At 39.4% G+C, this 56,422-nt stretch carries 64 protein-coding genes (1 of these 64 cut by a window edge); 19 read left to right on the top strand and 45 right to left on the bottom strand.

What is annotated here, in order from left to right:
* The 4 genes from WC310_01745 to WC310_01730 form a co-directional block, all read left to right on the top strand.
* A protein-coding gene (locus tag WC310_01745) for a hypothetical protein (protein ID MFA5358528.1) crosses the window boundary here: on the top strand, positions 1-216 show its 3' portion. 99 nt of this gene lie to the left of the window's left edge; only the last 216 of its 315 coding nucleotides appear in the window; its start codon lies beyond the left edge, outside the window; its stop codon occupies positions 214-216.
* Between the two features lie 2 nt (positions 217-218).
* Positions 219-776: a class IV adenylate cyclase gene (gene cyaB, locus WC310_01740; protein MFA5358527.1), complete on the top strand. Its 558-nt coding sequence runs from the start codon at positions 219-221 to the stop codon at positions 774-776.
* A gap of 3 nt (positions 777-779) precedes the next feature.
* Complete coding sequence (alr, locus tag WC310_01735) at positions 780-1,886, top strand: alanine racemase (GenBank protein ID MFA5358526.1); 1,107 nt, start codon at positions 780-782, stop codon at positions 1,884-1,886.
* An 83-nt stretch (positions 1,887-1,969) separates the two neighbouring features.
* On the top strand, positions 1,970-2,905 hold the full coding sequence (locus WC310_01730; GenBank protein MFA5358525.1) for a hypothetical protein: 936 nt from the start codon (positions 1,970-1,972) through the stop codon (positions 2,903-2,905).
* Positions 2,906-3,204: 299 nt separating this feature from the next.
* Here the strand turns inward: WC310_01730 and WC310_01725 are convergent, their stop codons facing one another.
* From WC310_01725 to WC310_01685, 9 genes are all read right to left on the bottom strand, one after another.
* Positions 3,205-3,480: a DUF5661 family protein gene (locus WC310_01725; GenBank protein MFA5358524.1), complete on the bottom strand. Its 276-nt coding sequence runs from the start codon at positions 3,478-3,480 to the stop codon at positions 3,205-3,207.
* A gap of 143 nt (positions 3,481-3,623) precedes the next feature.
* Positions 3,624-4,289, bottom strand: coding sequence for an SdpI family protein (locus WC310_01720; GenBank protein ID MFA5358523.1), 666 nt, complete (start codon positions 4,287-4,289; stop codon positions 3,624-3,626).
* 6 nt (positions 4,290-4,295) lie between these two features.
* On the bottom strand, positions 4,296-4,571 hold the full coding sequence (locus tag WC310_01715) for an autorepressor SdpR family transcription factor (GenBank protein MFA5358522.1): 276 nt from the start codon (positions 4,569-4,571) through the stop codon (positions 4,296-4,298).
* 132 nt (positions 4,572-4,703) lie between these two features.
* On the bottom strand, positions 4,704-4,880 hold the full coding sequence (locus tag WC310_01710; GenBank protein MFA5358521.1) for a hypothetical protein: 177 nt from the start codon (positions 4,878-4,880) through the stop codon (positions 4,704-4,706).
* A gap of 116 nt (positions 4,881-4,996) precedes the next feature.
* On the bottom strand, positions 4,997-6,247 hold the full coding sequence (locus WC310_01705) for a peptidoglycan DD-metalloendopeptidase family protein (GenBank protein MFA5358520.1): 1,251 nt from the start codon (positions 6,245-6,247) through the stop codon (positions 4,997-4,999).
* Between the two features lie 205 nt (positions 6,248-6,452).
* Positions 6,453-7,931, bottom strand: a complete 1,479-nt coding sequence (gene gltX / locus WC310_01700; GenBank protein ID MFA5358519.1) for a glutamate--tRNA ligase — start codon at positions 7,929-7,931, stop codon at positions 6,453-6,455.
* Positions 7,932-7,937: 6 nt separating this feature from the next.
* The gene (locus WC310_01695; protein ID MFA5358518.1) at positions 7,938-8,669 is read right to left on the bottom strand and encodes a WecB/TagA/CpsF family glycosyltransferase; all 732 of its coding nucleotides are present in this window, start codon (positions 8,667-8,669) and stop codon (positions 7,938-7,940) included.
* Positions 8,670-8,745: 76 nt separating this feature from the next.
* Positions 8,746-8,943, bottom strand: coding sequence for a hypothetical protein (locus WC310_01690; protein ID MFA5358517.1), 198 nt, complete (start codon positions 8,941-8,943; stop codon positions 8,746-8,748).
* Between the two features lie 192 nt (positions 8,944-9,135).
* Positions 9,136-9,453 carry a hypothetical protein gene (locus tag WC310_01685; protein MFA5358516.1) on the bottom strand — a complete coding sequence of 106 codons (318 nt, stop codon included), beginning with the start codon at positions 9,451-9,453 and terminating at the stop codon, positions 9,136-9,138.
* A gap of 412 nt (positions 9,454-9,865) precedes the next feature.
* On the opposite strand from WC310_01685, the gene amrS reads away from it, so the two are divergent.
* The 8 genes from amrS to fmt all read left to right on the top strand — a co-directional run bounded on the left by amrS (position 9,866) and on the right by fmt (position 17,778).
* Positions 9,866-10,879 carry an AmmeMemoRadiSam system radical SAM enzyme gene (gene amrS / locus WC310_01680; GenBank protein MFA5358515.1) on the top strand — a complete coding sequence of 338 codons (1,014 nt, stop codon included), beginning with the start codon at positions 9,866-9,868 and terminating at the stop codon, positions 10,877-10,879.
* A gap of 248 nt (positions 10,880-11,127) precedes the next feature.
* Entirely contained in the window at positions 11,128-11,664 is a 537-nt protein-coding gene (locus WC310_01675; protein ID MFA5358514.1) for a hypothetical protein, read from the top strand.
* Positions 11,665-11,757: 93 nt separating this feature from the next.
* Positions 11,758-13,182: a hypothetical protein gene (locus WC310_01670; protein MFA5358513.1), complete on the top strand. Its 1,425-nt coding sequence runs from the start codon at positions 11,758-11,760 to the stop codon at positions 13,180-13,182.
* Between the two features lie 15 nt (positions 13,183-13,197).
* Positions 13,198-13,989: an AmmeMemoRadiSam system protein B gene (gene amrB, locus WC310_01665; GenBank protein MFA5358512.1), complete on the top strand. Its 792-nt coding sequence runs from the start codon at positions 13,198-13,200 to the stop codon at positions 13,987-13,989.
* A gap of 14 nt (positions 13,990-14,003) precedes the next feature.
* Positions 14,004-14,522: an AmmeMemoRadiSam system protein A gene (gene amrA, locus WC310_01660; protein MFA5358511.1), complete on the top strand. Its 519-nt coding sequence runs from the start codon at positions 14,004-14,006 to the stop codon at positions 14,520-14,522.
* 30 nt (positions 14,523-14,552) lie between these two features.
* A complete protein-coding gene (gene priA, locus WC310_01655) occupies positions 14,553-16,424 on the top strand; it encodes a primosomal protein N' (protein ID MFA5358510.1) in 1,872 nt (623 codons plus the stop codon).
* Between the two features lie 7 nt (positions 16,425-16,431).
* Positions 16,432-16,896: a peptide deformylase gene (gene def / locus WC310_01650; protein ID MFA5358509.1), complete on the top strand. Its 465-nt coding sequence runs from the start codon at positions 16,432-16,434 to the stop codon at positions 16,894-16,896.
* Positions 16,897-16,920: 24 nt separating this feature from the next.
* Positions 16,921-17,778, top strand: coding sequence for a methionyl-tRNA formyltransferase (fmt, locus tag WC310_01645; GenBank protein MFA5358508.1), 858 nt, complete (start codon positions 16,921-16,923; stop codon positions 17,776-17,778).
* Here the strand turns inward: fmt and WC310_01640 are convergent.
* Positions 17,775-19,250 (bottom strand): O-antigen ligase family protein, encoded by a 1,476-nt coding sequence (locus WC310_01640; GenBank protein MFA5358507.1) that lies wholly within the window; start codon positions 19,248-19,250, stop codon positions 17,775-17,777. The two genes, fmt and WC310_01640, sit on opposite strands and share 4 nt — an antisense overlap.
* A 76-nt stretch (positions 19,251-19,326) precedes the next feature.
* Here WC310_01640 and WC310_01635 point away from each other — a divergent pair, with 76 nt between their 5' ends.
* The gene (locus tag WC310_01635; GenBank protein MFA5358506.1) at positions 19,327-19,491 is read left to right on the top strand and encodes a hypothetical protein; all 165 of its coding nucleotides are present in this window, start codon (positions 19,327-19,329) and stop codon (positions 19,489-19,491) included.
* Between the two features lie 47 nt (positions 19,492-19,538).
* On the opposite strand, the gene WC310_01630 is transcribed toward WC310_01635, so the two are convergent.
* The 7 genes from WC310_01630 to WC310_01600 form a co-directional block, all read right to left on the bottom strand.
* Positions 19,539-20,402: a glycosyltransferase family 2 protein gene (locus WC310_01630; protein ID MFA5358505.1), complete on the bottom strand. Its 864-nt coding sequence runs from the start codon at positions 20,400-20,402 to the stop codon at positions 19,539-19,541.
* Positions 20,399-21,100, bottom strand: a complete 702-nt coding sequence (locus WC310_01625) for a dolichyl-phosphate beta-glucosyltransferase (protein MFA5358504.1) — start codon at positions 21,098-21,100, stop codon at positions 20,399-20,401. Before WC310_01625 ends, WC310_01630 begins: the two co-directional genes overlap by 4 nt.
* 41 nt (positions 21,101-21,141) lie before the next feature.
* On the bottom strand, positions 21,142-22,341 hold the full coding sequence (locus WC310_01620; GenBank protein ID MFA5358503.1) for a glycosyltransferase: 1,200 nt from the start codon (positions 22,339-22,341) through the stop codon (positions 21,142-21,144).
* Between the two features lie 63 nt (positions 22,342-22,404).
* Complete coding sequence (locus WC310_01615; protein MFA5358502.1) at positions 22,405-23,511, bottom strand: glycosyltransferase family 4 protein; 1,107 nt, start codon at positions 23,509-23,511, stop codon at positions 22,405-22,407.
* Positions 23,512-23,598: 87 nt separating this feature from the next.
* Positions 23,599-25,047 carry a flippase gene (locus WC310_01610; protein MFA5358501.1) on the bottom strand — a complete coding sequence of 483 codons (1,449 nt, stop codon included), beginning with the start codon at positions 25,045-25,047 and terminating at the stop codon, positions 23,599-23,601.
* 210 nt (positions 25,048-25,257) lie between these two features.
* Positions 25,258-25,527 (bottom strand): DUF5654 family protein, encoded by a 270-nt coding sequence (locus tag WC310_01605; GenBank protein ID MFA5358500.1) that lies wholly within the window; start codon positions 25,525-25,527, stop codon positions 25,258-25,260.
* An 11-nt stretch (positions 25,528-25,538) separates the two neighbouring features.
* Positions 25,539-26,483, bottom strand: coding sequence for a hypothetical protein (locus tag WC310_01600; GenBank protein MFA5358499.1), 945 nt, complete (start codon positions 26,481-26,483; stop codon positions 25,539-25,541).
* A gap of 96 nt (positions 26,484-26,579) precedes the next feature.
* Here WC310_01600 and WC310_01595 point away from each other — a divergent pair, with 96 nt between their 5' ends.
* A complete protein-coding gene (locus WC310_01595; GenBank protein MFA5358498.1) occupies positions 26,580-26,843 on the top strand; it encodes a hypothetical protein in 264 nt (87 codons plus the stop codon).
* A 5-nt stretch (positions 26,844-26,848) separates the two neighbouring features.
* A complete protein-coding gene (locus WC310_01590) occupies positions 26,849-27,742 on the top strand; it encodes a hypothetical protein (protein ID MFA5358497.1) in 894 nt (297 codons plus the stop codon).
* 90 nt (positions 27,743-27,832) lie between these two features.
* Here the strand turns inward: WC310_01590 and WC310_01585 are convergent, their stop codons facing one another.
* The 10 genes from WC310_01585 to infA form a co-directional block, all read right to left on the bottom strand.
* Positions 27,833-28,147: a DUF5698 domain-containing protein gene (locus WC310_01585; GenBank protein ID MFA5358496.1), complete on the bottom strand. Its 315-nt coding sequence runs from the start codon at positions 28,145-28,147 to the stop codon at positions 27,833-27,835.
* 285 nt (positions 28,148-28,432) lie between these two features.
* Positions 28,433-28,858, bottom strand: coding sequence for a 30S ribosomal protein S9 (gene rpsI, locus WC310_01580; protein MFA5358495.1), 426 nt, complete (start codon positions 28,856-28,858; stop codon positions 28,433-28,435).
* Between the two features lie 2 nt (positions 28,859-28,860).
* Entirely contained in the window at positions 28,861-29,241 is a 381-nt protein-coding gene (gene rplM, locus WC310_01575) for a 50S ribosomal protein L13 (GenBank protein MFA5358494.1), read from the bottom strand.
* Between the two features lies 1 nt (position 29,242).
* Positions 29,243-29,593, bottom strand: coding sequence for a 50S ribosomal protein L17 (rplQ, locus tag WC310_01570; protein MFA5358493.1), 351 nt, complete (start codon positions 29,591-29,593; stop codon positions 29,243-29,245).
* Between the two features lie 8 nt (positions 29,594-29,601).
* Positions 29,602-30,333: a DNA-directed RNA polymerase subunit alpha gene (gene rpoA / locus WC310_01565; protein MFA5358492.1), complete on the bottom strand. Its 732-nt coding sequence runs from the start codon at positions 30,331-30,333 to the stop codon at positions 29,602-29,604.
* 30 nt (positions 30,334-30,363) lie between these two features.
* Complete coding sequence (gene rpsD / locus WC310_01560; GenBank protein ID MFA5358491.1) at positions 30,364-30,993, bottom strand: 30S ribosomal protein S4; 630 nt, start codon at positions 30,991-30,993, stop codon at positions 30,364-30,366.
* A gap of 30 nt (positions 30,994-31,023) precedes the next feature.
* A complete protein-coding gene (gene rpsK, locus WC310_01555; GenBank protein ID MFA5358490.1) occupies positions 31,024-31,491 on the bottom strand; it encodes a 30S ribosomal protein S11 in 468 nt (155 codons plus the stop codon).
* A 9-nt stretch (positions 31,492-31,500) separates the two neighbouring features.
* Complete coding sequence (gene rpsM / locus WC310_01550; GenBank protein MFA5358489.1) at positions 31,501-31,893, bottom strand: 30S ribosomal protein S13; 393 nt, start codon at positions 31,891-31,893, stop codon at positions 31,501-31,503.
* Positions 31,894-31,899: 6 nt separating this feature from the next.
* Complete coding sequence (gene rpmJ, locus WC310_01545; GenBank protein ID MFA5358488.1) at positions 31,900-32,016, bottom strand: 50S ribosomal protein L36; 117 nt, start codon at positions 32,014-32,016, stop codon at positions 31,900-31,902.
* A gap of 4 nt (positions 32,017-32,020) precedes the next feature.
* Positions 32,021-32,239: a translation initiation factor IF-1 gene (infA, locus tag WC310_01540; protein MFA5358487.1), complete on the bottom strand. Its 219-nt coding sequence runs from the start codon at positions 32,237-32,239 to the stop codon at positions 32,021-32,023.
* Between the two features lie 472 nt (positions 32,240-32,711).
* On the opposite strand from infA, the gene WC310_01535 reads away from it, so the two are divergent.
* Positions 32,712-33,266, top strand: coding sequence for a hypothetical protein (locus WC310_01535; GenBank protein ID MFA5358486.1), 555 nt, complete (start codon positions 32,712-32,714; stop codon positions 33,264-33,266).
* A 91-nt stretch (positions 33,267-33,357) separates the two neighbouring features.
* Here the strand turns inward: WC310_01535 and WC310_01530 are convergent, their stop codons facing one another.
* On the bottom strand, positions 33,358-34,458 hold the full coding sequence (locus WC310_01530) for a CAP domain-containing protein (GenBank protein MFA5358485.1): 1,101 nt from the start codon (positions 34,456-34,458) through the stop codon (positions 33,358-33,360).
* 79 nt (positions 34,459-34,537) lie between these two features.
* Entirely contained in the window at positions 34,538-36,430 is a 1,893-nt protein-coding gene (locus tag WC310_01525; protein MFA5358484.1) for an alanine--tRNA ligase, read from the bottom strand.
* A gap of 146 nt (positions 36,431-36,576) precedes the next feature.
* Here WC310_01525 and WC310_01520 point away from each other — a divergent pair, with 146 nt between their 5' ends.
* A complete protein-coding gene (locus tag WC310_01520; GenBank protein ID MFA5358483.1) occupies positions 36,577-36,933 on the top strand; it encodes a hypothetical protein in 357 nt (118 codons plus the stop codon).
* A 57-nt stretch (positions 36,934-36,990) separates the two neighbouring features.
* Here WC310_01520 and mnmA read toward each other — a convergent pair whose 3' ends face one another.
* Entirely contained in the window at positions 36,991-38,082 is a 1,092-nt protein-coding gene (gene mnmA, locus WC310_01515; protein ID MFA5358482.1) for a tRNA 2-thiouridine(34) synthase MnmA, read from the bottom strand.
* Between the two features lie 106 nt (positions 38,083-38,188).
* Between mnmA and WC310_01510 the strand changes: the two genes are divergently transcribed.
* Positions 38,189-38,638 carry a hypothetical protein gene (locus WC310_01510; GenBank protein MFA5358481.1) on the top strand — a complete coding sequence of 150 codons (450 nt, stop codon included), beginning with the start codon at positions 38,189-38,191 and terminating at the stop codon, positions 38,636-38,638.
* Positions 38,639-38,652: 14 nt separating this feature from the next.
* Here the strand turns inward: WC310_01510 and WC310_01505 are convergent, their stop codons facing one another.
* The 11 genes from WC310_01505 to WC310_01455 form a co-directional block, all read right to left on the bottom strand.
* Positions 38,653-38,880, bottom strand: coding sequence for a hypothetical protein (locus WC310_01505; protein ID MFA5358480.1), 228 nt, complete (start codon positions 38,878-38,880; stop codon positions 38,653-38,655).
* 28 nt (positions 38,881-38,908) lie between these two features.
* The gene (locus WC310_01500) at positions 38,909-39,901 is read right to left on the bottom strand and encodes a hypothetical protein (GenBank protein MFA5358479.1); all 993 of its coding nucleotides are present in this window, start codon (positions 39,899-39,901) and stop codon (positions 38,909-38,911) included.
* A 94-nt stretch (positions 39,902-39,995) separates the two neighbouring features.
* Positions 39,996-40,886: an EamA family transporter gene (locus WC310_01495; GenBank protein ID MFA5358478.1), complete on the bottom strand. Its 891-nt coding sequence runs from the start codon at positions 40,884-40,886 to the stop codon at positions 39,996-39,998.
* A gap of 99 nt (positions 40,887-40,985) precedes the next feature.
* Positions 40,986-41,651: a response regulator transcription factor gene (locus WC310_01490; GenBank protein ID MFA5358477.1), complete on the bottom strand. Its 666-nt coding sequence runs from the start codon at positions 41,649-41,651 to the stop codon at positions 40,986-40,988.
* 168 nt (positions 41,652-41,819) lie between these two features.
* Positions 41,820-41,945, bottom strand: coding sequence for a hypothetical protein (locus WC310_01485; protein MFA5358476.1), 126 nt, complete (start codon positions 41,943-41,945; stop codon positions 41,820-41,822).
* Positions 41,946-41,971: 26 nt separating this feature from the next.
* Positions 41,972-43,471: a thymidine phosphorylase gene (locus tag WC310_01480; protein ID MFA5358475.1), complete on the bottom strand. Its 1,500-nt coding sequence runs from the start codon at positions 43,469-43,471 to the stop codon at positions 41,972-41,974.
* A gap of 73 nt (positions 43,472-43,544) precedes the next feature.
* The gene (locus tag WC310_01475) at positions 43,545-44,285 is read right to left on the bottom strand and encodes a hypothetical protein (protein ID MFA5358474.1); all 741 of its coding nucleotides are present in this window, start codon (positions 44,283-44,285) and stop codon (positions 43,545-43,547) included.
* A 50-nt stretch (positions 44,286-44,335) separates the two neighbouring features.
* Positions 44,336-44,659 (bottom strand): nucleoside triphosphate pyrophosphohydrolase, encoded by a 324-nt coding sequence (locus tag WC310_01470; GenBank protein ID MFA5358473.1) that lies wholly within the window; start codon positions 44,657-44,659, stop codon positions 44,336-44,338.
* Positions 44,660-44,664: 5 nt separating this feature from the next.
* Positions 44,665-45,048: a pyridoxamine 5'-phosphate oxidase family protein gene (locus WC310_01465; protein MFA5358472.1), complete on the bottom strand. Its 384-nt coding sequence runs from the start codon at positions 45,046-45,048 to the stop codon at positions 44,665-44,667.
* Between the two features lie 8 nt (positions 45,049-45,056).
* On the bottom strand, positions 45,057-46,367 hold the full coding sequence (gene rbcL, locus WC310_01460) for a type III ribulose-bisphosphate carboxylase (GenBank protein MFA5358471.1): 1,311 nt from the start codon (positions 46,365-46,367) through the stop codon (positions 45,057-45,059).
* Between the two features lie 40 nt (positions 46,368-46,407).
* The gene (locus WC310_01455) at positions 46,408-47,328 is read right to left on the bottom strand and encodes an S-methyl-5-thioribose-1-phosphate isomerase (GenBank protein ID MFA5358470.1); all 921 of its coding nucleotides are present in this window, start codon (positions 47,326-47,328) and stop codon (positions 46,408-46,410) included.
* Positions 47,329-47,525: 197 nt separating this feature from the next.
* On the opposite strand from WC310_01455, the gene WC310_01450 reads away from it, so the two are divergent.
* Positions 47,526-49,742, top strand: coding sequence for a DUF87 domain-containing protein (locus tag WC310_01450; GenBank protein ID MFA5358469.1), 2,217 nt, complete (start codon positions 47,526-47,528; stop codon positions 49,740-49,742).
* A 74-nt stretch (positions 49,743-49,816) separates the two neighbouring features.
* Here the strand turns inward: WC310_01450 and WC310_01445 are convergent, their stop codons facing one another.
* The 4 genes from WC310_01445 to WC310_01430 form a co-directional block, all read right to left on the bottom strand.
* The gene (locus WC310_01445; GenBank protein ID MFA5358468.1) at positions 49,817-51,508 is read right to left on the bottom strand and encodes a hypothetical protein; all 1,692 of its coding nucleotides are present in this window, start codon (positions 51,506-51,508) and stop codon (positions 49,817-49,819) included.
* 134 nt (positions 51,509-51,642) lie between these two features.
* Positions 51,643-53,478 carry a type IV secretion system DNA-binding domain-containing protein gene (locus WC310_01440; GenBank protein ID MFA5358467.1) on the bottom strand — a complete coding sequence of 612 codons (1,836 nt, stop codon included), beginning with the start codon at positions 53,476-53,478 and terminating at the stop codon, positions 51,643-51,645.
* A gap of 7 nt (positions 53,479-53,485) precedes the next feature.
* The gene (locus WC310_01435) at positions 53,486-55,027 is read right to left on the bottom strand and encodes a hypothetical protein (GenBank protein MFA5358466.1); all 1,542 of its coding nucleotides are present in this window, start codon (positions 55,025-55,027) and stop codon (positions 53,486-53,488) included.
* Positions 55,028-55,182: 155 nt separating this feature from the next.
* A complete protein-coding gene (locus WC310_01430) occupies positions 55,183-56,337 on the bottom strand; it encodes a sigma factor-like helix-turn-helix DNA-binding protein (protein MFA5358465.1) in 1,155 nt (384 codons plus the stop codon).
* Positions 56,338-56,422 lie beyond the last annotated feature (85 nt).

Genomic DNA, 56,422 nt, shown 5'->3' with positions numbered 1-56,422 from the left:
CTTTTGATCAACTGGATGATCGAAAAAGAAAAGTTGGTCAGAGATTCTGAGGATGCGATTCAATTTAATCTTGAACGAGCCCGTCTATATCTAGCCTGCGGACTAAAGGCAGAGGCGCTGGAAAATTTTCATGACGCCAAAAATCAAGCTTACCAAGAAAATCGCGACGAGCTTTGTCAGATGATAGAAAGAGAAATAGTAGAGATAGAAAAATAAATATGAATATCGAGGTAGAAATAAAAATATCTACACCAAATCTTAACGCTACCAGAGAAATTGTTAGACAAAAAGGTAGTCTTGTTAGAGCGATTCGTCAAATTGATGAATACTATATCCCAATACAACGAGATTTTTTCGCACAAAAACCTTTTCCTGTTGAATGGCTGCGTATCCGGCACAATCCAGACAAAACAATTTTTGAATATGACCGTTCGATCAATAAAAGAAAAAATGGTGCTCAAGAATACGCCGAAGAATATGAAACTGAAATTTCCAACCCAGATGAATTCAAAAAAATACTTGGCTTCCTAGACTTTAAGCACGTTATCACTGTCGATAAACAAAGAGAATACTGGCTGTGTGGCGACCTAGAGATTGCTTTAGACAGCGTGAAAGATCTAGGAGACTTTATTGAAGTTGAAGCTAAAGGAAATTTCGAAAGTAGCAGTGCGGCAAAAACTGCTTGCTTAAATTTCTTATCAGAACTAGGCACAAGTCAGTTTGAAGAAATAAACAAAGGCTATCCGGTTTTATTACTAGAAAAACGGCAAAAATAAAATATGAACTCCTATCTTGAAATAGACAAACAAAATCTACTACATAATATCAGCCAATTTCGCACTATATTGCCGGTCAACACAGCGATAGCGGCTGTGGTGAAAAGCAACGCCTATGGTCACGGTCTAGAGTCGGTGGCGACAGCGATTCAATCCAAAGTCGATTGGTTTTGCGTGGTAAATCTAAATGAAGCATTGACATTAAGACGCATCAAGATCAAAAAGCCTATTTTGGTGCTTTCTTATTATTTTGAGAAAATCGATTTGGCAATAAAAAATAATATTAGTTTAGTAGTTTATGATATTTCCCAGGCAAAAAATATTTCAGCCCAAGCAAAAAAAATAAAAAAAATTGCCAAAATTCATTTTAAAGTTGATACCGGCACTTCACGCCTAGGAATAGGGGAGACTGAGGCCTTAAAGCTGATAAAACAAATAATTAAACTACCTAACGTAAAAATTGAAGGAATTTTTTCCCACTTTGCCGCATCGGAAGAAAATCAAAAATATACTGACTGGCAGCTAGAAAAATTTAACGCTTTGATCAAAAAATTAGACAAGGAAAAAATTACTATCCCGATCAAACATTTTGCTTGCAGTGCCGCAGCGATGGTGCGCACCGACAGCGCTTTTAACATGATCCGCCTTGGCATCGGTCTCTATGGTCTTTGGCCTAGCAAACAAGCAAAAAAAATAACCCGTAAAATCCATCCTCGTTTCAGTCTCAAACCAGTTCTTACCTGGAAAACAAAAGTGATTGCCATAAAATCTTTACCGGGCGGCACTTGTGTTGGCTACGGCTGTACTTTTAAATCTCGCAAAAAAACTAAAATTGCCGTGCTACCAGTTGGCTACTACGAAGGCTACGACCGCCATCTATCAAACAAAGGTGAAGTGCTAATAAACGGTAGGCGTTGTCCAGTTCGCGGTCGCATCTGTATGAATCTCTGCATAATTGATATAACAAATGTCAAAAATGTTAAAGTCGGTGACGAGGCAACTCTAATTGGTGATAAAATCACCGCCGACAGTCTAGCCGAAAAAATCGGCACGATTAATTACGAAGTGGTAACTAGAATCAACCCATTACTACCCAGAACGCTCAAATAAACATATTATTCCTTTATCAAACTTTGCGATTATAAGCCAACCTTAGTATAATAAATACAAAACTACGACCTTATTTTCCACATATGTTTATCGGGAAAAATAAATTTAAAAAGCCATCCGGTCGCGTTATCAGTAACCATTTTGCCAGCGGTGGCGGCGGGGGACTATTTCGTCGGCGACAACACTTTTGGCAGCTAAGGATATTTAAAGTTTGGACAATTTTAGGATTAATTGTCTTGTCTTTTATTTTCTATTTTTTATTCTGGTCCGGGGCGTTTAAAATCAATAATATTAAAATCAACGGGGTATCCGCCATTGATCCAGCTAAGATTGAGTCTATTGTCAGAAACCAAATGGAGCAGAGGAGTTGGCTACTGCTTTCCCAGTCCAATCTATTCTTTTTTGATTCAGAGACTGCAGAAAGTAAAATTCGTAATGCCTTTGTTTTAGAATCAGTTCAGATAAAAAAAAGACCACTAAAAACACTCCGGGTAGAAATAAAAGAAAAATCTACTCAAATCACCTGGATATCTGACAACAAATATTATTATCTTGATCCTAACGGAATCGCTATCCAAGAAATACTAGTAGCCAACGTTACTTTAGTTGAAGGCAGTGGGGAAGTGTCGCAAAATGAAGAAACAACAAATGGCGGTCAAAGCCTAATTGATCTATCAGCGTTAAATCAAGATCTGCCACAAGTATACGATTTAACCAATGCTAGAGTGGAAATCGGTGAAAATATATTAAAACCAGAAATTATTTCTTTTATTCAAAGACTTAAAGATAAATTTTCTTCGCGTAGCGATATAAAAATTAAATACTATCAGGTGCCAGAACTCCAAGGAAGCGAAGTTCGAGTGATAACAGACAGAGGATTTGACGTTTACTTTAACACTAGCGACGATCTAGATCGCCAGCTAGCCAATCTAAACCTCATCATGAAAGAAAAAATGCGGGATAACAAAAAAATTAATTATATAGATCTACGATTCGGGGAGAAGGTATACATTAAATAATTAATAATTATTAATTACTAATTAATAATAAATGACCCAACTGGGTCTTTTTTATTTAATATTGATAATAGGGGCCTAAATCAATACTGTAGGTTCGTATAAGGTACATTGTGCGACACTATATAATACCAATTAAATAAGCCTTTAATCCATCCCTCTCTCTATTATCAACTCTTTTTGCAATTAACCAATAAAGCTTAATAATTAAAATAATAATAATTTTAAACGCTATGCCTAGACCCTAAAAAATTATTATAAAAAAAGGGTCAACAACCCTTTCTTTATAATACCCCTTCTCTCTAATTTCGCCCACTCCAATATGCTTTTGCTTCTTCTTCTAACTTATCCAAACGATCATAGTAATCAGCATACTCATTTAGGTGCGCTAAAGCGATTTTACCAGTCATTAACGGATCATTGTTAGTAACGTTTGTGTGTTGATCTACTAGTCCATGCTCCAACTCAACGTCCATACCGCGGCGGAACTGATCAACGTCAAACGCTTCCCAAGAAACCCCCAGTTGATCCCCTATTGTTTTTGCCTCGTCAACAGTAAAATTTTTTTTCTCAGACATAAATTAATAGTTAATAGTTATCTTTCGCCAAAATTCCGTAAAAACGGAAATATAGACGAAGCACTAAAAAATTATAACATTTTTAAAGAAGCAAAAAAAGCCGCCGAAATATAATCCCCCTTGCGACTTTGACTAATGATTAATTACTGCGTCAATTGTGTTTTTTTCTTTTCTGCCCGAAATACTATATAGCTATAAAGTATGGAAAAAATAGCACAAAAAATAACAGAACCGATCACGACAATAAACATTATTTCTGAAGCAAAAAATATACTAAATATAGAGATTATTCCGGATAAGGCAAAAAGTTTTCCGCCCAAACGGTGAGTTTTATTCCATACTTCCTCGCTGCTCAATGTCCAAGGAGTGCGAATACCAACGAACCAGTTAGGCTTAATTTTAGCAAGATAATTACCGATAAAAATAAACAATACTCCCATAGCAACAGCCATTACCTGCCCTATTGGTATGTTATAGCCGACACCGGCAGACGAGGCGATGAAATAAATAAAAAGAAAAAATAAAATAAAACCAAAACGAAATTTCCAGTAAGTAGATAAAAAATCAATATAACGTTCTTTTTTAGGATCAAGATACGGTATAAACGTTAATAATAAGTACAAACCGACAATCAAGGCTGGAAAAAAATAAGCGGCAAATTCCCGCGAACCGAAACCGTCAGCCTGACCGTTGATTCCCCAATGAATCGGTACTACTGCCGGCATATGAGCATAAAACCAAAAACTGGATAAAACAGAAATCAGTAATAAGATTAAAATTGGTATTTCTTTTTTAAAAGACAGCCGCATATTTGTTTACTTTTTATTTTTTAAAAATTTATTGTAAATTAAATCAACCACCTCTTCAAAGACCGAAAGGTTTAAGGAATAATAAATATTTTGCCCTTCGCGCCGAGAACTGACCAACCCGGCCTCACGAAGAGTATTTAGATGATGAGTTAGTGAAGGAGCGGTAATAGTAAATTTCTCCCCTATTTCTGTCGGGGTTAGGTCTTTTTTGCGCAACATCTCTAATATTTGCCTACGTGTCGGATCAGAAAGCGCGGCAAAAGTTTTATTAAAAGCCGACATATGTTTTTTTAGATATTTAGACAACTGTCTAAATAGTACCGCGCTAGCGCCCCCTTGTCAACATTTGTTATCCACAATATAAAACAAATAAAAAACTCGGCACTATTACAGACCGAGTTTTTAAAAAAATAACTATTCCTCTTTTTCGCCACCTTCATAGCTGGCGTCATCGTCATCACTTGACTCGTCGTCATCACCGCCAAACTCATCATCGCCGTCAAATTCGTCATCACCGCCAAACTCATCTTTTTCTTCTTCGTCGTTACCCAAGATTGAGTCGTCATCGTTTAAAGTGTCGTCAAAATACATAGTTTTTTGATTAATTTTTATTACCTTATAAGCCTAGCTGGCTTTTAGGTGGCGTTATTATGACATCCTAAAAAAGATAATGCAAGAGCGGTTATCAACAACTAATAACTACAGTTTCACGGTAAATAATCAAGCGGATTTACAGGAATTCCATCAAGTCTAACTTCAAAATGCATATGGGGACCAGTACTTAAAGAACCAGACCCGGAAGTACCGGGCATACCGCCGCTAAGACCGATTATGTCGCCTTGTTTAACATAAGTATCGGCGGAAACATAAATTTTACTAACATGACCATATACGGTTGCCAATCCATTATCATGGATTAACATAATATAACTGTAACCCTTGGCGCCGCCGTCTTTTACTTTTCCGACATAACCGCTATCCGCCGCTTTTACCGGAGTTCCCTGTGCCGCTTTTATATCAATTGCCGGGTGTTCAAAAATATAGCGAAAGGGATAATCAGGATCGTGAAAAGTGGCAGTTATAACATTTTTTGGTACCGGCCAAACAAACCGCCCGGTGCTAGACAGCTCCTCTCCGCTTTGTTGCAATCTTTGTCGAACGGTTTTTTCCAGGGAAACTAACTCGCCGTTTATCTTCGCTTGTTCCGCTTGAGCCTGAGAAATCAAATTTTGAAATTCTTTTTCTGATTTTTTAGCGCGAGATAAATAATAAGTCTTTGCCGTTTCCTGTCCGTCAAGACGGGATTTGGCTGTTTCCAATTTTTCCTTTAAAGTATTTAGCTCAATACTTTTTTTATCCAGATCTTGACGCTTGGTTTCCAAATCAGCTTTCATAGCTTTCATTTCGTCTAAAGAACTCTTTAGTTTAGATTCTAACTGGGTCATGCCCTCGACTTCATCAAAAAAATCAGAAAAATTATTATTACTAGCCAAAACTTCCAAATAATTTCTCTGATCGTTACCATAGATAGAACGGATGATTTCGGCTAACTGCGCTTTTTGTTTACTAATCGCATCTTCTTTGTCTAGAATTTGCAAAAGTACAGACTGAATCTCTAAATTGGTAGCGTCTATCTGCAAATTGGCTTGATTCATCTGTAGCTCCAATTCATTAATCTGATTCGACAAAATATCCAGTTCGTTAGTTAGTGTAATTTTTTCTCGACGTTTATTTTCCAAATCCTTTTGATAAACTTCGATTTTTTTCTGAATTTTTTCAATCTCGAGTTTTTTTAACTCCATTTCTTGCTGTAATTCCTGCACTTGTTTATCGTTGTTAGTAGAGACGGAAACTGTGGTTGCGCTGGCGCCGTCTCTAAAATTAAATAAAAAAATGGCACTACACAGTAATACCAACCCGATAAACTGCTTAATTTTTTTTGTTTTTTGATTTTTCATCGTTTTTATTATAGCAAAATTTGAGTTGAAGCTCAACATTTTCCCATCTTTTTACAGTATTGACTATTCTATTATTTTTCACTTAACAAAGCAAGTTGGAAAACGTCGCTAACCACATATCTATCGTCATATCACCGCCAAAATACTAAAAAGTTGAGGTGGTTTTTTTATTTCCGGAAAACATTACTTCATTGTGTTCCAATATCTATAAAGACTCAATAGCGGATTTAATTCTAGCTAAACTTTTTTCTCTACCAAGTACGGCCGCTACTTCAAACGGTCCGGGACTCTTTTCTAATCCAGTTAAAGCTACGCGAAGCGGCCAAAGCACTTCGCCGTTAGTCAGTTTATTATCCCCTATCCAGCCAATAATCTCTTTTTCCAAATGTTCTTTGTCCCATTTTTTGAGGCCAAACATAAAATCAAAAAGCATCTCGATGTTTTTCTTAGTTACTTCGGCTGTGCTCTTTTTCCAGACTAACATTTCTGTCGGATAATCTGGCAAATCAACAAAAAAGTAACTTACTAATCCGGGTAAGTCTGCCAATTTTTTTAACCTTTCTTGTTCTAGGGCAATAATATTGCGCAAATAAGTCATGTCTGCTTTGCTGTTTTTTATTTCCGATTCCAAATAAGGCAAACACAAATCGGTCAACTTTTCCACGCTGAGGTTACGAATATAAATACCATTGATCCAGTCTAATTTTTCCCTGTCAAAATAGGCGGCGGTTTTGTGTATTTTTTCTAGGCTAAACTTCCTGATTAGTTCGTCAAGCGAATATATTTCCTGCTCGCTGCCATCGCCTTCGTTCCAACCAACAGTAGCCAAAAAATTCAGCAACGCTTCTGGCAAATACCCTTGAGTTAAGTAATCTTCTACTGCTACGTCCCCCTGACGTTTAGAAAGCTTGCTCCTGTCTTTATTAAGCAGATGCGACATGTGAGCAAACTGCGGCGCGCTCCAACCAAATGAGCGGTACAAAAGTAAATGTTTTGGTGTACTGGGCAACCATTCTTGAGCACGAATAACATGAGTGATTTCCATCAGATGATCATCAACCACTACGGCTAAATGATAAGTAGGAAAACCGTCGGACTTCATCAGCACCGAATCATCAATAGAATCTAAGGGAAACTTTACCTCACCACGAATAATATCGTTGTGAATCATTGTCTCATCTTGCGGCACTCGCTGACGGATAACGTATTTTTCACCGCCAGCCACTCTGGCTTTTGCTTCTTCCAAAGAGATATCACGGCAATGACCGTCATAACGAGTCAGCTGTTTATTTTTTTCCTGTTCTTCACGAAGCGCGGTCAACCTCTCTTCACTACAAAAACAATAATAAGCATCGCCAGACTCGATCAACTGGTCAGCATATTTCCGGTAAATATCTAGGCGCTCCGACTGAACATAAGGACCAAACTTACCTTTCTGCACCGCCTTACCGTCTTTATCAAGCATCACGCCTTCATCCGGATTTAAACCGACTTTTTTCAGCACTGACAAAAGATTTTCTACCGATCCGGGAACAAAACGTTTTTGATCAGTGTCTTCAATCCGCAAAATAAAAGTACCGCCGGTTTGGCGAGCTATCAACCAATCATAAAGCGCCGTTAACAAACTACCGACATGGACAAAACCAGTCGGACTGGGCGCAAATCTCACTCGAGCTTTATTCATAAATAATCATATATTTTTACCTTTACTTATCTTTGATTTTACTATTAAATAGCTAAATTTACAAGTTGCGTTAATGATTCTTCCCACCCGCCACGGCTGACGCACTAAACGCCAGAACCATTCCAAACCCAACTTGCGAATAATTTTTGGTGCCCGCGCTACTCTTCCAGAAATAAAATCAAAAGTACCTCCAACTCCAAGAGCAACATCAACTGAAGGTATTTTGGAAAAATTATTCATTATCCATTTTTCTTGTTTACCGTGACCAAAAGCAACAAATAAAATTTGTGGTCGCGCTTGATTAATTTCAGTAATTAATCTTTGGTCGCTAGGATCCGCACTGTTTCCGCCAAAAAAAATTTTTGCTTGAGGAAATCTTTTTTTAAAAACATTTGCCGCTGCGTCAACGACACCATTTCTACCACCCAGTAAATAAACGATTTTGTCCGTTTTTTCCGCCAGTTCGATTAACTTCCAAGTAAAATCAACGCCGGTTATTCTTTTTGGTGACCGCAAGCCGAAAAACCATAAAGCAAAAACCAGCCCCACACCGTCAATCAGTGTCAGATCGGAATAATTTAATACTTTCTTAAACTCTCGGTCTTCTTGTGCTTCCACCACCATTTCCGGGTTAAGCGTAACAATTAAATGTTGCTTATTATCAACAAAAAAACCCTTAATCTGTTCAAGCGCTTTTTCACAGGTAATATTGTCTATTTTAATCCCTAAAATATTCATAAATCTAAGGTAACTTTAGCATAATCTAGATAAAAGAAAAACCCGCCCGAAAATAACATTCGGACAGGTTTATTGTTTAGAAAAATCCTCCGATTTTAAAAGCCAATACCATCAAACCGCAAACTGCCAACATAATGACTGCTTGCCAAAAAAGATTGCGACTGTCTTGCCTGGCTGTTTCGGTACAGCCACATGATGGGCAAATCTTTTTACCGTCAGCATTAATTACCATTCTGTCACCGCACAAACCACATTCCCAATCGGCCGAAATCATTTTATCCTCCTTAGCTATTATTTGGGATTATCTTATAGGCTAACTACTAAAATGTCAACCGATTTTTTTAAAAAAAACCCGCTCAGACTGTGCCGAACGGGTTTGCTGCTTTTATTTCATCGCCCAAAACAGTAAAGCCAGCGCCAAAAACAGCGCCGCTAAAATAATAATCTTTATCATTGCCGACCCCTACTAAAAGCTCAATTCTTTTTTTACGAATTCACGGCGCCGGGGCTGCCGCTCTTTCCAGTCGCGAAATTTCCAAATCGCAACAGAAAGAGCAATCAAAACGCCGTCACCAACCGCGATCGCCAGCCATGCCTTCAGACTCATTGTGCCGGATTCCTGCGCTCCGGCAACGACAAAACCGGCAGTAACAACAACCACAACAATCGCAAGTAAAAAAATCGTGCACAACGCTAGGGCGCCACCGACGCCGGTTTTGTGACTTTTTACAATCCGCTTCCGGCTAACCACCCTACCAGCGGTTTTGTGCTGTTTTTTTGCCATCTTAATCCCTCCCTTTTTTGGTTTTTGGGTAAAATTAATTTTTCAAAAATACAGTATTAAAAAATATAACATAGCTGATTTCTCTTGTCAATAGTATTACCAAAATTTATTGACAAAACACTCTACTATTATGCTAATTTTTCACATTATGACCTTTGCAACCCTCGAAACGGTCGTGGATCAAGTTATCGCTTCGACTCAAATTATCGAGGCACGAAAAAAAGTCACTACCTAAAATTAACACTCACTCTAAGGGGTTTTGCCAGAAGCCCCTTATTTTTTTTGTCAAAAAGGGTATGATAGAGATGGTAGTTGGTAGGTGGTAGTTGGGGATTAGCTAGGGAGCGACCCCGCATGTGCGGGGTTATCGTGAACGATGCACCAAACGCCACAATACACAACTTTAAAACCTATGCATGAAGCCATACTTTATCAAAAAAAGAAAAACGGAGTGGTCGCTTGCCTACTCTGCCAGCACAAATGTATCATCTCTCCTGGCAAAACCGGCATCTGCGCGGTACGAGAAAATCGCGACGGGGTTTTGTATTCCCTGGTTTATGGCAAAGTTATCGCCGGACAAGTTGACCCTATTGAGAAAAAACCTCTTTTCCATTTTCTGCCTGGTAGCCTGACTTATGGCGTATCCACAGTCGGCTGCAATTTTCGCTGCCAGCAATGCCTCAACTGGTCCATGTCACAAGCCAAAGGTACTGACGGAAATCTTCTTCCCGAGGTATTGCCAGAGCAAATCGTCGATGCGGCGCTGCGCGACAATTGCCACTCTATTTCCTATACCTACAATGAACCGACACTGTCGATCGAATACAACTTGGAGCTGACGAAACTAGCTCACCAAAATGGACTGAAAAACGTCTGGGTTTCCAACGGCTATATGTCGCCTGACGCGCTAAAGTTACTAACACCACACTTAGACGCAATCAATATAGACCTCAAAGCTTACAGCAAAAATTTTTACAATAAAATCTGCAAAGCCAAAATGCGTCCGGTGCTGGAAAATCTAAAACTGATCAAACACCTGGGCAAAACCTGGCTAGAGATCACTACTCTGGTTATCCCCGGTCTCAACGATTCGCCGGCAGAACTAAAAAAGATCGCCAATTTTATTTATCAAAAACTCGGCGCCGATACGCCTTGGCATTTATCGAAATTTTCTCCGGAAATATCTTGGCAACTAGGTGACACTCCAACCACTCCCCCGTCGACGCTACAAAAAGCCTATGACATCGGCAAAAAAGCTGGTCTACATTATGTTTATGTCGGTAATATCTGGACCGATGGACTAGAAAACACCTATTGCCCTGACTGCAACACCGTCGTTATCGAACGCCACGGTTTCCTCACTGAACGCAAAGACCGTGATGGCGCTTGCCCAAATTGCGGGGAAAAAATAAAACTTGTTTTATAAAAAATTCCTGTTTATCAAAAACGACCTACTAACAAAAGATGGTCGTTTTTAGTATATACGCGAGGAACGATTCCTGTAGGGGCGATTCATGAATCGCCCCTACAGCGCCCGCTTGCAAAACCTTTAACTAGCAGTAGCCAGAAACAAAACTCATTTTTTCCTAATTTTGTAAAGATTGACAAAAAAACCTCCGGGACTAAGATAGTCTGATACTGACCTTTACAAAAATCTTACAGAAAGGAAAGATCATGAAAATAAAAAAGGGTACTACCAGAACTGTTTTTGTTTTCGATCGTCTGGCAGTAAAATTTCCGGTGATTGGGGCAAAAAGCATACTAAAACTTATCAAGTATGAAATAAAAGACGGAAATTACAGATTCTTGTTAGAATCTTTCTGGAAGTTCAACTGGCGACAATATGGCAGTCCTCAAAGATTTCTCTTTGCAGGAATAATCACCAACTGGAAAGAATTCATCTATTTCCTTAAAAACTCCGGTGATCCGTTTCTGACCAAAACCTTCATTTCCCTGTTTGGTCTGGTCAATGTCCAAGAAGCAGGCAAACCATTTGAGGTCGTAGACCAACTCGAGTTCGAGAACACCTTAATCAAACTCATGGGTCTTGATGCCTGGATGGATCCTCACGTCTTTTCTGACCAAAGCAGCTTTATCGTCACTGCCGACGACAAGGTAAAAATCGTTGACTATGGCGATCCCAAGACCCATGAAGTGCTTGCCAAGTATTCGTCCATTATCGCCGAAGCGTTACCAAAACTGCTAAAATAACCAACCTAAAGACCGCCGCGTCAGCGGCGGTCTTTTTTCTTTGCCCAATCAAGTAAAATTTGCTAGAATTATATAGTTAAATAAAATAAAATTATGATAAACAAAATAAGCAAATTTTTCACAATCGGTTGTTTTTTTAGTCTACTAGCCATACCAGCTATCGCCGCCGACTTTGACCCAAATTTTATTATTTCCGATACTGACATCTTAGCTAAAGATTCAATGAATTTAGCCGACATTCAACAATTTCTTTCCAACCAACCGGGGACATTAAGTACTTACACCTGTATTTCCGAAGGTAAAGATAAGGAAGGCAACCAAATCAACGTGCGACAAATTACGGCGGCTGAGGCTTACAATGAAGTTTCTCAGCGCTGGGGTATTTCTCCGAAATTTCTTCTTGCCCTCACTCAGCGCGAACAAAGCCTGATCACTATGACCAATCCGACGCAAAAACGCTACGATTGGGCAACCGGCTATGCTATCTGCGACAATTGCTCAATGGACGATCCGGCGCTCCAACGCTGGAAAGGTTTTTATAAACAAATTAACAGTGCCGCGGCACAATTTGAATATTATTTGAATAACCCGCAGGAATTCAGCTACCAAGCTGGCAAAACCAGCATCATCGACGACACAACTGTTACTCCGGTCAATATCGGCACCGCCGCTCTATACAACTACACTCCGCATTTGCGTGGAAATAAAAATTTTTTCAACATTTGGACCAGTTGGTTTGGACCGACATCTGCCGAAGAAGTGGCGGAAAAAGAATATCCCTATCCCGACGGTTCGTTGGTCAAAACCGCTGACAGCCCGGATGTTTGGTATATTCAGTATCACACCAGAAGATTGATAAAATCAAAAATAGCCCTGATTACTCGTTTTGACGAAAGTAAAATACTGTTAATCAGTAAAACTGATTTGGATATCTACCCAACTGGATGGCCGATACAACTTGCCAACTACTCGCTGGTTCGTAGTCCAAGTAAACAAATATTCTTAATCGTCGACGATGAAAAACGACCGATTCTTTCTTCCGAAGTTTTTAAAGCTATCGGTTGGAACCCAGAAGAAGTGGAAGATGCCAGTGAAGCGGATTTACAAAACTTTTTTCTCGGCGAACCAATCAGTGAAAAAAGTATTTATCCGCAAGGAGTGTTGGCGCAAGATAAAACCAGCGGCGGCATTTATTTTGTCAAAGATGGTATGAAATATGCTATCTGGTCCAAAGAAGTAATGCAGATTAATTATCCCGGAAAAACCCTAATAAAGCTTTTCACTAAGGAACTTGCCAATTATACGACTGGCGATCCGGTCAGATTAAAAGATGGCACGCTGGTCAAAGCCAATGAATATCCAGAAATTTATGTCATTTCCAACGGACAAAGACGTTGGATTCCCGATGAAGACACTTTTATCGGACTGGGTTATCAATGGACAAACGTAATTAGTATCCCCTACAAAGCCCTTGATTTACACCCGTTAGGAGAAATGCTTACGCTTAAGAAAAAATAGTTAAAAAAATATTTTATGTCTCTAGTTTTTGCCGGCATTTCGCCGCATCCGCCAATACTTATTCCCAATATAGGCAAGGAATATTTGCAAAAAATCGACAACACGGTTAAAGCACTGACACAAATGGAACAGGATTTGTACGCCAGTAAACCTGATGTGATAGTCATTATTTCGCCTCACGGGGTAGTGCTGCTCGATGCTTTCTTGATTAATCTTTGTGATAAATACGAAATTAATTTTAACGATTTTGGCGACCTGATCACCAAGCTAGAGCTTCGTCCCAATCTAAAATTTATTGAAGACCTAAGGACGTTAACCGACAAACAAACGCCTTTAACAGTTACCTCCGAACCTAAACTGGATCACGGCGCTGGTGTACCACTATATTACTTGACCCAACATTTAAAAGATATCTCCATAGTACCGCTTAGCTATTGTTTGCTTGATTACGCCGCTCATGTCCGCTTTGGCGAAATTCTGAAAGACCAAATATTTGAAACCAACGAACGAGTAGCAATTATTGCTTCCGGCGACCTGTCCCATCGCCTAACCAAAGACGCTCCGGCGGGCTATAATCCTAAAGGAAAAGAATTTGACAAAAAACTCATCGAGCTGCTAAAAAATCGTGACGTAGAAGGTATCCTAAAACTCGATCCGCAAACGATTGAAGACGCTGGGGAATGCGGACTGCGTTCTATCTTAATCCTGCTGGGAGTAATAAAAAATATGAACTATCAAACCGACATATTAAGCTACGAAGGACCTTTCGGCGTCGGTTATCTAGTGGCGAATTTCCGCTTCAAATAATAATAAATACGGCTATGCATCCCTATGTTAAATTAGCCAAAGAAACCGTGGAGCAAAATTTGTTATTCGGTCGAAAATATCCTGACTTTAAAGAAGACGAATTGCCGCCTGAAACTCTTACGCAAAAAGGCGGCGTTTTTGTTACTCTTTATCAGGGCGACGAACTACGCGGCTGCATTGGCACTATACTGGCTACGCAAAAAAATTTGGCACAAGAAATAATTGCTAATTCTATTTCGGCCGCTACCGCCGATTATCGCTTTTCCCCGATCACTAAAAAAGAACTGCCAACCATAAAATATGAAGTTAGTATTCTGAGTAAACCCGAACAGATAGATTCGCCAGCCAAACTCAACCCCGAAAAATACGGCGTAATAGTCGAATCTGGACGCAAGAAAGGGTTGCTATTACCCGATTTAGAAGATGTCGATACCATCGATGATCAGATTTATATTGCTGCACGCAAAGGCGGTATTAATCTAAGTAAAGACAAAATCACTCTTTACCGCTTTACTACCACCAAATACAAATAAACAAAAATTTTAAAATTTCTGCATAAATTAATGTTCGCCCAAATCATACCGGCAGTTCGCCTGCCTAGAAAATTAACTGTTTTTACTTACGCCATCCCTGAAGAATTGATTGGTAAGATTAAAGTTGGTCAAATTATTAGCACTACCTTTCGCGGCAAAAAAATTCAAGGTGTGGTAAAAGCTACTACTGATAAAATAAACTTTCCTGCCAAAAACCTTAAACCGTTAACCAAAATTCTTTATCCCGAACCGCTCTTTAGCTCCCAACAGCTGGTATTGGCAGAATGGCTGGCCAAATATTATGTCACTTCGCTTGGATTAGTGGTTAAATCAATGATTCCCATTATCCCGCAAAAAAAGATGCCGAGCCGCAAGAATAAAGATATTGTCTGGCAAGATTTTACAGCCAAAGAAATAAAAATAGACAGGCTAGATAAAACAAATATTTTGATACCAACAACCGCAAAATATCAAAACGATTTTATCTACTCACTAATAAAAAATACAAAAAAACAAACCCTGATTTTGGTACCGGAAACCGAAGACCTGACTAGTCTGGGCAGATTTATCCCAAATCAGTTGCGAGAAAAAATTGTTGTTTTTTCCGGAAAGCAAAGCAAAAACGAAGAGTTGCTCGCCTGGAAAGAAACCGCTAGTGGTCAAAAGAAAATAATTATTGGTACCCGTCAAGCAGTGTTTGCTCCTTTAGCTGATCTAGAAACAATTATTGTCATTGATGAACCAAATAGCAGCTTCAAACAATGGGACCAAAACCCCCGTTATGATGCTAGAACCACCGCAACGGAACTTGCCAAAATTCATGACGCTAATATCATTTTTGTCTCCCCTGCTCCACGGTTAGAAATCGTTGGCAAAATAAAAAATATTATCAAAGAAAATCCCAACCAAATAGGTATTCCTATTCTCAACCTAAAAGACGAAGCCCATCACGGTAATTATTCCTTAGTTTCCGAACGTCTAGCCCAAAAAATAATCGAAGCAAAATCGGCGGGACAAAAAACCGTGCTTTATATCAATCGTCGCGGTCTTCATCGATCTGTTACTTGTTCTGACTGCGGTTATGTTTTTAATTGCCCTCATTGCCTGCTTCCGCTACCTTTTCATACTGGTGGCAAACTCAAGTGTCACCATTGCGACTGGCAGCAAGACGTTCCATTATCTTGCCCCAACTGTCGTGGCGTTAACTTTCGTTTTCCCGGCAGCGGCGGACAGCTAATAGAAAAAGATCTAGCCAAAATCTGGCCCGGTTGCCGCGTTTTGCGTCTCGATGCCGATGTTGATTTGCAAAAAATTACTAGCGAACAGATCGATTCGGCCGACATTTACCTGGGAACCAATTTTCTTTTCAAAAAAATAGACTGGCAAAAAATCGACCTAGTGGCAATACTTTCGCTGGACAATATGTTGCACTTACCGGGATTCCGTTCCGGAGAAAGACTATGGCAAACACTCAAAGAAATCGAGCTGTTTGCTACCGGATCACAAACCGACAAAATTTATCTACAAACATTTAACTCAGAAAATCGCATCATTAGAGATTTTGTTGGTAAAAACAACGACGATTTTTACACCCGAGAGATAGAGGCCAGATCCGACTTAGGTTATCCGCCTTTTGGTCAGTTAATAAAACTAATATATCAATCTTCCAATCCAAAAAAGGCAGAATTTCAGGCAAATACACTTTTTCGAGAATTGACAAAAAAACAAGAAAAAGATAAAATAGCCGCTCAAATCAGCGAACCGCAAACCGTTTTTACCAGCCGCGTGCGCGGTCGCTGGCGTTATGTTATTATTATAAAAACCAAAATCAACATTGACGGTCTACTACAAATAGTCCCCGACGACTGGATTATCGATGTTGACCCTGAAGATTTAATATAAATTTTATATGGAAATAATTACTATACCTGACTCTCGTTTGCGTAAAAAATCAAAAAAAATAAATCCTGAACAAATTGCCGACAAAAAATTTCAGCAGTTTATTTTGGATTTGGCAAAAACAATGAAAGTCGATAACGGTGTTGGCATCGCTGCTCCGCAGGTTGGCGAAAATATCAGAGTAATTATCATAGACACTGAAAACGGTCCGACCGCCTATATCAACCCCAAAATCATTTGGAAATCTTTTCGCAAAGAAATCGGCGAAGAAGGCTGCCTTTCGGTTCCCGGAATATGGGGTTTAGTCAAAAGATCCAGATCAGTAATAGTTACTTGCCTAGATAAAAACGGCGTAAAAAAAAGAATCCGCGCCAAAAACCTCTTTGCCCGAGTTTTTCAGCACGAAATCGACCATCTCAACGCCATTCTTTTTACCGACAGGATGACTAAAGAAACTTCCAAAAAAATCAACTAATTTTTCACTGCCGCCATAACCATTATGTTCCAACCTCAAAATACAAAAATAGTATTCCTTGGTACGCCAAACTTTGCCGTACCTTCTTTGATTAAACTGGCTAAAGCCGGATATAATATTATTGGCGTCGTTACTCAAGAAGACAAACCAATGGGACGCAAACAAATCATTACTCCGCCACCAATAAAAATCGAAGCGCAAAAACTTGGACTGCGCATTTATCAGTTTGCCAAAATTGATGAAGCGGCGACTGAAGAAATAAAAAAACTTTCACCAGACTTAATAATCGTTGTAGCTTATGGTCAGATATTACCTCAGGCTTTTCTTGATATACCTAAATACGGCTGTCTCAATATTCACCCTTCCCTACTACCCAAATACCGGGGCGCTTCACCAATCCAACATGCAATTTTAAACGGCGACAGGCAAACTGGCGTTACTATCATGCTTCTCGACGCCAAAATGGATCATGGTCCGATTATTGCCCAAGAAAAATTTGAAATAATCGAGGATGATGATTCGGAAAGCCTGAGTAACCATCTCGCTTGCGAAGGAGCAGAAATGCTAACCAAAATACTGCCCGATTATCTGGAAGGTAAAATTCAGCTTTGGCAGCAAGATCATGACGAAGCGACTTTTACCAAAATGATAAAAAACGAAACAGCTAAAATCGACTGGCAAAAAACTCCGACAGAAATTGAGCGCTGTATCCGCGCTTTCTTCCCTTGGCCCGGAGCTTGGACTGATATTACGGGTAAAAAAGTAAAAATTTTAAAAGCCCACCTGGAAAACGGCGAGCTTGCCCTTGACAAAGTTCAGGTCGAGGGAAAGGCTTCGATGAGTTATCAAGACTATCTACGCGGCAATAAACCGCTTCTCTAATTGTCTTTTTTCCCAAAACTGGAAAGTAAAACAATATAGCCGATACCCAGCGGATGATTTAGATATGGCGAAAACATATGCACTACCAAAAGCACCACCAACCCCAAAATCAACCCAATTCGTAATTCGCCTGTCTCGCCGAAGTTCGCCACAGCGAACGAAGGCGGATAATTCGTAATTCGTAATTGTTCTATCACCTTCCATATCAGTAAAAGATAAACGATTAGTCCAAACAATCCAATCTTAAGTAAAATATCAAGATAGCCCCATTCGAAAGTAAATGTCGTGTACCAACCGTCGGGGTTATTTTTTAATATCCGCGGGTCGCGTGTTTGATAAGTTACTGCCGTGCCATAGCCAGAGCCAAGTACTGGATGCTTAGCCACTTCTAATGATAAAGGTTTTAGTTGATTGACTCGACTGATCCCAGCTGCCTCCGAAGTGTCGGTCAGCCGTTTACTAATCAAATCCCCCGACCCGCTACCAGCCACCAACCAGACAAACAAAACCTCAAGTGCTAATATAAAAATAAATATCGCGCCAAATGCGCAGATTTTTTTTAGCCCGATTTTTTCCTTAAACAAAAATATCAGGAGCATAACACCAAATGCCGCTAGACACCCAAGCCAAAAACTACGAGACAAACTCAAAACAACTGTCAAGCTAGAGAAAACAAACGTTAAAGCTAACAACAAGTTTATTTTTTTTGACTCTAAATATTTTCTTGTCGTTAAGTAAAAAAACAATGGCGCACCTATAGCGGCGTAGATTTGGCTTTGCAAAAATACTCGCCAAAGATTGCCACCAGCAAAAGTTATTTCACCGATACGAAAATCACGCAACCAACCATAAAGCGAATCAACAAATGAAAAGTTCTGCGTAAAACAAATAAAAGCAAAAACACTAAGTAAACAATTGACGCCGATCACTCCAGCCATAATACTCAAAATTTTTGACCCGTCTTTGGCAGTAAGGACATCAAAAAACGGTAAAAAGTAAAAGAAAAATAGCCAGCCATTAACATCAAAAAAAACATTGGCAAGCCCGTTTCCTCGAAGATAACCCCAGAGCGCTCCCCAAAAAATTACCAGGATCAAAACTGCATAATATTTAAAAAATTTACTTCCAAAAATCTTGCCGTAATTTTCCAGTTTTCTTTTTCTGGCTAACTCAAACAACACCTTAATCAACCAAACCAGTATTATCACTGCAAAAATCCCGATTCGCAACGAAAGATCAAAACCGCTAATTTTTATACCAAAAAGGTGACCCATGGATCCAATCATTATCTCAGTTAGGGCAATATATACGCCAAATTTTAGCCGATACAAGGAAGCGAGTAGCACTGCTGTTAAAATCGAGACAAAGGCAACGCTACCAAATATTGGCAAAAAATAAGAAAGAAAAGAAAGCGCTAATACTAACATTAACGCCCCAAATATTAAAAAAAATGCTTTTTTATCCAGAACCATATTGACTTATTTATTAAAACGTGATTAAATACTGCCATCACCTTTTTACAACCATCAAAATAAGAGGGGGCAAATTATGGTTATTGGGATTATCCTTTTGGCGGTCGCAGGCAGTTTCTTTGCTTACAGGTATGGCCACAAAGAAGGCTACTACAGTGGCTATCGTGACGGAGAAGTGGCCGCATCAAACAGGGTTTACAGCGCCTCCATCGAAAATGGTGCCACGATGGTCGGAAAATGACAAATCCGCACAAAAGCAGCCGTCTCGATTAATTGAGACGGCTTTTTTTATAATTGATTATTTCTTTTTTTAATTTTAAACAGTTGTACTAAAAAAGCCAAAGCTAAACTAATATAAGTAAGCGGCAATAAAAATAAATAGCTCCCCCACCCGACATTTTTGCGAAAATAATAACGCATACTCTTGACTAGTATTTTTTGTTTAGGCAAAGCTAGATGAAAGGCAAAGCTTTGACTCTTAAGATGAACGATCTCCGCTATCGGCGTATAAACTATTCGCCATCCAGCGTCACGCACTCTTTTACAATAATCAACATCTTCAAACCACGACCAAATGTTTTTATCCAGCGCGCCGACTTGGTCAATCACCTTTTTGCGAACAAGCATAAAGGCTCCCATCACCTGTTCAACGTCTTGCTGCTGTTCATAGTCAAAATCTAGCCACAAATATTTTTTGATCAGTTTTGGAAAAAAATTATGCATCTTAGTCAGTATTACCGCCTGATCCCAAACTGTCGGCAGTCGTCTGACTTGCAATTGCGTTGTTTTATCAGGATTTAATATTTTGCAGCTAGCAATACCGACATCCTGGTTATCTTGCATAAAACCAACCATTTTATCCAGACAATCATCGATAATTTCAGTATCAGAATTTAAAAGCAAAACAAATTCCCCGCTGGCAGTGGCGATTCCCTGATTGTTGGCAAAAACATAGCCGGTATTTTCTTCGTTCTCGATTAGCCGTACCTGCCTAAACTCGGATTTAATCATCTCAACGCTGCCATCAGTCGATCCGTTATCAATCACTATCAATTCAAAATCTAAATTTTTAGTATTATCAAAAATCGACCGCAAACATTTGCGGGTCAGTTCTTTGGTGTTCCAATTAGCAATAATAATCGACAGTTTCATATTACTTTGTATTTGCCTAGCAAGTCATTTACTTTAACTTTCAAAACTTCGCCCAAAGTTCTAAGGTACCCGCTAAACGTCACTTTCGAATCCGGGTCATTAACCCAAACCACACCCATTTCTTTTATTTTATAACCATACTTTTTGGCAATTAATAGCAGCTCAAAATCAAACCCCCAACGATCAACGGTTTGTTTTTCAAACACCCCCAAAGTTTTACGTGAAAATAACTTAAAACCACATTGTGTGTCTTCTATCTTTAGACCAAGAGCAAAACGAATAAACCAGTTCCCGGCTTGCCCGGCAAAAATTTTAGGTAGCGACTGCGCTTGCCTGATAGTCGCATCATCTGCCGTACGCGAGCCAATAATAATGTCATGACTAGCAAAATACTGCTCAGCTTTATTTAGCTCCTCAATCGGCGTTGACAGATCGGCATCCAAAAATAATACCCAATTTCCACTGCTGGCAAGCGCTCCTCTTTTTACGCTGTAACCCTTGCCCCTATTTTTTTCGTTTTGTAAAACCTTGGCACCGGTCGTTTTCGCCAATCCAGCTGTTTGATCTTGCGAACCATCGTCAACGATAATAATTTCGTATTGCCAATTTTTACTTTTCAAAAAATTATCAACTTCTCTAATGGTTGAGACGATATCTCTGCTTTCATTATAACACGGGATAACAACTGAAATATCCATATTCCACTTCCTAGTTACTAGCCGCTAACTGCTAGCTGCTATTATTTTAACTTCTCAAATAAATATTTAGTCATCAGCTGCACCCGACCATACCACGAATCATCAGCTACCACCTCTACCCTGGTTTTACGCAAATAATCACCGTCTTCACGCAAGGCTAAATTTATTTTTTGATTAAATTCCTCTGAAGTATTGGCGATATACAAAATGTTACGAAAAGTCTCGATACCAGCTACCGAAGTCGTAACAATCGGCAAACCGCAAGCAGAATATTCGTAAAGTTTCATCGGATTCATTGATCTTGTAAAATCATTTATCTTATGCGGAATTATTGCTACGTCAAAACAGTGCAAATATTTTGGCAACTCTTGATAAGGAACAAAAGGAATCAAATAAACGTTGTCATAACCCTTGAAATTATCAACTAAAACCTTTTTTCGTTTTTTCCAGATACCAGCGCCGATGAGCACGATCGATTTGTCTGGATTATTTTTGGCAATATTTTTTACCAGATCGAGATCAACCCGATCCTCGATTACACCGTGATAACCAATAATAGGATGCTTGATATTTTTTAGCTCGTCCGGCGTATCATATTTAATACTTGGTGCGGCAAAATGTTCCATATCAATACCATTTGGCACCCAGTAGCAATCCTTGTCACCGGCAAAAAGTTGTTTCTGCAAATACTCTGAAACGGAAAAAATTAGATCGGCGTCTTGACGAATAACCTGGTAGCCGACTTTGATGTCACTATGATATTTTTTAAAAGCCGGATGTTCTAACCAATTATCCACTGCGTCAAAAACAAAAGCCTTGCGATCAATCTTATTTCTACCAACGTCTTCCAAAATATCAGTGAACAGCGGATTATAAGACCAAAAAACAACATTGGTCAGTTTCAAAACCTTAATAATCCGGCGGATCTCACGTACCACCGTTCGATGGGAATAAATCGAATCAATCGTTGAATAAATATAAAGTTTATTATTTACTCGATGACAGGCGCTGGTAAAATCGCCGTAAATTATTTCCAAATCTTTCATTGGCCAAATTACGTTTTCCCAATAAACTTTAGCCACCTTCTTCCAGTTAAACGGCAAAAAATCTACCGAAACAATTTTGTCAATCCGCTCGTCTTTTTGTAAAGATTGCAAAACATGATAATTACGATTCACCCGTCCCTTCTGCCAATCCGTGTAATGGGACATGGAAAACATAATAATGTTAATTTTTTCCATAACATTTCGAGACAAAAAATAAAGACCTCTGTAGCAATATTTTTTTAATTTTTTATTCTTAAATTATTTTAAAATCCCCTCTAGCTTTTTTATTTCTATATCCCAACTAAAATCCCTTTTTGCTCGTTCTTTACCTTGTTTGCCAAGCCTTTCTGCTAACTCTTGGTTGGTCATCAACTCAAGTATCGCCCCCGCAACATCCTCAACACTTTCCGGATTAACGACTAGTCCGGTTTGACCGTCAATCACTGCCTCGGCTTGTCCACCAGACCGCCCCGCAATCACCGGTTTAGCAAAAAGAGCTGCCTCCAAAAATACCATGCCAAAACCCTCAAAATCACCTCCGACTCCCCCTCTAGCCACCATAATAAACGCATTACAAGCCCTATAATAGGTCGATAAGTCGTGATCAGCTATATAACCTGCTAAAACCACGTTTTGACCCAAATTTAAGCGTTTTATTAATTCTACCAAATTAGCCTTATTTTCACCATCGCCCACGACAAGATAGACCAAATTCGGCACTATTTTTAACACCTGAGGCAATGCTCTAATAACCGTATCATGACCCTTACGCGCCACCAGTCGTCCTACACTAAGCAATACTTTATTACCATCAAATCCTATCTCCTGTCTCCTGTCTCCTGTCTCTTGTCTCTCCACCGGACATGGAACTATTTTTACCAATTTCCTTTCTTCTACTCCCAATCGCACAATCAACCCCTTGGTGAATTCGCTATTAAAAGTAACTTGATTGGCATTTTTCAAAACAATTACACCCAAAGATTTTTTTATCGACCCATGATGCAAAATATTTGCCACATCCATACCGTGCGTATTAACGATGTACGGTATTTTTAAAATCTTACTAACAATCATTACTGCCGTCCCCACTGGTAACGGTTGCGCCGCCCAAAACATCTGTATTTTTTCTCTCCTTGCTATCTTATAAATATGCCAAATCATCGGCAACCATTGCGGCCAAAACCGACCTAAAATATTCCGCCGATAAATCCTAAATTTAAATTTGTTATCTTCGTTTTTATTTACTCGCGACGCTAGTACCACCAAGTCTTGATAAGGCAAACGAACACAAAGCTGCTCTAGATAATTAGCAACACCGCCGGTGCTCGGCAAAAAATCAATTGTGACTAATAATGTTTTTTTCATAGAATTGGGTAATTAGGAGGATAGGAGGTTATGAGGTTGAGTATAATAGAGTCTCCTATCCTCCTGTCATCATGCCCTCCTATCCTCCTACTTTCTAAACGACCCGACCAAATCCCACGCTTCTGTCCAGTTTATTCCTTTTAATAAAATCAACACAATAAGGTAAACCACCCCGCCAATCGGAACTAAAAATAAAAAATTCATCATTGGTTTTAAAAATATTATTACCACCGTCATACAGACGCAAGCAACCAAAACTTTAAAAAAACCTTTAATCAAAAATATTTTGTTATATCTAATAATCCCTCCAACATAAAACATTCCTAGTACAAACAAAGTGATTGTCCCGACTAATGCAGCAATAGCCGCACCGACATAAGCCCATGCGCCCATAAACGGAATCAAAATAATATTAAAAATGACATTAATAAGCATGGTAATACCCATATTAATCGTATTCTGGGTCTGTTTATTGCAAGCATTGAGTAAAGCGCCAATGGGAAAACTAAGAAAGTTAAACACCAGGCAAATAATCAAAATTTTGAGCGCTCCAGTAGTGGGTGCAAACTGTGTACCGTACATTTTAACAATAAATTCATTAGCTAAAACAAAAACGCCGAAAGTTATCGGCATAGAAATTAATAATAAATAATGCATTGATTTTTCGAAAACTCTGGCTAATTGCGTTTTGTCAACTATAAAATAATTAGCCATGGCCGGAAAAAGTGCCGCTGACATTGCCATTGGTATAAACTGCAAAGCAAAAGTTATTTTGTAGCCAGCCGAATACCAACCCACCGCTTCGTCTCCTGACAATGTCGAAAGTAGCACCGAGTCAATATAGCCATAAACTCGGGCAAAAATACCAGCAATAGCAAAAGGAATGGCTATTTTAAATATAACTTTTAATAACGCCTTGTTCACCCTTGGCGTTGGCAAAAAATTAAACTTTTTAAAAACCAAAACAGCGGAATAAAAAAAGTTAAAAGCGCTGCCGGCTAGTATTGAACCAACCAAAAAATGCAGAGGTAGATGTAATAACAATGATGTTGCGCCACAGCTGACAATAATAAACTGTCCTATCGTCATCCCGATAGCTTCGTATTTCAAAGACTGTTGCGCCCGAAACGCGGCGTAAAAACTGAGGTAAAAAGAATCCAAAATCATGATCAACCCCGAAATATACACCAGTTGTCGTGACAACAGATCCTTATCTATAAGATTAACCGCAACCACCACGGCAATATAAGTTAAGCTCGCCAGTATCGTTTTAATTCCGATAATATTACCAAGATAATCCTTGATCTTGTTTTGATCCTTAGCTCCCTCACGAGTTAACACCGAAGACAACCCCAAATCAATCAAAATTCCGAAAATCGAAGTGAATGACAATGCAAAAACATATTTACCGATATCAGCAACACCAACCATCCTGGCAATTAAAACAAAATACAGAAAGGCTAGTATTTTCTGTACAATATAAGCCACCGTCAAATAAGTGGTATTTTTGGCAATTCGGACTGGTTGCGGTGTCATAAGATAATATTATTATAGCTTAATCCCCTGATATTTTAAAGGTTGACCGTCGACCAAGAATATTTGATAAATAAACAACAAGAATATTCCTCTTCACGTACTTAACCTCCTAATTGGCTTGGCAAACAAGAGTTTGCCATTTTTGATTTTTAAAAAAATGACGCACGAGAGTGCGTCAAGCCAAAAAAATCAATTCTTGTCTCTCATCTCCTAATTCTTTTCCCCTGTCTCTTTATTTAAAAACCTCGATAGATATATAGTCACCACCACCACGACCAACGTAATCGCTACAGCATAAACTAGCTTTAACACTATCCCCGATTGACTGACCGGAAAAAAATACTCAATCAGACTTTTGATCGCTTCGTTCCAGGCAAGGCCGGCCACAAAGGCAAAAGCCGAAACAATATAAGTTAACAAAGTTTTTCGCGCCTCGGCGCGTAGATTCTCTCCTTGCTTTTTTAGATTTTCTAAAGGCATAATTATTATTTTTATTTTTCACCAAATTTTTCCACCAATATTTCACGCATTCGTGCCAAAGATTCTTCAAACTTTTCTAGATTCTTCGTTACCTCCGGATCGATCCGCTGACCAGCCAAAAATCTTTGTTGCTCTTCCAAAGAATTCAGAAGCTTATTAAAAATTCCGATTTCTACTTTAGTTGGTTTTTCATCTAGATTATAACTCATACCATTAAGAAGTCCGTACAGCTCATCAGTATTAAGAGAAATGAAAAATAAAGGAATATTACCAATTCCCTTTTTCACCAATTTTTGTTTACCGTCATCACCTTTTTCAAAAGTAATTCCGTATTTAACTTTACATCCGCCATGTTTAGCCACTTTAACTATTTTTTCTTCCTTTTCTGCCCGACGGTCACCTTTACCAGCATCATGCACTTCATCAAAAGTACAAACCACGTCGCCAGTAGCTCGATCAACGATTACATTATCAACACGATTGGCATAGTCGTCGTAAGTCGAGGCGCGCATGACTAAAAACTTGCTACCAATAATTTTGTAAAAAATAGCGGTGATGGCTTTTTCTAGTTGCATACTAACATGCTGCTCTTTATTTTCTATCCATTGTGCCACTATTTCCTCGGTTGTATTACAACCGTATTTTTGGGCATAAAATTTGGCAACGTTGGAATCTTCCGCTTCACTCCACTCGAGCTGTTTGGCTTTAACAAAACGTTTGTCAGTTTTAACATCATCGACACGGCTGTAAGGACCGCCGCTAGCTACAGCAAAACAATCCGGACTAATCGAACAAGTCTGGTCAACTATCGGTCCTTTTTGCTTGTCGTCCAAAAAAGGCGCAAAGTCGCTATTTAGCCGGCTGGCTATAACACCAAGCATTTGATCCATGGCCTCTCCCCGCTTTTCCGGTTTTTTGACTGGAGCGGAAGGAGGAAATTCTGCGAGTTTAAACATACACATATAGCTTAACATAGATACGTCTATCGTCAATCATTTGACACTGACCCTTTATCCGAGTAAATTAAAAACAGATAATCAACAAAATAAAATATGCAAAAAGTAGAATTTTACAAACTACAAAACGACGGCTCCCAAGCGACTATTCTAACTTGCTTTTTTGACGGTCAAAAAACCACTTTTTCAGGAGACGAATCTTTGGTAGAAAGCTTAAAAAAAGAAGGAATTTTTGACTACTCAGATCCAGGTAATAGAAACAAAAAACTTTTTCCCAGTGATGGCTCAAAATTTCTCGAACAGCTTCAATACAATTTCAAGTCAGGATACCTCAACGCCTCTAACATAATGAATGATTAAAATATATGGCAATACCAGACTGGATGGCCTTTTCGCCAAAACCACCAGAAAAAGAACACGCTACCATAGAGCCATGCCCTAAACCAAGCCAAAAAACAGACAGGACTCCACAAGAAGTAAATCTAGAAAGTGGAGAAATTTTTAAGCAAAAAGAACTCAACGGCGGATGTAATGAAGCATACATTATTGACATTAAGGGAGATGGCAAAGGCGTTTTTAAACCAAAAAAAGGAGAAATAAATCTAAGTAGACTGGTTGAACGCGGAACTTATTATAAACGCGAAAGAGCGGCATACTTAGTTAATAAATTTATCGACCTGGGACTAGTTCCTTCAACAATTATAAGAAATATTGATAACGAGATTGGTAGTGTACAAGAATTTATACCAGACGCCGAGGCGGGCCATCAAGCGATACACAATACAATAGGATCCAGCCAATGGTCAAAATGCAAAAAACAAATGTTAGAAATGTGGCTTTTAGACTATTTAATATGGAACGGCGACAGACATGGCAATAATTTTCTGATTGATACAAACAATTCCGTTGTAGCCATAGACAACGGACTATCTTTTTCTCCGGATAGTCCAATATTTTATTCATTTAATTTGCAGTTTGACGTTGACGAAATACCCGTTGCCATAAAAACTCTAAAAAAAATACTTGCTATAACTCCGCGTGAGATTGAGCTGCTACAGGGTTTACTTATGGAATTACTTAGTAAAAAAGAAGTAGCGGCTTTTATTTATCGCCTAGAACATCTGCGACAGTTCTTTTCAGGGCAAGAATCTGCGGACGATAAAAAAATAGCAAAACAATGGAACAAACTGAATCTCACCTATGACGATAATTCTCAGGGGATTAACGCTAATAATCAAAAACCAAAATTTAATCTTTAATAAAAACAAAAAACCGCCTTCGCTATCTGCTCTTGGCGGTTTTAAGCTGCGCTTTGGTCCGGATAAGGATCCGGCAAAGGCGACTCTTCTTTAATCATAGATTTCTTGGCGTAATAGCTTCCAACCTTCTCTTAGAGAAAGTTTTACGGCTTTTTTGCGCTTTTTGTTAGTTTTGTTGAAGTAAGCAGTAGTAAGCATGGTGCCGATAGCGCAACCCAGGGCGTAAACGATTATCAACCAAAAATTGTTAATATTTTCCACCACTGATGCTAGCACGTAATACCAAATCATGATATTTACTACTGTCACTACTCCACTGGCCAAAACTTTGTTTTCTGATACTATCTTGGTCCAAATCGAAACGATAATCATTTCGATAATTCCGATAAAAAATAGAACCAGCATATTAATGTCTTTAGTTTGTTAATAATTCCGGGACGACCTTTATTTTTTTACTACGCCTACCCGGTTTTTTGTTATAGGCGTTGTGAAAAGTAAAAACGCCCTTTTGCAAGAACGCTTTTAATTTTCGAACTATATTATAGCTCATTACCTGTTTTTAGTCAACATGATTAAAATTTACCTTATAAATATTGATAAAACTATTTTTATCTAAAAAATATCCTTATTAAAACACCGAAAGCCCTGCTAAACAACAGGGCTTTAAATAAATCAATATATTTTTCGAGATTAACGTTTCTGCCATTGCGGGGCGCGACGAGCGCGACGTAAGCCCGGTTTTTTTCTTTCTTTAGCTCTTGGATCACGAGTCATAAAACCAAAAGGTTTCAGGGTTGCACGTAATTCCTTATCCATTTTGATCAAAGCCCTGGCAACACCGTGCAGTACGGCTTCGGCCTGGCTGTGGACTCCACCACCTTTTACCACGACGCTAAAAGACGCGTCGGCATAACCAGCCGCCTTGAGCGGATCTTCAATTTTTTTACGATCAATAGCAACGGTAAAATATTGCTCAAATTCCCTGCCATTGATACTGATATGCTTTTTTTTATTATCAAAAAGCCGAACCCTGGCAACTGCTGTTTTGCGTCTGCCTACGGCTTCAAAATATTTTCCAGCGATAATTTCGCTCTTAACTGGTTTTTTTTCGGTCATATTTATTTCTTAAATTTAAGTCGTTTCAACATCAACTTTTGTAAACGATTCTTAGGTAACATATACGAAACCGCGCGACGAATAACATCTTCCGGCTTTTGATCAAAAAGCTCTTTCATTTTTTTAATCTTTAAACCCCCCGGATGATGCGTGTGGCGATAATAGACCTTTTGACTAAGTTTTTTACCGGTGAATTTTACTTTGTCAGCGTTAGTTATTTCGACGAAATCCCCACAATCAGTATGAGGGCTATAGCCAGGTTTATTTTTACCCATCAGCAGTCCGGCAGTTTTGGTCGCTATTCTGCCAACAGCAAGTCCGGTCGCATCAATATGATGCGTTTCCTTTTTTAAACCGTAAGCATGTTTAGTAATCTTATTCATATTAAACGAATTCTATTAAAGCCATCTTAGCGGCGTCTTTTCTGTTAGTATCCAATTTGGTTATTCTAGTATATCCGCCCTTACGATCTTTGTAGCGCGGACCGATCTCTTCCATCATTTTTTTTACCGCGCCGGTAGTATAAAGATAAGAGCTTAATCTGCGACGAGCTGCCAGATCTCCCTTTTTTGCAGTAGTGATACAACGCTCTATCACCGAACGCAACACCTTAGCTTTGGCTTCAGTAGTCTTTATCTTTTCATGTAAAACAAAATTATTAGCGAGCCCTCGCAGCAAAGCCTTGCGAGCAGTGGCATTACGATCTAAAATTTTTATATTCTTTCGGTGTTTCATATTAAAAATTATTCTTCTTTACTCTCTTCAGATTTTCCCTTTACTGCCATATTCTGATCGCCCTTTAGCGCCTGAAATTGCCCAATCATAATATCAACCGCTTGATCAAAAGCTTCTTCCGGGGTAATAATTCCGTTGGTTTCGATATACAGATTTAGCTTGTCATAGTTGGTAATCTGACCGACGCGGGTATTTTCTACCTTATAACCAACAGCCACTACTGGAGAAAAAGTTGAATCAATAGCTATTTCCCCTACCATCAAATGAGCCTTGTCTTGATTGTCACTAGATATAAATCCGCGACCAGGAACAACAGTAACTTCCATTTCCAATTCTGATTTTTTATCAGTCAAAGTTGCAATCACTAAATCGGAATCAACCACTTCGACTTGAGCGTTAGCGTCAAAATCACCGGAAGTAACCACTTTTTCACCTTTAACTTTCAAAGTCATTTTTACCGGCTCATCGCCATGCAATTTAAAAATCAAACGTTTTAAATTTAAAATGATTTCTACGATATCTTCCTTAACGCCTTCAACGGCTGAGAATTCGTGGTCCACACCCTTAATTTTAAAAGAAGCAATAGCAGCTCCTGGCAAAGAAGACAATAAAACGCGTCTTAAAGTATTGCCCAGGGTTGTGCCATAGCCATAATAGCAAGGTTCAATGACCACGGTCTTTTGATTCTTGCCATCGCCTTTATGCCACTCGATTTTGGATGGTAATAATAAATTTTCCATAAGAGTGTGTGAATTAATTTATTTTTTATTTTATCTTGAGTAAAACTCAATGATAGCTTTAATGTCAAAAGAAGTATCAATTTCTTCACGAGCAGGTTTATTTAAAACCTTGCCTTCAAGATTTTTACCTTCCAGCGCTAACCAAGAAGGAATATTAGCCTTGCCCAATTTTTCTGAAAGGTTGGCAAATATTTTAGATTTTTGCGCCTTGGTACTTACTGATATTTTATCGCCGACTTTAACTTGAAACGAAGGAATGTTCACTTTTTTACCGTTAACGACAAAATGACCGTGCAAAACCAGCTGTCTTGCTTGAGTACGGGAAGCGGCAAAACCCAAACGATAAACCACGCTGTCTAAACGCATCTCCAGTAAACGCAACAACTCGAGATTGGCATCGCCTTTCGTATTAGTCGCCATAACATAATATTTACTGAACTGTTTTTCCAAAATACCATAAATTCTTTTAGCTTTTTGCTTTTCAGTAAGTTGCTCACCATAGCCGGTTGATTTACCGCGTCCTTTGACGCCATGAATTCCTGGCGGATAGTTTCTTTTTACTATAGCGCATTTTGCGGTATTACAACGCTCACCCTTTAAAAAGAGCTTGGCTCCCGCCCGACGACATCGGGCACATTTTGCATCTAGTTTTCTTGCCATAATATTGAAAATCTATCTATTAAAAATTAATTAGATACGGCGCGGTTTTTGCTGTCGGCAACCATTGTGCGGAATAGGAGTAATATCTTTGATAGTTAATACCTGGATACCATTAGCATTAATAGCGCGAACAGCCGACTCACGACCAGCACCGACACCTTTAACAAAAACATTCACTTCTTTTAGACCATAAGGCTGAACTTTTTCTACCGCTGCTTTAACGATAATACTGGCGGCATAAGGAGTGGCTTTTTTCGGACCCTTAAAACCGCATTGACCGGCAGAGCTCCAAGTGAGAACATTACCGTTTTGATCAGTAAAAGTAACTATAGTATTGTTGTAAGAAGCCTGAATATAAGCCCGACCAAGCGAAACCTGACGTTTGGTCTTTTTTCTGCCTTTTTTAGCGGCAGCAACAGCTGCGGTTTCTGCGCCTTGCGCGACCGTCACTAACTGCTCCTTACCTTCTTCGGTTTGAATTTGTTTTTCTTCAATCATAAGTTATCCTTAAGTCTTTTGCGCTGGCGGTTTTTTACCGCTAGCCATGGTTTTACGGGTATTACCGCGCACGGTGCGGCTATTAGTTTTGGTGCGCTGACCACGAACAGGCAAGTTTCGAGCATGCCGAGAACCGCGATAGCTGCCAATTTCTTTCAACCGTTTAATATTAGTTAAAACTTCTCTTTTTAAATCTCCTTCGATGCGATATTCTTTTTCTACAATATTACGAATCTTATTTGCTTCTTCGTCGGTTAAATCTTTCACTCTTTTATCCGGACTAACGCCGGCTTTTGTCAAAACCTTTTGCGCAAAAAATAAACCAATACCATAAATAGCCGGCAAAGCGGCTTCTATTCTTTTATTGTTATCGAGGGTAACGCCGGAAATTCTTAATACCATAATTAATTATCCTTGTCTTTGTTTATGTTTAGGACTTTTAGAACAAATAACCATTCTCCGTTTTTTACGAATAATGATTTTGCAATCTTTACAAATTTTTTTTACCGAAGCTCTGACTTTCATAGTTTTAAAATCTATAGGTTATACGACCTTTGGTCAAATCGTACGGAGTCATTTCGATCCTAACCTCGTCTCCTGGCAGCAAACGAATTTTATTCATTCGCATTCTACCGGAAAGATGAGCTAAAATCTCATGACCGTTCATTAGCTTTACGCGGAAAGTCGCACTAGGTAATAATTCTAGGACTTCCCCCCTCATTTCGATAAAATCTTTTTTTGCGTTCATTGTGTAAAAAGTTGACAGTATTATATATTATTTAAAAATAAAGTCAAGCAGCTAAAAACCATTTGGCAATATCCCAGCTGCGCGCTCCACTGCCAATGGTTCTTTTGTTTAATTTTAGGTAATTTGAATCAATATAATTCAAGTACTTGGTATTATAGAGAATGCTGTAAAATAAGTCAATTCCTATTTGGTAGCGAGTAGAGGGTAGAGGGTAGCGAGTATTGAGTAGCGAGTGATAATTCAAAAGTCCCTTACTTATTGGCTATTTCTCACTACCCGCTACCCACTACCATCTGGACATTATTGCCTCAAATCTTGACAAAAATCAACCAATATGATATATTCCAACATTCCCAATCATTGGGAAAACCCTGTAAGACGGAGGGCATTTTTTCCGTCTAGGTAGCTCACTTCGTGACTACCGCCCATAAAATCACATCCACCGTCGGTGGAAAGTGAAGGGAGATATGAAATGAGACCTTGTGATTTTTATGTATTAAAACAAAACGCTTTTTCTGTGGTGACCTTTACTGGCAAGAACGACACACTACTGTCGATTCTTGCCGCAACCACACCAATAGTGTGTGGCAAAAATGTTTGTAGCTTCCGGGTTGACATCACCGGACAAAAAACAGTGGTGCTCGCCCTGGATGCGTATTCGTGTGTGTTCTCTAAGGCGAAACACCCTTATAGAGAACATTTCCAATTCTTCGTCGCCATTGAGGTTGATGGCGAAGAAGTAACTGTCAGCGAAAAAGAGTTCTGGAATCCGCTTCCAGGACGCAACGGATCGGTCAGCAACGATAACGTCGTCGCGCTAATCGATGGCGTCTACTATGGCTCCAAGAAACAAAAGGATTTGTTCTTGGGTGAATTGAGAGATAAGCCTTATCGGCACGTGCCCGATGCCAACATGCTACTGTGCTACCTCGCCATTGCCAATAAAGTCGAGGCCGAGGCGGTTGTCGCCGCTGCCGAGAAGGTCGAGGCCGAGTGTCGTATCGCCAAAACACCGGCGACCGACTGACATATTTGCATCAAAAAACCCACCCGAGTCAGACTCGGGTGGTTCTTTTTTTATCTCCAATCCCCAACTACTACCTGCCAACTACCAACTACTACACGATTTCCATCACCTTAGTCACAATCTTTTCCACAAAATGAAACTTGCTAGTCGCAAGAACAAACACGAGTAAAATCAAAGTCGCGGTATAACCGATAATATGAGGATGTTGCACCCGTATTTGAATAAAAATTTTGAGCGTCAAGGCGACAATCAAGAATGCCAGGAAAGCATAGAAAAATTTATCTACGAAAAATATAATATTATTAACCAAATCTCGCGCCCTGCTTGTTTCCGGCACTGCCACCACTACCGGCGCGTTAGACTCAATTTCTTGTAATACTTTACCACCATTAGGCATCTGTATTTCTGAATCTTGGATAGCATAAGGATTATTTGCCCATTCTTTCACAAAAATATCTTGCTTATCGGCAACTTCCAATCCAACTTCTTGTCCTTGTGACATTGCCGCGTTTTCATAAGCAACCGCCTTTTGTTGAATGTCTTTTGGTACTGAAGCAACGATCTGCTTATGCGTCGAACCAAAATACTGCACTAAAACAGCAGTGTCCTTGCCATCGATTTTGCCATAAGCGATACCAACACCGATTTCTTCGTAGCGCGGATTAATAATATTTTTACGATGCGACGGACTATTCATAAAAGCTCGGTGCACGCTTTCGGCGCTAGAAAAATCCATCGCCAGATTTTCCCCCGCCGCGTAATAAGCATAACCCACATCATCAAGCCAAACCCACGGCTTGTCGCCGTTTGGCGCAGTGTGACTAAAATACCCCTTGGTAATCATGTCATTAGCTTTTTCCTGTGCCGCTTCTGTTAATAAAGAATTGATTGTTAAACCAGAAATTCCCATCTCTGTCCTGGCCTGATTAGCCAATTCGATAATACCATCAGTTATCTTGGCGGAAAAAACTAAATAAGAAGGGTAGACGACAAAAAGAAGAACTGTTAAAAAAACCTTGATAAAAATCAAGGCAATGGCGTAAAAACGTAAATGTCTAGTACTCAAAGCTTGCGGTAAATAGCCATTATCCTGGTGCGGAATAAAATGTTTTTTGAACCACATCCGAAAATGGCGCGAAAACTTCTGATACCAAGTTTCGTGCCAAAAATGTTTTAAAAACTTTTCTTTCATTGACATACAACACTTGTATTTTAAAACATTATAGACATTTTGTAAATACAAATCGCCGCGCGCCGAAAACCGAACGACATTATTCCAACACCGCCTTAATCCGACGTACACCGGAGCTAGACGATTCTTCTTTGGTTATTTTGAAGTGTCCCAGTTCACTAGCGTTTTCTACATGCGGACCGCCGCAGATTTCCCGAGAAAAGTCACCGATACTGTAAACTTTTACTTTATCGCCGTATTTGTTTTCAAAAACACCGGTCGCGCCCATTTGCCTGGCTTCGTCTAACGTCATCTCTTTCATCACCACTGGTAGCTTTTTGGCAATCTGCTCGTTAACAATATTTTCGACTTGCTTTAGCTGCTCCGGAGTCATTTTTTCGCCATGGGAAAAATCAAAGCGTAGTCGCTCGGCTGTAATATTACTGCCCTTTTGCGAAACATGGTCACCAAGTACGCGACGCAAGGCTTCGAGCATCAAATGCGCAGCTGTGTGTAGTCTAGTAGTTTCTACTCCAGCGTCAGCTAGCCCGCCTTTGAACATACCAGCAGAGGCAGTACGGGAAAGATCCTGGTGTTCTTTTAACTTCTGACTAAAATCTTTAATATCAACTTCGATGTCTTTCTCTTTAGCCAACTCAATTATCATTTCTATTGGGAAACCAAAACTTTGATAGAGATAAAAAGCAGTCTCTCCGGAAATCCTGTCTTCTAAATCAGAACAAGGGTCGTTATCCATTATTCTCTTATTGCTCTGCACTCTTTCAAATTCTTTTATTCCTAATTCTAATGTTTTTTTAAATTTTACTTCCTCCTCTGTTATTTCTTTAATTATTTTAGTTTGTCGCTCTAATAAATAGGGATAAAAATCAGAATACTCGCCAACAACTTCTTTAGCCACTTCGGCGCAGAAAGATTTACTGATTCCCAAATCATGAGCAAAGCGAACCGCCCGACGGATTAAACGACGGGTAAAATATCCTTGCTCTTTATTGGAAGGCGCAGCTCCGTCGGCAATTAGAAAAGTCGCGGCGCGTAGATGATCTATGATTACGCGGAAAGCCTTGGTTTCTTTTTGATCCTGGTTGTAAACCTTGCCTGACAATTTTTCTAGTATCCCTTTAATCGGCGCAAATAAATCAATGTTAAAAACATCTGGCGTGCCGTTTACTGCCGCGGTCATACGTTCCAGTCCGCCACCAAAGTCGATATTTTTATTTTTTAATTCTTCAAAACCTTTATCAGTCTTAATATATTGCATGAAGACATTGTTACCGATTTCCATGAATCGACCACAATCGCAGTTGACGTGGCACGGCTGATCGGCAAAAACCGACTTCTCATGTAGCCCTAGCTCTGCACCAAAATCCCAAAACATTTCTGAGTCAGGACCGCCTGGTTCGCCCACCGGCATGTTAGCAGTTACGCCGGAGCGTGACCACCAATTTTTTGTCTCGTCATAATAAAATATCCGTCCGTCTTGCAAACCATTTTTTTCGGCAAGGTCTACCGCCTTAGCTTCGACACCAACGGCGGCAAACTGCTCCTGCCAAAGCTTCACCGCTTCTTCGTCCTTTGCTATACCAATATCTTCTTTGCCGCGAAAAACGGTAACATAAATGCGTTTTGAGTCTAAACCAATTTCCTTGGTCAAAAACTCAAACATCCAGCCGATTTGCTCTTTTTTGAAATAATCGCCTAGGCTCCAATTGCCAAGCATCTCAAAAAAAGTTGTGTGACGGGCATCACCCGCTTCATCAATATCTTGAGTGCGAAAACATTTCTGCGAATCGACCAATTTATTTCCTGACGGGTGTTTTTCGCCAAGCAAGTACGGAATCATCGGTTGCATGCCGGCGCTAGTAAAAAGCGTGGTCGGATCGTTTTCCGGAATCAAAGAAGCCGAAGGAACAATCACGTGCCCCTTGGATTCAAAAAACTTTAGATATTTTTCGCGTAGCTCACTAGCTTTCATAAACGTATAGTAAATATATCATTTAAATCTAGCCCAATCAAGTTATTTCAGCCAAATAGTTGACAAAGGTATAAAGAAATGGTAAAGTCTGAAATCACAATCTGAACTTAAACAATTCAACAATATAAACCCAAAAGGAGGAAAAGGTGAAAAAAATTGTTGTCATCCTGCTGTTGCTGGCGCTCCTGGCTACGGTCGCCTGCGCCGGAAAAAATGAAACAAAAAACGTCAAGAAAGAGTTTTACTCCATATCGTTTGTCGACTATGCACGCTTCGCTTTCCTAGTAAAGCAGCCCGACAACTCTTACAAGCTGGAATACTACCTTGTCGGCGGTATTTTTTCCAATAACTCTCCCACCTTTTTTGCCGACGTGCCTCTGGACGAACCAGTTTGGTTCGAATGCATTGGCAAGACCGCTTCTTGTAATCCGCTCAACGTGCACGTCCACAATCTCACTGAAATAGGCGGCGATGTCATGGCGCTCGTAGAGGAAAAACAATAAATAGCATCAACTCAAAAACCCGTTCGCGCAAGCGTTCGGGTTTTTACTTTTTACTTTTTACTTAATCACCCCTCCACCAAGCAACTCAACCTGCCTACCACGTTTGGCGTAAAAAACTATTGATTGCCCCTGCGTGACTGCCCGCTGCGGTGTTTTAAACCTTACAACTATCTTACCACCGGATTTACTGACCACCACTGGCACAGCCGGATGACGATAGCGAATCTTGGCTAAACATTTAAACGGCAGCTTGGGTGATTTTCCCACTACCCAATTCACACTACCCGCTACCAGCTTATCGCTAAACAACTTTTTGTCATTGGGATTATTAGTTACTATCAACCGATTTTTTTTCAAATCAAAGCCCGTAACATAATACGGTCCTTCACCAGAGCCAACACCTTTACGCTGACCGATGGTATAAAGCGGTAACCCTAAATGATCACCGACCGCGTTGCCCTTGGTATCAACTATTTTCCCCGGCTTCATTTTGAGATAACGCCGCAAAAATTCATTGTGGTCTTTTTCTGGCACAAAACAAATCTCTTGGCTTTCGCGTTTCTCGGCAGTCGGTAAATGAAACTTTTTTGCCAAGCCTCTCACCTCTAATTTAGTATAGTCACCCACCGGAAACAAAAGATATTTCAAATCGCTTTGTTTAAGGTTATAAAGAAAATACGTTTGGTCCTTCTCTTTATCCTCTGCAACGAGTAGCTGATAATTCGCCGCGCGCCGCGCTTTTTTTATATAGTGTCCCGTCGCCAAATAATCAGCACCCATCGCCCGCACCTTTTGAAGTAAAGCGCCACATTTGATAAACTTGTTGCAGGCGACGCAAGGATTTGGAGTTTTTCCCTTGGCATATTCGCACAAAAAACTATCGACAATTTTTTCCTTAAAAATCTCGTCAAAATTTAACGTGTAAAGCTTGATCCCCAATTTTTGGCATACCCGGCGAGCGTCTTCAAAACTGGCAAGCGAACAACACTTATTATCCTTTTGTGCCATACCAGTCGGATCAGTCCAAAAATGCATAAATACGCCAAAACAATCATAACCGGCCTTAACTAATAACGCGGCTGCGACTGACGAATCCACTCCGCCAGACATGGCAATTGCCACTGTTTTATTAATATTTTTAGCATTCATTTAATTTGATTATAGATAATAATCTGCAAGTATTGACATTTTTATTTAGATATAATATATTATTAAGTCAAATAAACAAAAAAGCAAGGGGAAAAAGGGGTAGTCCATGACAACAAAAGTATTGCACCTAGTGATACTGGAAAACGACGAAGAGGAAAAATTCGTCTTTTCTCTCCCCGCCCTAGACCTAGAAAATTATCTTAAAAAAATAATTCCCGATGAGTTGTTAGAAAGATTCCAATTTCTAGGCAGGGTTGCACCGCAGGGAGACACCGGCTGTAGAATCGAGGTTATTAACAAGAAAGGGGGTAATTTAGTTTTTCTTTCACAAATTCCATCTGCCAAGTGGATAAAATCGTCTTTCACCGCCATGCCCAGCAGCATGGTTGTCGTTGACAAAAATAGATCCCGCACTTTTCGACTTGGCGCCAGATACGCCAAGATAAAATGTTATGTTTTCAAAAAAACAAAAGAAGGCGCCGTCCCGATAGAAACAATCTACGCACTGGCGCCGACAGAGGAAATCCTCATCAAAACCAATAAAGCCGCTGAGTAACCAGTGGCTTTTTCTTATTTTTTATCAGCAGAAGTATTTTTATCAGGATAACAGCACAAAACATTATCCAGATATTTTATGCCACAAAAATATTCACAAATAGAAGTATTCTTCACCGCGCATCTATGAATATTAACCCCCTCTATTTCGTTCCAAGGACATTTCGCTTGCTTCCACGAAGTCTTGTCTTCTGAAGTAAGGTCAATATCCATGTTGGCTCCATCTAAAATTTTTATTTCCATAATCTATTTACTATTTCCTATCTACTGCTTACTCCCAAAGCTTTTTCGCCTCTTGCCAATAGCCGTCGACACTATTTTTCTCCTTCATCCAATACCACCACTCTGCACCCCAGAGGTAAACAGTGTCAAAACCAGCGCGCCGAACGTATTGCAAATTACTTTTAAATTGCTCCTGATCCATGGATTTGTATTGTTGGGACAAAGGATACTGTTGAATTGGCACGTTACTCCACGGCTCGGCTTGCAGTTCAGTTACAATAACATCTTTTACTCCGGTAATTTTTTTTATTGCCAGCGCTTTGTAATAATAATAAGAGGCGGGAATCGGCCAGCGCCAAAAACCGGTTTTCTCATTCCACACCACGCGATACATTGTCGTCCCCAAAACATCGGCGATTTTTGCCGTGGGAATCCAGCTGCTTAGTTCACCGCTATCAGAAACTACCACTTGGCGCGAATCAAGCGACCGCACCAAAGCCACTTCTTTTTTTAGCTCCGTTTTGTCCGGTGCCGGGCAAACTCCGAACCAACCGACTAAAGGCTCGTTTTCCACCTGCCAAGCGATAACGTTATCATAATCACGATAACGCTCTACCGCCAACCGAATAATCTCCAACAATTCTTTTTCGCGGTCTTCTTTGCTCAAGTCACTCCACCAGTCCGGCTGATAACATTCCGGCCAACGCGGCAACTTACGACCGATTGTTAAAAGTATTTTAGCCCCGGACTGCTTAGCCGACTTTACTTGCCAGTCTAGCGTCGTCCAGTCATAAACGTCTTTTTGCGTTTCAATTTTATTCCAAACAGCAGTCAGGCGAATATGATCGACTTTTAAATCATTTAAAATATCGACGTAAATTTTTTGCGGATCAAGACCCAGATCTTCTGCATAATAAGGGTCGAAACTGACACCCCAAGAAGTATGGTCAGGAGTAAAATCGAGAAAAAAAAGTCGTACGCCAAAAAAAACCAAAAAAATTAATATGCCGATTAGCAATATTTTTTCTAAAAAATGACGCATTTTGAAAGTATTTAGTAATTAGCTTGCCTCGCTGAAATCCACGACGACGGATATAGGTTGACGGTTACTGCTTAAAAAACATTCTAATCCCTGACTACCAAGACAAAATAAACAAACCAAAAACGATCAATCCTATAGAAATAATTTTTTGCAGATAAACCCGTCTCGACAAGTCTTCTTCAAGTAAATGAGGATTTTTGCGCTTTAACGTTAAAACAATGGCAAACAAAAATACGTATTGCAAACCCTGCAGGGCATTGACTAGGGACACTGAAGCGATCGAAATTGCCCAGCTAACCATAATCATTGACAGCGCTCCGCACGCCTGACCGGTTAAAAATAAATACCTTGATCCACTGGCAGAACTCGTGGCAGTAGCAAAAATTGCCTGGCGATTATCTTTTTTTAGCAATAAAAACAATACTGCCACCACCGAACTCAGCCGGATCCAAACAAAAGCGGAGATAAAACTTTGATTTAGGTAAGCGTATTTGGTAATGGTATAAGAAATAGCCAAAAAAATCGCTGATGGTATAGCAATCAAAAACGCCCTGGAAAAACTTTTACCTTTTTTAAAATTTAACGAAATCAAAAATGTTCCAAATAGAATAACAAAAAACGCCAGTATTTGACTGGTCGCCAAACGCTCGCCCAAAAACAGCCAGGCAAGAATAAAAATAATAAACGGGTTTAATCCGCCAATAAAAGGCGTAACCCGAGAAGCGTCTTCTTTTTTTAAAGCAGTAAACATCAAATACAAACCGATGGCAAAAGTCGCACCAGCCAAAAAGTTGTATAACATTTGCAATGCTGGCGGTATGACAAAATCAAATGGCAGCAAAACTACCGTGATTATGCCCAAGGCACAAATATAAAAAGTATAAGCAGCCGGATGAGGCACCTGCCTGCGCAACAACGTTTTGTCGATTGCCATCGCTACGGCGTTTAAAGCATAAGCGATAACTACAATTAATAGCCAATTCATGGTTTTATTATAGCAAATAAAAAATCGGGCGGAAACACTTCCATCCGATTTTTTATTTTAGACGGGATAAACCCCGTTTTTTTATAATCAACCTATAAATTACTTTCCCATTTTATAACCCATGCCATGAACGGTTTGAATAATATGCCCATTTTCATCATTCATTTTTTTTCGTAACGACCTGATGTGCACATCGACAGTATTAGTAAAAGGATCGATATTCATATCCCAAACGTGTTCAAGCATCATGTTTCGCGAAAGCACCATGCCTTCGTTACGCATCATATATTCAAGCAATCCAAACTCTTTTACTCTCAAATCCAGCTCTCTACCGTCCAAAGTGGCTTTATGAGTTTTTGAATCTAAAATTAAATTATCAATTTGATAAACCTCTTTCACCGGAGGTTTCGGTCGCCGTAGCTGAACTCGCATCCGACAATACAGCTCTTCCAGGGCAAATGGTTTAGTGATATAGTCATCGGCTCCATTATCAAAAGCTTTTATTTTGTCTTCAGTCTGGTTCATCACCGTCAACATTATAATTGGAATTTCTTTTTTGACCGTACGAATCTCTTTACAAACCTCGAAACCATCAATATCTGGCAGCATTACGTCCAGCAAAATAATGTCATAGTCGTTTGTTTTTCCTAGAAAAGCTCCTTTTTTTCCCGACGGCGTAACATCAATAGTATATTTTTCTATTTTCAACGCCCGGATAATAAAGGAAGCAATATCTTCCTCGTCTTCAACCAATAAAACTCGCATATATTTTTACTTATTTCTTTTTTATTTAAATTACTATAAATAGTATAAAATATCAATTATTAAATATTTCTAAACTTATTTAAATCCTGCCTTATGATATTTTGGCTATTTTTAGCTATTTAAATAAGTCCCAAATATCACTTCGGGACTTATTCGCGAACCAACGGACTATTTGGTTTTGCAACCGCAGGAACAATCCTCTTCACACTGACAGCAATGATAACAGCGGTCAGGTTCACAAGAGCAACTATTTTTTTCGTCCAGCGGCAAACCACACTCAATGCACTCTGCCATATATTTTGTTCTTTATTTATTAATAATTATTTTATTTTGACTACTTCGATTCTGTTTAAAACTTGCAACGCCAAATTAATCCTGTCTTGATTGCGGGCATAAAGAGTAAACAGCTTGTCTCCTTTTTTTATCTTTTCACCATAATCAACATGAAAATGCATGCCGGCAAGTTTTTCCGTTGGCGCGCCAAGACTCATACAAACTTCGTTAACCATTTTATTGTCGATTAAAATTATCTTACCGCTTTTTTTGGCGTGAATCTCATAACGTACTGCCCCACTGACCAAATTTTCCGACTGCTGATTTTTCTTACCGCCCTGCGCTACTATTATCTCGTTCATTTTATTCCAAGCCGCGCCAGAACGTAATTGCTCCATAGCAATTTTTTTGCCTTGGCCTTTTTTACAAAAACCTTTCAATTCTAGTAATTCGCCGGCAAGATAAACGGCTTTGTTTTCTAAATCTTTCGGACGTAACTCATGTTGTTGTAGCACCCGGAGCACGTCACGTGCTTCCAGCGCCGGCCCCACGCCGCGTCCGACTGGTTCCAGGGCTTTAGTCAGCACCACTTTTACCTTCATTTTAAATCTAGCGCCAAGCTTAACAAATTTGCGCGCTATTTCATTACCGGTTTTCAAATCTTTTACTTTTGCTGTAGGACCATATGGCAAATCAATCACCAAATAATCAACCCCCATGGCGACTTTTTTTGCCATAATCGAAACAATCATTTTGTCATGAGACTCCATGGCTAGCGGTCTGGATACTTGAATGATCTTGTCATCAGCCGGCGCTAGCGCCAGTCCCCCGCCCCAAACCAAACAAGCGTGAGTTTTTTTGATTATCTCTTTTATCTTTTTCATTGAATGACTGACCGGCGCCAGTACTTCCATTGTATCAGCCGTGCCGGCCGGTGAAGTAATAGCCCGCGAAGAAGTTTTGGGAATATACAAACCAAGCGACGCAATAATTGGAATAACTAGCATCGTCGTACGGTTGTTAGGAATACCGCCGATGGAGTGTTTGTCCACTACTTCCACGCCCAAGTTCATCTCTTCTCCTGTTTCAGCCATAGCTTTAGCAATATAATACATCTCCTCATCGCTGTAAGGATGAATAAAACCAGAAGCCGCATAGTAAGTTGTTTCTATATCAGTCAACCGATCGGTTGATATATCAGAAATTATTGAATAAATTTCATCATAATCAAGACTCTTTCCTAGCATTTTTTTCTTGATCGCCTCAATCGATGCCGGACGAGAAATCATCTCTATTTCCACCAGCTGCTCATCGTCCATCCATTCCTTACCCTTCCAAACTTCGGTAAAAAGCCCGATATACCCCGGATCGACTTTGGAATTGGTAAACTGAAAATTAACTATCAGCTGACGGTTTTTGCTCCAACGAAGCATTATTTTATCGTGAGGCAAAATACCAAAATTTTCCGCCTCTTTACGGTTAACCACGGCAATCGGCTCGTCACCGGTAGAAAAATCGAGTTTCTTTGATTTGAGATAGAAAGGCATAAAGAAATTAATTTATAATCATATCCCCATAGGACATCTCCCAAAGGGAGGCGAGTTAACAATTACGGATAAATTAAAGAAATTTTACACTTTTAACAATATCCTCAAATTTTTTGTCTATTCCATCTATAATATTCCAATCCGGAATTCGAACATAAGACATAACAAATCCGTTAAATTCAGAATTAGGATTATAAAAATAGTATTGTGCCGTCGCTACGTCGCTTTCTTCACCTTCGGAAACGTCGATAAATATATGTTTGGCAATCAAAACACCATTCTTATTAGTGAAAACTGAACAATTTTCTTTATTATTACAATAATTTTTTATATAACTTTCATTATCAATATTAACCCCCGCGTCACCCCAAAAACCTCCACGAGCAGGTAAAATCGTATCTTTATTAATAGCAGTTAAAAACAAAGCGTTTTTACTTCCAGTGCCAGAAAAAGTCAAAAAAGCCGGTATACTGGAAGTGTCTTTGACAATCGGTCCCCAATATTCCGGATAATCAAAAGAGATTTTAAACTCATTGTCTATATATTTAGCCGACTTCAATCTCTGCACGACGGTTAAGCCTAAATTACTGATCCTTATTTTTAATTCTTCGTTCTCGATTTTTAATTCGTCTCTTTCTTTTTCACACATTTTTTGCCAACCATTACACCATTCCAAATCTGAGGTTAAATCTTCAATTTGTTTATATTTGGCAACCAGCTTTTTCGTTTCGAACTGATAAAAATAAATACTGCCGGAAATCAGTAATCCTAAAAGGACAACAATGATTATTGTTATTTTTAGTTTTGATGCCATAAAACTGTTTTTTAAATAATTAATAATTACGAATAGATTTTTAAAAGTCACTAACTTCTAATTAAAAATATTTTTTTGTCAAAACTGCCCCGTTCTTCCCTTTTCTGTTGTTGGCGATCGACAACTTCTTGTTGACTTAAACCCTCAAGCTTCATAATCGCTTCTAATACTTCCAGTACGTCAGCTATCTCGTTTATCACCTCCTGCTTATCACCACCTTGTTTTTCTACCAATTCTTGGGATTCTTCTAACAACTTTTTATAAAGCTCCGAGCGATATTCAGCATCTTCTAGTGTCCTTGTTTCGCTTTTTCCACCCTGAGAAGCAATATACTCCGGTATCTTGTCTCTAATTAATTTGTTATATTCTTTCATAGTTTTTAAAATCTAGCGATGGTTTTTCCGGTTTCTAGGTCATCTATCTTTTTTACCCTGATTATCAAAACACCTTTGGGCTGATAACCTTTGTTGGTTGGTAATTTGCGGACAATATCTAGCCATTTACCGCTAGTAAAATACTCCGTGGTACCAATTAGTTTCCACCACAAATCCTTGTAGTGATAAAGCAAGGCAATGTTTTTGTTTTCTTTAATATTCTTAACCGTCTGATTCATATGGTTGTCGGTCAATACCAAAGAACCATCGGCATTAATCTTGCATATTTCCGCGGCGATAATATTTGGCACACCGCTTTTACTCACTGTTGCCACGGAAACAACGGAGTCAATCTTTATCTTCTTCAAAAAATATTTCTTCCCCGCCATATTATTAATTATTTTTTCGCCCAATATTCCACCGCTACTTTCAGTTCCGGGCTAATTTTTACCGCTTCTTTGATACTAATCCCCTTACTTGCCGCTTCTACAGCCGCGCGAGCAGCTTTGGCGCCGGCTAGCGATCCGTTTGGATGGCCGTGGATACCACCGCCAAAATTGATAATCAAATCATTACCCAGCATTTCGACGAGCGGGAAAGCTAACGCCGGATGTAGCCCACCTGAAGCAATTGGCATGGTTGATTTTATGCCTGACCAATCTTCGCGCAAAAGATCAACAACACCATCATCTTCGTGCAAGAAATGATCAATCACCGACACTTCTTCTGGCGTACCTTCCATTTTGCCTACCACCGTACCGGTGTGTAGCTGATCAATACCAGCCAGGCGCGAAAGTTTAGCAACCACGAGCATGGAAATACCATGACGAACATCCTTGGTAAAAGTCGAGTGCCCAGCGCGATGTCCATGAATTATTAGACCAAGCTTTTGCGCTCGCAAATACTGAATCGCCGACCAACCCATAGTCACGATATCGACCATGATGCAATTACCGCCTTTGGCTTTGACGTATTTGGCGCGTTTTAGGGCAATGTCAGCTGGCGCAGTGACATTGAAAACATAAACTTTTTTCTCACCGGTTTCTTTTTCGACTTTCTTTTTTGCCGCCAGTACTTCATTGACCCGGTCTTCAAATTTGTTGAAAGATAAACTGGTTAGATTTTCGTCGTCTTTGATCACATCCACACCGCCTTTCCAGGTTTGGTAGGCCAATTTGCCGTATTCCTTGGCGTTCATACCCACTTTTGGCTTCATGATAGAGCCAACCAGCGGTCGATTTTTGATACCAATTAACTTGCGGATTCCGGCAATACCAAGCTGCGGTCCAGAAAAACTATCAATCAATACTTTTGGAAACTCGATATCTTCTAGACGCAGACGCTCAACCATTTTCATGGAAAAAACATTACCGCCGATGCTGGACAAAATTTGCGGAATACTGCCAAGTTCAAAAAGATCGAGCGGGTAAGCGATTTTGATAAAGCCGCGCTTTTTGTCTATCACAAAAATCTTTGGCGACAACTGTTTTTTTACCTTATCAGACAGCGTATCGAGGTGAGTCCAAGTACCGATTGACGACTCTCCGGCCACTGCTTCAGCCACCACTTCAAACTTTTCCCCGCCCGCCGAAGCCTTGGTGGAAGTGGGACCTTTGGCCGGCTCCAGATAATAAGTCACGACCACGTCTTTATCGTAATTTGGTTTATAGTTTAAATTAGCGTAACCTTTATATGATGTTTGGTACATAAAGACAAGTTAAGAATAAAAAGTTGCGATAATATCTTTTTTACTTTCTAAGCAGCCACGGATATTTTTTCTTTACCATCTTTCGTATATTCTTTGGTTTAATAACACCAAATTCCGTAATAAAACCGGTAATAAACTTAGCCGGAATTAAATCAAAAGCAAAATTAACTATTTCCAACCCTTTTGGTGCTTGCGACCAGACTTCTTTTGCCGATCGACGCTCTATTTCAATACGTCCGTCATCGTCGGTTTTGAGTAAATGTGCCACGATGTAAAGCGGTATTTTTTGTTCAACGGCAGCTAAAGCAATATTAAAGCTACCGATTTTATTGACCGCTGAACCATGAGAAAAAATCACGTCAGCGCCGATCAAAACCTTATCTATAACAACATCCTTTCCCGAATGCGAGGTAATCAAAAAAGCAGCCGCTGAATCGGTCACCATAGTGACGTCAATTTTATTTTGCAGTAGATTTTTAGCAGTAATCCTACCTTGATAGAGCGGTCGCGTTTCGGTGTTAAAAACCTTTATCTTTTTACCGATTTTTTTGGCATTAACTAAAATATGCTCGACAGTAGAAGAATGGCAATGAGTCATGATGTGATCGCCGTCTTTTACCACCTGCTGACCATACTGAATAATATTATCTTGTCCTAGATCAATAAACTGCAAAACTTCCTTGGCAATTTCGGTCAAAGCCTTTTTGCCGGCATCAACTGTAGTCAAACCCTGAATATTGGCAATCAACAAACGGCTAAGATTTTGCGCCATCGGTTCTGTTGGTCGCACTGAGAGTAAAAAACTGGCGTTATCTTTTAACGCCGAAAGCCAACGACTATAACCTTTCTCCGGGCAAGCCAAACCTTCTTTCTTTAATTCAAAAATAATTGATCTGGCTATGGCGGTCGCGCCCTGGATTTTTAAATCCTTGATTTGTTGGTAAGTTTTTTCTAAAGCCATAAGTAATAGATATTATAGCAAATTTTTTCGCCTACCGCCAAAGGTCAGAATTACAAGGGAATAGTATACGGTATACAGTATACAGGGGCTAAACCTATTTCCTACATACTGTATACTCACCCCTGCATACTTATCCGAAACCTCTTTATCTACCAGCCATTTATTGCTATAATACCACCGAGATAAACACCTACCCTATGCCAATAAAAAATAACTCTGCGGCTAAAAAAACGATCCTTATCCGCTTCCCCTTTATTCCGATAGAAAATCATATCCAAAAATTTGAGCGTTTTTTCTTTGATTTATATTACCTGTTGCTTCAAGAAGAACCGGAAAATAGCCTCGCTTTAGAAATCGCCAACATTAAAGAAACGATTAACTTTTACATGACCGCTCCGGAAGGATTGGTTGTTCCCATTACCAATATTATTTTTTCCATATTTCCTGATGCCGAAATAGAGGTTCTGGAAAAATTTGCCAATATTAATACCATCCCCAACAACGCCCTTGGCTTCAATATCACGCTAGCCCAACAAGAAGCATATTCTATCCGCACCTACCAACAAACGGTCGGTCATGACCCGTTGGTACCGTTTTTAAATCTAGCCAGCAGTGTACCACCTGGGCACGCCATCTTATTTCAAATAATCATAGCTCCCCGCGATGAGGAACTGGGCGGCAGTGGTCGTAGCGCGCTATTTTATGTCAGTAAAGAAAGCGGCGAATCCAAAGAAAAACCAAAATTTGACGCCACCATGCGACTACTGTACTTTTTCCCAGAAAACCAAGAATTTGAAGCGAAAAATAAAATCCGCGAGATCGTCCGTGCTTTTCACGAATTTTCCTCCGAGCGTAATAAACTTGTTTTCAACCGAGTGGAAAACTCACAAAACATCCTGACTAATTTTTTCAGCAGAAAAAACGAAAATCGGTCAATACTTAATACCGAGGAAATCACCACTCTTTTTCACATTCCCGATCCTGCTCTAAAAATTGAAGCTATCGACTGGGTGATGTCAAAAAGAGCTCAGCCTCCGTTTAACCTGCCAACAGCAGAAAACACGGCTGACACCGAAATTTCCCTTATTGCCAACACTAACTTCCGTGGGTCGAACAAACTTTTTGGTATCAAAAGAGCTGATCGGCGTCGCCATCTTTACATTATCGGCAAAAGCGGCACCGGCAAAAGCAAACTACTAGTGTCCCTGATCAACGACGATATCCGCCACAAAAAAGGTGTCTGCGTTATCGACCCTCACGGCGATCTAGTTCATGAAGTCATTCAGTTTGTTCCTAAAGAAAGAATAAACGACGTAATTGTTTTTAACGCTTCCGACCTACAATACCCGGTACCTTTTAATATTTTAGAAAAAGTTCCACGAGAAATGAAACAGCAGGTTACTCAAGGATTAATCGAAGTGTTCAAAAAATTCTTCGGCGGTGACTGGTCACCAAAAATCGAACACGTTTTTCGTTTCACCACCCTAGCCATGCTTGATTATGAAGAAAGCTCCATAGTCGGCATGCAAAAAATGCTTACCAACCGTAAATTTCGCCAAAAAGTGATACCACAAATCAAAGATAGCGTGGTCAAACACTTTTGGGCTAACGAATTTTCTTCCTGGTCAGAAAAATTTGACAATGAAGCCATTCTGCCGTTAGTCAATAAATTGGGACAATTTTTGTCGAACGAACTGGTGCGCAATATTGTCGTCCAGCCGAAAAATACCATCAATTTTGACGATATAATGAATAATGAAAAAATATTGCTGATCGAGCTGTCACGCGGTCTACTGGGAGAAGAAAACGCTAACTTGCTCGGCGCCATGATTATTACAAAAATTTATCAAACCGCCATGAGTCGAGCCAGAGTGTCTGAATCAGAGCGCAACGACTTCTATCTCTACATCGACGAATTTCAAAACTTTGCTACTGAAACTTTTGAAAATATTTTGTCCGAGGCCCGCAAGTATCGTCTCTGTCTCACTGTCTCTCATCAATTCCTGAGCCAAGTACCAAAGGACGTCAAAGGTGCGGTATTTGGTAATGTCGGTTCACTAATATCTTTCCGTGTTGGTGCTGATGACGGTGACTTTATCTCCAAAGAATTTTATCCGGTATTTAACGTTCACGATTTTATCAATCTTGATGTCCGCGAAATCTTGATCAAAATGTCTATCGATGGCCAAACCTCTCCGCCATTTTCTGCTTATACAAAACTTGTCCCGCAGCCACCGCAAGACTGGGAACAAATCACCAAAGAAGTAATCGACCGCTCACATAACGTTTACGGCCGCAAGTTATCAGAGGTGGAAGATTACGTAAATAAAATAAATATGGATGAAGACGTTAGCGGCTCTAGCCCAGGTAGCACTCCAGGACAAGAATCGACTTTCGAGCAACCCATGGTATAAGTATGCAGGGGTGAATATGCAGTATACGGGGAATAAGTCTAGCTCCTGCATACTGTATACCGTATACTATTCCCTTAATAAATTTCCTTCCTATAACACTCCTCACAATAAACTAACTCTAATCTATCTGGCGCATAGGTGGTCTCAAATTCTACCGGACATTTGCCGTCATGGCCGTGTTCAGTGCTCTCGCACATACATTGGCGGTGATATAGACTCATTGGGCTTCTCTTATGCAATCTTTCTAAATGTCTCTGATTTGGTGACTTACGAGGTAATGGTAAACCAAAACGTCGATAAAAAGCCAATTCTTCTTTAATAATACGATAGTTTACTCCAGTCGTTGAACACTTTAAAACCTGCTCCAAAATTTTATCATCAACATCTACTATATTAGAAGGCAAATCTTGCGGTTGAATAGTTTCCTTGCCAAAAGTTCCAGGCAAAACATCTCGCCACTTACCACCCAATGCTAAAACTTCTTCTTTTGTTTTAGGGTAATATTCAATCGCTGTTGATTCGTTATAACCAAAAAGAGAGAGAGCTAAAGGAAAAAATTCACCCCATTCGCCCGTGTCTTTCATATGTTTAATAATTCTAGGCACTAGCTTGTTATAGTCCTCTTCAGTATATTGTTTATTTAAAATACAATACTTCCCTCGACGTAATCCTACGCAACCGAAACAATAAGAGGTATTGGGATAACAGTTATCACAATAATAAAGAAAGTTACAACTGCTAAAACAATCGTGACAAAACAACAAATGATAAACATTCTGACCTACCGATATCCCTTGATAACAAAGCTCTGCGCCTTGACCCCAATGACAAATATCCATGCAATCTTTTACGCCATTCACCACGTTCTGCATGTAAGCGCAGTTTTCTGCCTCGCTAATATCAAAACAAGTTCGACAATTTTTAGTATTAGCAATATAATCTCCGCTACTGTTCTCGGTTTTTATCACATGAGCAAAACGATGGGGTTTCTGCAAATAAATATCATGGGTCTGCTTTTTATACTCTTCAATACTATCAATATTAAAATTGAAGAGTTGTTTTATTTTCTGACTATATTCTATTTCGGAATACTGCTTATTAAAAATACAATGTTTAGCGTTTTTTAGTTCGACACAACCGAAACAATCACTGCAACCCGTGCATTCTTGACAAAAATAACAATCACGACAATTATGACAATTGTCACACCAAAAACAAGAATATAACCCACTACAATCTAAACACTCATAACAAAGCTCACATTTGTGGATAACGTCGCAATCAATACAACTCTGAGAATTGTAAGCCACCTCGCAATAATGGCAATCATCTGTATAACTAGCATTAAAACTTAGATAGCAATTCTTGACATGATTAACACCGTTACAATATTCGGAATTAATTACCGTATCAGCCAAAACTCCTGCATGTGGTTGAGGTACTACTAATAATAGTTCCTTGAATTGCTCAAAAAAAGTTCGGGAAAAATCAAAGTCACGACCATATGTTCTTGCGTCCCAACCATCACCTTCCCACTCTTTTACTTCATAAACCGGAAAAGGCGTTCCGGGGGCAAAATGAGAAATTATATCTTTGCCAGTTTTGTCGCACTTCCTAGCATATAAATTTCTCCGATTGCGAAATGCTTTTAGTTGAGCCGCTCGACAACTAGGGCATTTGTTTGGCTCGGGTACGTCCATTTTAACGTAAAACGTCTTGTCTTCGGGATAAATAGTAAATTCTTTTTGACAATTTTTGCAAATCATAAATAAGGGACAAGGTACAAGGTACAAGTAAGCAACAAACTTGCTCCTCGTACCTTGCTCCTTGTTACTTTTAAGTAATAAAAACGAGTATAAAGCTTTATCCCCCTTATACTCGTTTAATCAATAACATAGTTTTAAATAATATCATCAAATGAAATTTTTGTCGACCCAGATCCCCCTGCCGCCGAAGCAGGTTTGGCGGGATGATTTTCATTAGCTGCAGCAGCAGGACGATAGTCTTGTCGTGGTCGGTCATTGCGATGTTCGCGACGATAAGCCCCTCCAGCGCCTTCTCCGAATGATTTCTTGGGAGTAAAAGTTGGTGCTTGCACGCTCTTAGTTTCGCCGCTCGGAATATTGACCTTTTTATTCTGATTAGTAGCACCGGGATTGGACGGATTAGAACTCGTTCCGCCCGCCGAAGGTTCACCAAACTTTCTTGGTTTGCTCAGCTCTTTCAAACAATTTTTGCAATAAACCGGCTTGTTAGGATTAGGATCAAATGATAGATAGGTTATTTTGCCGCAATTACTGCACAACCAAGGCAAATTACGTTCCGGAGTCGGTCGATCAGCAATCTCAGCCTTAACTATTTTACCCTGAAATTCGATCTCTCCCATTCTTATTTTTTTTGGTTCTTCACCATTATCAATTTCACTCAAACTATTATCTCCGGCTCCCTCGTCGCCGACACTCCACCGTCTGATTTTATCCTCCACTTCGTTCCGATCCCTGCCATAACGCTCCCGAGAAACTTTAATAATTTTTTCACTTACGTCTGATTCTTCTGGCTCAAATAATGGCGGTAAGGTTTTAGCCGAAAAAGGTTCGGAAGCGACGCCGTCAATCATCAACTTCAGATATATTTCAAATTTTGTCAGATTAACTAAATCTTCCTCGGTAAACCGCGGGGCGAACTCTTTGGCTAATCCTTCAGCGTCAGCAGCGCCAACACGAAAAACAATCATTGTTCCGACGTTACCGAATACAGCAGCCTTTACCTCGTCAATCAGTTGCTCGACGTACTGATGAGCAATAGTTAGATTGAGACGATATTTACGGGCCTCAGACAAAATATTGGTAAAACTTTCCGTGGCAAAGTTTTGAAATTCGTCGACGTAAAGGAAAAAATCTTTGCGGGTTTCTTCAGGAATATCAACACGGCTCATTGCCGAAAGCTGAATTTGCGTAATCATCATCGCTCCAAGCAATTGCGAAGTGTCCTCTCCGATTCTACCTTTAGACAAATTCATAATCAAAACTTTTCCCTCATCCATCACTTTTCTAATATCAAAAGATGATTTAACCTGACCAACAATATTACGAATAAGATAGTTGGACAAAAATTGTCCGATTTTATTTTGAATAGGAGCAATCGCTTCCTGGGCAAATTTATCAGGATAACGAGAGAACTCATCGACCCAGAAAGATTTTACCACTGGGTCATCAACATTAGAAACTATTTTTTTACGATACGCCTTATCCACTAAAATACGCATTACACCAAGCAGTGTAGTTCCTTCGTTGTCTAGTAGTGCCAAAATAGCGTTACGCAACAAATACTCCAAACGAGGTCCCCAGGAATCCGCCCAAATCTTTTTAAAAATACCTACCAACCCCGAAGCCACCATATGTCGTTGTCTTTTATCGCGCAGTTCCAAAATATTAAAAGCTACCGGATTATCGATATCGGAAGGGTTAAAATATATCACGTCATTGATTCTCCTTGCCGGCACGTAGTTCAAAATCTTTTCAGCACTGTCTCCATGCGGATCAATAAAAGCTAGACCATGACCATTTTTGATGTCCTGAATAATCATATTTTCCAGCAACGTGGTTTTACCCATACCGGTTTTACCGATAATATACATGTGGCGCCGACGGTCATCTAGTTTGATACCAAAACGCCGCTCCTGGTTGCGAAAACTAGTAGCACCGAAAAAATTAATTTCATTTTTATTTATTTCCATAAATTTTTTATCCGACTGGCAAATTATCCGGTGGCGGCGGTCCATCATCAATAATTACATTATTTTTTTCTCCCGACTCACCTTCTTTATCTTCGGAAACATTCGGAAGAACTGTTTTACCCCGTCTTTGCCCTTTATCTTCGTCGTCTACATCCATCGACACTGTTGGTCCATCACCATCTTCCACGTCCGAAAATGGCACGGCTTCCTCGAGCTGATCCGATTTATCTTCAGCGGCAAAAGGAATTTTATCTTCCGCACTTTCAAAAATTTCCGTTGGCAACTGGAAAGGAGCTTCGGAACGAACGATGCCTGACTTTTTCAACATTAATGTCTTCACGTCACCCAAAGGAAAGTGCCAAAGAGTTGACAGCTCTTCAACGTTCATTATTACTTCTGAATCATCACGACCGCTTCGACCACAATAATTTCTCATGATCCAATTTTTAGCTTTGTTGTTACGCCACTTTCTGCGATAATAACGATGCGACAAAGACACCCGCGCCCTTCGGCTTTGAACAATGCCATTTGCATAAAGGTCGGTAAATTGATTTAAGGCTCCCAAAAAAGCTTCCTTGACCTTATTTTTATTAAAAACTTCTTTATGCGCTATATAAACAGTTCTCATGTTGCATTCAAAGCCAACCTTAGCGGCTTTTTCCTGCACCTTTTCCGCCAGTTCTCTTTCCTTGGAAGTTAATTCTTTAGAGTCATCTTTTTTATTACTTGACTCTCCGGGAGGAAAAACCATCTCGCCTACCATGTTAAAAATACTGACTATCTCACCCCAAATCGATTTATTACTACTCCCTATACCTAAAAGTTTCTTGGAATATTCATTGGCTTTTTTCTGCCAGCCATGTCCCACCGGAGTAACTAAAATCTGGAACCAAAATTCCTCACCGCTACCGACTTTCGCCAAAACTTCCAAAAGCGCGTACATCGGGTCTTTATATTTTTTAATATCAGCATCACCAAATTCTTTCCAGGTCTTGATTGGATAATAATATTTATTTTTTAATTCGAGTTCCGCGCCCCACATGTCATAGCCACCATCATTATCCGGCCAACGTAAAGATCTGTACTGAGTCGTATAATCCGGTATTTCGGCAATATCTACTGACGGATATTGAGCGTATATTGCCGCTTCAACCAAATCGCGATAATGTCGAGGGGCCCTAATAACATACTCGATAAAACCACCGCGAGAAATCAACTCAAAAGAAAACTTCACCTGAGTTTTACCTACAAAATACTTCTCAAACCAATCAACTCTTTTCCAGGTACCGCTAAGAGCGGTAAATATGTTTTCCACGGCATTGGGTAACTGCTCATTTAAACGAGGAGCGTTAATAGACAAAACAACATATTGCCATTTGCTTTTGTACTTAGCCTTACGCCAATCACGCCAAATACGTTTAATTTCCGGAAAGATAAATATTAGGACAATCAACGGAAAAACAAGCCATCCTCCATTTAAAAAAATGAACAAAACAAAGCTCAAGGGATCTTGAGTCGGAATACCAGATAAGTCTATTGCTATATCCATAAAACTTTATTAGATTATACAATAAAATTGTATTTCGGACAAATAAATAACGGCTAGTTCCCAATAATTAATAACTTTTTCGATGCCGCAGCACCAAAATAGCTTTTAATCACTGTTTACTAACCGCTAAATTAAAAACAGATAATAGATTTTATTTACTTCTTGATATCGTATTTTTTGTCAGCCGTTTTGACAAATTTATCCTTATTCATTAAAGCTAAATTAACAGTGGCTTTTTTCACCATTCTTTGCTTGGATACGGATTCGATAATTTCATCCTTTGTCATCGGACCGCTTTGTTTAATAAGATCGGAAATAACATCAACGACAGTACCTGGTTGATATCCCCATTCTTTGAGAGCGTAAATACCGCGACCAATCAAAACATAACGATCATCCAATATTAACTCATTATGAATAGTGGCGGGAAGAGCTTTTTTATGATCAAAGCCGGCTTTATTAATCAGCTCGGCAATTTCGTTAAAATGCAATGGCTTGCCGGATTCTTTCATAACCAAATAAATTTTATCATTCATTCTTTTCGGAGAGATTGTTTTCCAATGAGACAAACCAACATTATTAAACAGATTCTTTTTAATTTTTTTACTGGTTCGCAGGTAAGCTAAAATCGCCTCGTCTAAATCAACCAGTTCTTTTTCCATTTCCAATAATTTGGCAAATTTTTCCTGAAAATCATTATAAAAACCTTGACCCTTTAAAGATTTAAATAATTCATCGGCTGTTACCGGTTTACCATTAGTTTCAATTAATTGAACCAACTTATCAATAACATCTTCAACTAATTCCCATGGAGATTCTTTTAGCTTCCAAGAAGGGTGATAATTCTCATTTCCTTCCATTTTTTCGAATTTATCAGATAAAAGGTTAGTGATGATGAAAGCTAAAGATTTTTTGTGATTATCCAAATCGTCATCGGACAATCCCTGGTTGGAAACCCCGAAAAAATCGATTAAACTATCAATCAAATGGCTTTCCTCCATCACTCCGCCGTATTTTTTTAAAAACTGATTAATCGCTTTTTCAACATCATCTAGCGCAACACCGGCGCCGGAACCGCTAGCTTTTTCTTTCAGTTTCTTTATACCATCACGTTCAATCTGCCTGACGCGCTCACGAGTAACTTTGTAGTCTTGACCGATCTTTTCCAAGGTTTCTTTGCGTTTTGAACCGTTAACTAAACCATGACGTCTGGTCAAAACGTCTTTTTCACGAGAGGACAGTAGATCAAAAAGACCTCCCAAAGTTTCTGCAAAGCTAACTTTGCCTTGCATTGATGTATTAGTTGACATAATAATAAATTGAAATTATTTATTTAAATATAATATATATATTTTATTCTAAATTTAGCTATTTTATAGTTAACATATCCTTAAC

It is taken from the genome of Patescibacteria group bacterium (genome assembly GCA_041653535.1).
Classification (GTDB): domain Bacteria; phylum Patescibacteriota; class Patescibacteriia; order JACRDY01; family JACRDY01; genus JBAZFH01.
This window is presented reverse-complemented; position numbering and strand designations above follow the sequence as displayed.

Excerpts from the sequence above, each read along its gene's own strand:
- amrS (MFA5358515.1), top strand. The coding sequence starts at position 9,866 with ATGCATGAAGCCATACTTTATCAAAAAAAGAAAAACGGAGTGGTCGCT.
- WC310_01465 (MFA5358472.1), bottom strand. The coding sequence starts at position 45,048 with ATGGCGGGGAAGAAATATTTTTTGAAGAAGATAAAGATTGACTCCGTT.
- WC310_01490 (MFA5358477.1), bottom strand. The coding sequence starts at position 41,651 with ATGCGAGTTTTATTGGTTGAAGACGAGGAAGATATTGCTTCCTTTATT.
- rplQ (MFA5358493.1), bottom strand. The coding sequence starts at position 29,593 with ATGAAACACCGAAAGAATATAAAAATTTTAGATCGTAATGCCACTGCT.
- WC310_01670 (MFA5358513.1), top strand. The coding sequence starts at position 11,758 with ATGATAAACAAAATAAGCAAATTTTTCACAATCGGTTGTTTTTTTAGT.
- WC310_01725 (MFA5358524.1), bottom strand. The coding sequence starts at position 3,480 with ATGTCTGAGAAAAAAAATTTTACTGTTGACGAGGCAAAAACAATAGGG.
- WC310_01685 (MFA5358516.1), bottom strand. The coding sequence starts at position 9,453 with ATGGCAAAAAAACAGCACAAAACCGCTGGTAGGGTGGTTAGCCGGAAG.
- WC310_01605 (MFA5358500.1), bottom strand. The coding sequence starts at position 25,527 with ATGCCTTTAGAAAATCTAAAAAAGCAAGGAGAGAATCTACGCGCCGAG.
- WC310_01635 (MFA5358506.1), top strand. The coding sequence starts at position 19,327 with ATGGTTATTGGGATTATCCTTTTGGCGGTCGCAGGCAGTTTCTTTGCT.
- WC310_01430 (MFA5358465.1), bottom strand. The coding sequence starts at position 56,337 with ATGTCAACTAATACATCAATGCAAGGCAAAGTTAGCTTTGCAGAAACT.
- WC310_01615 (MFA5358502.1), bottom strand. The coding sequence starts at position 23,511 with ATGAAAAAAACATTATTAGTCACAATTGATTTTTTGCCGAGCACCGGC.
- WC310_01495 (MFA5358478.1), bottom strand. The coding sequence starts at position 40,886 with ATGAATTGGCTATTAATTGTAGTTATCGCTTATGCTTTAAACGCCGTA.
- WC310_01620 (MFA5358503.1), bottom strand. The coding sequence starts at position 22,341 with ATGGAAAAAATTAACATTATTATGTTTTCCATGTCCCATTACACGGAT.
- WC310_01715 (MFA5358522.1), bottom strand. The coding sequence starts at position 4,571 with ATGTCGGCTTTTAATAAAACTTTTGCCGCGCTTTCTGATCCGACACGT.
- rpsD (MFA5358491.1), bottom strand. The coding sequence starts at position 30,993 with ATGGCAAGAAAACTAGATGCAAAATGTGCCCGATGTCGTCGGGCGGGA.
- rpsK (MFA5358490.1), bottom strand. The coding sequence starts at position 31,491 with ATGATTGAAGAAAAACAAATTCAAACCGAAGAAGGTAAGGAGCAGTTA.
- WC310_01500 (MFA5358479.1), bottom strand. The coding sequence starts at position 39,901 with ATGCGTCATTTTTTAGAAAAAATATTGCTAATCGGCATATTAATTTTT.
- WC310_01695 (MFA5358518.1), bottom strand. The coding sequence starts at position 8,669 with ATGAATATTTTAGGGATTAAAATAGACAATATTACCTGTGAAAAAGCG.
- amrB (MFA5358512.1), top strand. The coding sequence starts at position 13,198 with ATGTCTCTAGTTTTTGCCGGCATTTCGCCGCATCCGCCAATACTTATT.
- rpsM (MFA5358489.1), bottom strand. The coding sequence starts at position 31,893 with ATGGTATTAAGAATTTCCGGCGTTACCCTCGATAACAATAAAAGAATA.
- WC310_01505 (MFA5358480.1), bottom strand. The coding sequence starts at position 38,880 with ATGGAAATAAAAATTTTAGATGGAGCCAACATGGATATTGACCTTACT.
- WC310_01585 (MFA5358496.1), bottom strand. The coding sequence starts at position 28,147 with ATGCTGGTTCTATTTTTTATCGGAATTATCGAAATGATTATCGTTTCG.
- WC310_01440 (MFA5358467.1), bottom strand. The coding sequence starts at position 53,478 with ATGGAAATAAATAAAAATGAAATTAATTTTTTCGGTGCTACTAGTTTT.
- WC310_01470 (MFA5358473.1), bottom strand. The coding sequence starts at position 44,659 with ATGAAAGAATATAACAAATTAATTAGAGACAAGATACCGGAGTATATT.
- WC310_01630 (MFA5358505.1), bottom strand. The coding sequence starts at position 20,402 with ATGAAACTGTCGATTATTATTGCTAATTGGAACACCAAAGAACTGACC.
- def (MFA5358509.1), top strand. The coding sequence starts at position 16,432 with ATGGAAATAATTACTATACCTGACTCTCGTTTGCGTAAAAAATCAAAA.
- priA (MFA5358510.1), top strand. The coding sequence starts at position 14,553 with ATGTTCGCCCAAATCATACCGGCAGTTCGCCTGCCTAGAAAATTAACT.
- WC310_01485 (MFA5358476.1), bottom strand. The coding sequence starts at position 41,945 with ATGGCAGAGTGCATTGAGTGTGGTTTGCCGCTGGACGAAAAAAATAGT.
- WC310_01610 (MFA5358501.1), bottom strand. The coding sequence starts at position 25,047 with ATGACACCGCAACCAGTCCGAATTGCCAAAAATACCACTTATTTGACG.
- WC310_01690 (MFA5358517.1), bottom strand. The coding sequence starts at position 8,943 with ATGATTTCGGCCGATTGGGAATGTGGTTTGTGCGGTGACAGAATGGTA.
- WC310_01530 (MFA5358485.1), bottom strand. The coding sequence starts at position 34,458 with ATGAAAGAAAAGTTTTTAAAACATTTTTGGCACGAAACTTGGTATCAG.
- amrA (MFA5358511.1), top strand. The coding sequence starts at position 14,004 with ATGCATCCCTATGTTAAATTAGCCAAAGAAACCGTGGAGCAAAATTTG.
- rpsI (MFA5358495.1), bottom strand. The coding sequence starts at position 28,858 with ATGACCGAAAAAAAACCAGTTAAGAGCGAAATTATCGCTGGAAAATAT.
- WC310_01625 (MFA5358504.1), bottom strand. The coding sequence starts at position 21,100 with ATGGATATTTCAGTTGTTATCCCGTGTTATAATGAAAGCAGAGATATC.
- WC310_01445 (MFA5358468.1), bottom strand. The coding sequence starts at position 51,508 with ATGATTTGCAAAAATTGTCAAAAAGAATTTACTATTTATCCCGAAGAC.
- rbcL (MFA5358471.1), bottom strand. The coding sequence starts at position 46,367 with ATGTACCAAACATCATATAAAGGTTACGCTAATTTAAACTATAAACCA.
- WC310_01705 (MFA5358520.1), bottom strand. The coding sequence starts at position 6,247 with ATGAAAAATCAAAAAACAAAAAAAATTAAGCAGTTTATCGGGTTGGTA.
- WC310_01510 (MFA5358481.1), top strand. The coding sequence starts at position 38,189 with ATGACAACAAAAGTATTGCACCTAGTGATACTGGAAAACGACGAAGAG.
- WC310_01450 (MFA5358469.1), top strand. The coding sequence starts at position 47,526 with ATGCCAATAAAAAATAACTCTGCGGCTAAAAAAACGATCCTTATCCGC.
- WC310_01535 (MFA5358486.1), top strand. The coding sequence starts at position 32,712 with ATGAGACCTTGTGATTTTTATGTATTAAAACAAAACGCTTTTTCTGTG.
- rpoA (MFA5358492.1), bottom strand. The coding sequence starts at position 30,333 with ATGGAAAATTTATTATTACCATCCAAAATCGAGTGGCATAAAGGCGAT.
- gltX (MFA5358519.1), bottom strand. The coding sequence starts at position 7,931 with ATGAATAAAGCTCGAGTGAGATTTGCGCCCAGTCCGACTGGTTTTGTC.
- WC310_01600 (MFA5358499.1), bottom strand. The coding sequence starts at position 26,483 with ATGTTTAAACTCGCAGAATTTCCTCCTTCCGCTCCAGTCAAAAAACCG.
- WC310_01480 (MFA5358475.1), bottom strand. The coding sequence starts at position 43,471 with ATGCCTTTCTATCTCAAATCAAAGAAACTCGATTTTTCTACCGGTGAC.
- WC310_01455 (MFA5358470.1), bottom strand. The coding sequence starts at position 47,328 with ATGGCTTTAGAAAAAACTTACCAACAAATCAAGGATTTAAAAATCCAG.
- alr (MFA5358526.1), top strand. The coding sequence starts at position 780 with ATGAACTCCTATCTTGAAATAGACAAACAAAATCTACTACATAATATC.
- WC310_01525 (MFA5358484.1), bottom strand. The coding sequence starts at position 36,430 with ATGAAAGCTAGTGAGCTACGCGAAAAATATCTAAAGTTTTTTGAATCC.
- WC310_01475 (MFA5358474.1), bottom strand. The coding sequence starts at position 44,285 with ATGGCATCAAAACTAAAAATAACAATAATCATTGTTGTCCTTTTAGGA.
- WC310_01720 (MFA5358523.1), bottom strand. The coding sequence starts at position 4,289 with ATGCGGCTGTCTTTTAAAAAAGAAATACCAATTTTAATCTTATTACTG.
- fmt (MFA5358508.1), top strand. The coding sequence starts at position 16,921 with ATGTTCCAACCTCAAAATACAAAAATAGTATTCCTTGGTACGCCAAAC.
- infA (MFA5358487.1), bottom strand. The coding sequence starts at position 32,239 with ATGAACGCAAAAAAAGATTTTATCGAAATGAGGGGGGAAGTCCTAGAA.
- mnmA (MFA5358482.1), bottom strand. The coding sequence starts at position 38,082 with ATGAATGCTAAAAATATTAATAAAACAGTGGCAATTGCCATGTCTGGC.
- WC310_01675 (MFA5358514.1), top strand. The coding sequence starts at position 11,128 with ATGAAAATAAAAAAGGGTACTACCAGAACTGTTTTTGTTTTCGATCGT.
- WC310_01730 (MFA5358525.1), top strand. The coding sequence starts at position 1,970 with ATGTTTATCGGGAAAAATAAATTTAAAAAGCCATCCGGTCGCGTTATC.
- cyaB (MFA5358527.1), top strand. The coding sequence starts at position 219 with ATGAATATCGAGGTAGAAATAAAAATATCTACACCAAATCTTAACGCT.
- WC310_01640 (MFA5358507.1), bottom strand. The coding sequence starts at position 19,250 with ATGGTTCTGGATAAAAAAGCATTTTTTTTAATATTTGGGGCGTTAATG.
- WC310_01595 (MFA5358498.1), top strand. The coding sequence starts at position 26,580 with ATGCAAAAAGTAGAATTTTACAAACTACAAAACGACGGCTCCCAAGCG.
- rpmJ (MFA5358488.1), bottom strand. The coding sequence starts at position 32,016 with ATGAAAGTCAGAGCTTCGGTAAAAAAAATTTGTAAAGATTGCAAAATC.
- WC310_01435 (MFA5358466.1), bottom strand. The coding sequence starts at position 55,027 with ATGGATATAGCAATAGACTTATCTGGTATTCCGACTCAAGATCCCTTG.
- rplM (MFA5358494.1), bottom strand. The coding sequence starts at position 29,241 with ATGAATAAGATTACTAAACATGCTTACGGTTTAAAAAAGGAAACGCAT.
- WC310_01590 (MFA5358497.1), top strand. The coding sequence starts at position 26,849 with ATGGCAATACCAGACTGGATGGCCTTTTCGCCAAAACCACCAGAAAAA.
- WC310_01710 (MFA5358521.1), bottom strand. The coding sequence starts at position 4,880 with ATGTATTTTGACGACACTTTAAACGATGACGACTCAATCTTGGGTAAC.